Origin of the sequence: Rhizobium sp. BT-226, assembly GCF_025847085.2 — a bacterium.
Taxonomy (GTDB): domain Bacteria; phylum Pseudomonadota; class Alphaproteobacteria; order Rhizobiales; family Rhizobiaceae; genus Rhizobium; species Rhizobium sophorae.
In genome coordinates this window covers 114,179-171,849 of record NZ_JAOYTI010000006.1, presented here as the reverse complement: position 1 = coordinate 171,849, position 57,671 = coordinate 114,179, and the positions used below count along the sequence as shown (strand labels likewise).

General features: G+C 62.1%; 45 protein-coding genes (1 of these 45 cut by a window edge). 23 read left to right on the top strand and 22 right to left on the bottom strand.

The genetic code is table 11. The features are described 5' to 3' along the window. Positions 1 to 209: the 3' portion of an MgtC/SapB family protein gene (locus OIU37_RS30010; protein WP_180696281.1), read on the top strand. 304 nt of this gene lie to the left of the window's left edge; the window shows 209 of its 513 coding nt (coding positions 305–513); the start codon falls outside the window, past its left edge; the stop codon is at positions 207 to 209. Between the two features lie 61 nt (positions 210 to 270). Here OIU37_RS30010 and OIU37_RS30005 read toward each other — a convergent pair whose 3' ends face one another. Together OIU37_RS30005 and OIU37_RS30000 are read right to left on the bottom strand one after the other, a co-directional pair. After that, positions 271 to 447, bottom strand: coding sequence for a hypothetical protein (locus tag OIU37_RS30005; protein ID WP_180696280.1), 177 nt, complete (start codon positions 445 to 447; stop codon positions 271 to 273). A 58-nt stretch (positions 448 to 505) separates the two neighbouring features. Beyond that, entirely contained in the window at positions 506 to 736 is a 231-nt protein-coding gene (locus tag OIU37_RS30000; RefSeq protein ID WP_171605517.1) for a hypothetical protein, read from the bottom strand. A 352-nt stretch (positions 737 to 1,088) separates the two neighbouring features. On the opposite strand from OIU37_RS30000, the gene OIU37_RS29995 reads away from it, so the two are divergent. Continuing rightward, complete coding sequence (locus OIU37_RS29995) at positions 1,089 to 2,177, top strand: DUF475 domain-containing protein (RefSeq protein WP_171605516.1); 1,089 nt, start codon at positions 1,089 to 1,091, stop codon at positions 2,175 to 2,177. Positions 2,178 to 2,276: 99 nt separating this feature from the next. Here OIU37_RS29995 and OIU37_RS29990 read toward each other — a convergent pair whose 3' ends face one another. The 4 genes from OIU37_RS29990 to OIU37_RS29975 form a co-directional block, all read right to left on the bottom strand. Further along, positions 2,277 to 2,447, bottom strand: a complete 171-nt coding sequence (locus tag OIU37_RS29990; protein ID WP_171605515.1) for a hypothetical protein — start codon at positions 2,445 to 2,447, stop codon at positions 2,277 to 2,279. A gap of 174 nt (positions 2,448 to 2,621) precedes the next feature. Next, positions 2,622 to 4,139: a tripartite tricarboxylate transporter permease gene (locus tag OIU37_RS29985; RefSeq protein WP_264259561.1), complete on the bottom strand. Its 1,518-nt coding sequence runs from the start codon at positions 4,137 to 4,139 to the stop codon at positions 2,622 to 2,624. An 88-nt stretch (positions 4,140 to 4,227) separates the two neighbouring features. Continuing rightward, a complete protein-coding gene (locus OIU37_RS29980; RefSeq protein WP_168308577.1) occupies positions 4,228 to 4,719 on the bottom strand; it encodes a tripartite tricarboxylate transporter TctB family protein in 492 nt (163 codons plus the stop codon). Beyond that, the gene (locus OIU37_RS29975; protein WP_168308578.1) at positions 4,716 to 5,660 is read right to left on the bottom strand and encodes a tripartite tricarboxylate transporter substrate binding protein; all 945 of its coding nucleotides are present in this window, start codon (positions 5,658 to 5,660) and stop codon (positions 4,716 to 4,718) included. The genes OIU37_RS29980 and OIU37_RS29975 overlap by 4 nt, the downstream gene beginning before the upstream one ends. Before the next feature lie 482 nt (positions 5,661 to 6,142). Between OIU37_RS29975 and OIU37_RS29970 the strand changes: the two genes are divergently transcribed. After that, complete coding sequence (locus OIU37_RS29970) at positions 6,143 to 7,756, top strand: right-handed parallel beta-helix repeat-containing protein (protein ID WP_264259558.1); 1,614 nt, start codon at positions 6,143 to 6,145, stop codon at positions 7,754 to 7,756. A 5-nt stretch (positions 7,757 to 7,761) separates the two neighbouring features. Here the strand turns inward: OIU37_RS29970 and OIU37_RS29965 are convergent, their stop codons facing one another. From OIU37_RS29965 to OIU37_RS29955, 3 genes are read right to left on the bottom strand one after another with little or no spacing between them, the layout of a single operon-like run. After that, the gene (locus tag OIU37_RS29965; protein ID WP_171605512.1) at positions 7,762 to 8,826 is read right to left on the bottom strand and encodes an ABC transporter substrate-binding protein; all 1,065 of its coding nucleotides are present in this window, start codon (positions 8,824 to 8,826) and stop codon (positions 7,762 to 7,764) included. Between the two features lie 46 nt (positions 8,827 to 8,872). Further along, positions 8,873 to 9,742, bottom strand: coding sequence for an ornithine carbamoyltransferase (locus OIU37_RS29960; protein ID WP_264259556.1), 870 nt, complete (start codon positions 9,740 to 9,742; stop codon positions 8,873 to 8,875). A 51-nt stretch (positions 9,743 to 9,793) separates the two neighbouring features. Then, on the bottom strand, positions 9,794 to 10,879 hold the full coding sequence (locus OIU37_RS29955; protein ID WP_264259555.1) for a MerR family transcriptional regulator: 1,086 nt from the start codon (positions 10,877 to 10,879) through the stop codon (positions 9,794 to 9,796). 333 nt (positions 10,880 to 11,212) lie between these two features. Between OIU37_RS29955 and OIU37_RS29950 the strand changes: the two genes are divergently transcribed. The 14 genes from OIU37_RS29950 to OIU37_RS29885 all read left to right on the top strand — a co-directional run bounded on the left by OIU37_RS29950 (position 11,213) and on the right by OIU37_RS29885 (position 35,379). Further along, positions 11,213 to 13,081 carry an adenylate/guanylate cyclase domain-containing protein gene (locus tag OIU37_RS29950; protein WP_180696273.1) on the top strand — a complete coding sequence of 623 codons (1,869 nt, stop codon included), beginning with the start codon at positions 11,213 to 11,215 and terminating at the stop codon, positions 13,079 to 13,081. 195 nt (positions 13,082 to 13,276) lie between these two features. After that, positions 13,277 to 13,954, top strand: coding sequence for a response regulator transcription factor (locus OIU37_RS29945; protein ID WP_171605510.1), 678 nt, complete (start codon positions 13,277 to 13,279; stop codon positions 13,952 to 13,954). Next, entirely contained in the window at positions 13,951 to 15,333 is a 1,383-nt protein-coding gene (locus OIU37_RS29940; protein WP_168308583.1) for a sensor histidine kinase, read from the top strand. The genes OIU37_RS29945 and OIU37_RS29940 overlap by 4 nt, the downstream gene beginning before the upstream one ends. A 159-nt stretch (positions 15,334 to 15,492) precedes the next feature. Continuing rightward, positions 15,493 to 18,819, top strand: coding sequence for a DUF2126 domain-containing protein (locus OIU37_RS29935; protein ID WP_264259552.1), 3,327 nt, complete (start codon positions 15,493 to 15,495; stop codon positions 18,817 to 18,819). A gap of 39 nt (positions 18,820 to 18,858) precedes the next feature. Beyond that, on the top strand, positions 18,859 to 21,276 hold the full coding sequence (locus tag OIU37_RS29930; protein ID WP_180696272.1) for a circularly permuted type 2 ATP-grasp protein: 2,418 nt from the start codon (positions 18,859 to 18,861) through the stop codon (positions 21,274 to 21,276). Between the two features lie 5 nt (positions 21,277 to 21,281). Then, positions 21,282 to 22,160, top strand: a complete 879-nt coding sequence (locus OIU37_RS29925; protein WP_264259551.1) for a transglutaminase family protein — start codon at positions 21,282 to 21,284, stop codon at positions 22,158 to 22,160. Positions 22,161 to 22,275: 115 nt separating this feature from the next. Beyond that, positions 22,276 to 23,502, top strand: coding sequence for a TadE/TadG family type IV pilus assembly protein (locus OIU37_RS29920; protein WP_319004766.1), 1,227 nt, complete (start codon positions 22,276 to 22,278; stop codon positions 23,500 to 23,502). A 276-nt stretch (positions 23,503 to 23,778) separates the two neighbouring features. Further along, positions 23,779 to 26,241, top strand: a complete 2,463-nt coding sequence (locus tag OIU37_RS29915; RefSeq protein WP_168308587.1) for a glycogen/starch/alpha-glucan phosphorylase — start codon at positions 23,779 to 23,781, stop codon at positions 26,239 to 26,241. Then, on the top strand, positions 26,238 to 28,445 hold the full coding sequence (glgB, locus tag OIU37_RS29910) for a 1,4-alpha-glucan branching protein GlgB (protein ID WP_171605503.1): 2,208 nt from the start codon (positions 26,238 to 26,240) through the stop codon (positions 28,443 to 28,445). Before OIU37_RS29915 ends, glgB begins: the two co-directional genes overlap by 4 nt. A gap of 19 nt (positions 28,446 to 28,464) precedes the next feature. Continuing rightward, the gene (gene glgC / locus OIU37_RS29905; RefSeq protein ID WP_171377110.1) at positions 28,465 to 29,727 is read left to right on the top strand and encodes a glucose-1-phosphate adenylyltransferase; all 1,263 of its coding nucleotides are present in this window, start codon (positions 28,465 to 28,467) and stop codon (positions 29,725 to 29,727) included. Positions 29,728 to 29,730: 3 nt separating this feature from the next. Continuing rightward, a complete protein-coding gene (gene glgA / locus OIU37_RS29900) occupies positions 29,731 to 31,173 on the top strand; it encodes a glycogen synthase GlgA (RefSeq protein ID WP_264259548.1) in 1,443 nt (480 codons plus the stop codon). 6 nt (positions 31,174 to 31,179) lie between these two features. Next, positions 31,180 to 32,811 (top strand): alpha-D-glucose phosphate-specific phosphoglucomutase, encoded by a 1,632-nt coding sequence (locus OIU37_RS29895; protein ID WP_264259547.1) that lies wholly within the window; start codon positions 31,180 to 31,182, stop codon positions 32,809 to 32,811. A 12-nt stretch (positions 32,812 to 32,823) separates the two neighbouring features. Further along, complete coding sequence (glgX, locus tag OIU37_RS29890) at positions 32,824 to 34,800, top strand: glycogen debranching protein GlgX (protein WP_264259546.1); 1,977 nt, start codon at positions 32,824 to 32,826, stop codon at positions 34,798 to 34,800. Between the two features lie 90 nt (positions 34,801 to 34,890). Further along, on the top strand, positions 34,891 to 35,379 hold the full coding sequence (locus tag OIU37_RS29885) for a MaoC family dehydratase (protein ID WP_171605499.1): 489 nt from the start codon (positions 34,891 to 34,893) through the stop codon (positions 35,377 to 35,379). Positions 35,380 to 35,394: 15 nt separating this feature from the next. Here OIU37_RS29885 and OIU37_RS29880 read toward each other — a convergent pair whose 3' ends face one another. Genes OIU37_RS29880 through OIU37_RS29855 form a run of 6 tightly spaced genes read right to left on the bottom strand, consistent with a single transcriptional unit; the run spans position 35,395 to position 41,377 of the window. Then, the gene (locus tag OIU37_RS29880; RefSeq protein ID WP_180696264.1) at positions 35,395 to 35,793 is read right to left on the bottom strand and encodes a VOC family protein; all 399 of its coding nucleotides are present in this window, start codon (positions 35,791 to 35,793) and stop codon (positions 35,395 to 35,397) included. A gap of 44 nt (positions 35,794 to 35,837) precedes the next feature. After that, positions 35,838 to 36,386 (bottom strand): sarcosine oxidase subunit gamma, encoded by a 549-nt coding sequence (locus OIU37_RS29875; protein WP_264259543.1) that lies wholly within the window; start codon positions 36,384 to 36,386, stop codon positions 35,838 to 35,840. Further along, positions 36,379 to 39,372, bottom strand: coding sequence for a sarcosine oxidase subunit alpha (locus OIU37_RS29870; RefSeq protein ID WP_264259542.1), 2,994 nt, complete (start codon positions 39,370 to 39,372; stop codon positions 36,379 to 36,381). Before OIU37_RS29870 ends, OIU37_RS29875 begins: the two co-directional genes overlap by 8 nt. Then, a complete protein-coding gene (locus OIU37_RS29865) occupies positions 39,369 to 39,710 on the bottom strand; it encodes a sarcosine oxidase subunit delta (protein ID WP_027667789.1) in 342 nt (113 codons plus the stop codon). The genes OIU37_RS29870 and OIU37_RS29865 overlap by 4 nt, the downstream gene beginning before the upstream one ends. 12 nt (positions 39,711 to 39,722) lie before the next feature. Then, positions 39,723 to 40,124 carry a hypothetical protein gene (locus tag OIU37_RS29860; protein WP_264259540.1) on the bottom strand — a complete coding sequence of 134 codons (402 nt, stop codon included), beginning with the start codon at positions 40,122 to 40,124 and terminating at the stop codon, positions 39,723 to 39,725. After that, positions 40,124 to 41,377 (bottom strand): sarcosine oxidase subunit beta family protein, encoded by a 1,254-nt coding sequence (locus OIU37_RS29855; protein ID WP_264259539.1) that lies wholly within the window; start codon positions 41,375 to 41,377, stop codon positions 40,124 to 40,126. The genes OIU37_RS29860 and OIU37_RS29855 overlap by 1 nt, the downstream gene beginning before the upstream one ends. Positions 41,378 to 41,628: 251 nt before the next feature. Here OIU37_RS29855 and OIU37_RS29850 point away from each other — a divergent pair, with 251 nt between their 5' ends. Further along, complete coding sequence (locus OIU37_RS29850; RefSeq protein WP_264259536.1) at positions 41,629 to 42,666, top strand: FecR domain-containing protein; 1,038 nt, start codon at positions 41,629 to 41,631, stop codon at positions 42,664 to 42,666. A 6-nt stretch (positions 42,667 to 42,672) separates the two neighbouring features. Here the strand turns inward: OIU37_RS29850 and OIU37_RS29845 are convergent, their stop codons facing one another. Next, complete coding sequence (locus tag OIU37_RS29845) at positions 42,673 to 44,844, bottom strand: CHASE2 domain-containing protein (RefSeq protein ID WP_264259535.1); 2,172 nt, start codon at positions 44,842 to 44,844, stop codon at positions 42,673 to 42,675. A 284-nt stretch (positions 44,845 to 45,128) separates the two neighbouring features. On the opposite strand from OIU37_RS29845, the gene OIU37_RS29840 reads away from it, so the two are divergent. The 5 genes from OIU37_RS29840 to OIU37_RS29820 all read left to right on the top strand — a co-directional run bounded on the left by OIU37_RS29840 (position 45,129) and on the right by OIU37_RS29820 (position 50,685). After that, positions 45,129 to 46,730: an adenylate/guanylate cyclase domain-containing protein gene (locus OIU37_RS29840; RefSeq protein ID WP_264259534.1), complete on the top strand. Its 1,602-nt coding sequence runs from the start codon at positions 45,129 to 45,131 to the stop codon at positions 46,728 to 46,730. 175 nt (positions 46,731 to 46,905) lie between these two features. Beyond that, positions 46,906 to 47,118, top strand: a complete 213-nt coding sequence (gene rpsU, locus OIU37_RS29835; protein WP_018072771.1) for a 30S ribosomal protein S21 — start codon at positions 46,906 to 46,908, stop codon at positions 47,116 to 47,118. Positions 47,119 to 47,252: 134 nt separating this feature from the next. Continuing rightward, complete coding sequence (locus OIU37_RS29830) at positions 47,253 to 48,122, top strand: tetratricopeptide repeat protein (protein WP_264259532.1); 870 nt, start codon at positions 47,253 to 47,255, stop codon at positions 48,120 to 48,122. 313 nt (positions 48,123 to 48,435) lie between these two features. Then, the gene (locus OIU37_RS29825; RefSeq protein ID WP_180696256.1) at positions 48,436 to 50,088 is read left to right on the top strand and encodes a sensor histidine kinase; all 1,653 of its coding nucleotides are present in this window, start codon (positions 48,436 to 48,438) and stop codon (positions 50,086 to 50,088) included. 114 nt (positions 50,089 to 50,202) lie between these two features. Beyond that, positions 50,203 to 50,685 (top strand): DUF992 domain-containing protein, encoded by a 483-nt coding sequence (locus OIU37_RS29820; protein WP_129418983.1) that lies wholly within the window; start codon positions 50,203 to 50,205, stop codon positions 50,683 to 50,685. A gap of 93 nt (positions 50,686 to 50,778) precedes the next feature. Here OIU37_RS29820 and OIU37_RS29815 read toward each other — a convergent pair whose 3' ends face one another. The 6 genes from OIU37_RS29815 to OIU37_RS29790 form a co-directional block, all read right to left on the bottom strand. Beyond that, positions 50,779 to 52,173: an NAD(P)(+) transhydrogenase (Re/Si-specific) subunit beta gene (locus OIU37_RS29815; protein WP_264259530.1), complete on the bottom strand. Its 1,395-nt coding sequence runs from the start codon at positions 52,171 to 52,173 to the stop codon at positions 50,779 to 50,781. A gap of 7 nt (positions 52,174 to 52,180) precedes the next feature. Beyond that, the gene (locus OIU37_RS29810; RefSeq protein WP_171605487.1) at positions 52,181 to 52,579 is read right to left on the bottom strand and encodes a proton-translocating transhydrogenase family protein; all 399 of its coding nucleotides are present in this window, start codon (positions 52,577 to 52,579) and stop codon (positions 52,181 to 52,183) included. Next, positions 52,579 to 53,727, bottom strand: a complete 1,149-nt coding sequence (locus tag OIU37_RS29805; RefSeq protein WP_264259529.1) for a Re/Si-specific NAD(P)(+) transhydrogenase subunit alpha — start codon at positions 53,725 to 53,727, stop codon at positions 52,579 to 52,581. The genes OIU37_RS29810 and OIU37_RS29805 overlap by 1 nt, the downstream gene beginning before the upstream one ends. A gap of 157 nt (positions 53,728 to 53,884) precedes the next feature. Next, entirely contained in the window at positions 53,885 to 54,109 is a 225-nt protein-coding gene (locus OIU37_RS29800) for an aa3-type cytochrome c oxidase subunit IV (protein ID WP_264259527.1), read from the bottom strand. Positions 54,110 to 54,350: 241 nt separating this feature from the next. Continuing rightward, positions 54,351 to 55,103, bottom strand: a complete 753-nt coding sequence (locus OIU37_RS29795) for a hypothetical protein (protein ID WP_168308608.1) — start codon at positions 55,101 to 55,103, stop codon at positions 54,351 to 54,353. 145 nt (positions 55,104 to 55,248) lie between these two features. Beyond that, complete coding sequence (locus OIU37_RS29790) at positions 55,249 to 57,552, bottom strand: bifunctional diguanylate cyclase/phosphodiesterase (RefSeq protein ID WP_264259526.1); 2,304 nt, start codon at positions 57,550 to 57,552, stop codon at positions 55,249 to 55,251. Positions 57,553 to 57,671: the final 119 nt, after the last annotated feature.

The window sequence follows — 57,671 nt, the reverse complement described above, 5'->3', positions numbered from 1 at the left end:
TCTTTGCAAGAGGTCGGGTACACGGGCTGACGACGGGCGCCGGCATGTGGCTCTCTGGCGCCATCGGCCTCGCCATGGGCTTCGGCTATTGGCCGATCGCTTTCTTCACGACGCTCGTGGCCATCTGCGTACTCTTCGCCTTCGGTAAACTCGAACAACGGTTCGGCTTTAATTCCGGACAGCGTGTCGATCGCGATGAAGACAAATAGAAAAACAGAGCGCCCGACGTCATGGCGGGGCGCCCGTATTGTCAGCGTAACTGTCTATTGGTCATTCCGAGCGTGCGGCCGAAGGATTGCCTTTTCCAACCGATGCCGTGCCGCCGACGGAGGAGAGCGGCTTCTGGCGTTTGCCGATGTCGATACGCTCGTCCGCCGCTTCGCGTACGGCCTGCCATTCATTTTCGTGCCGGATGAAGATCTCGCGGGGCACAAAGTTGATCGTCATATGTTTCTCACCCTGTTTCAAATCTACCGTCAGCGCCCAAGGGCTTCCGGAATACCCGTTATTTCTTGGTCTCTGCATTGCCCTTGATGTCGGGGCCACCCTTGGAAAGATCGGCGCCGGTAACATGGGCCGGCACGTGAATGTCGTGGTAGACACCGGGCGTCAGCGTCAGGTCGACATGATGCGGCGGCAGCACCTGCGCCCTCTGCATGCGGTTTGGCTTCGCCCGCTTCATGCGGTCGGACGCCTCCGTGCGTTTATCAGGAAGATGGGTCGAAGTGTGCATCATCGGCCTCCTTTTTAAGCTCAACCAAGGCCTAACGGGCGGGCGCCAGGATGGTTCCCAAAAAAACACCCAATCCCGGCGTGGCGGCCGGCCTTGACTGGCCAGCGAAGTTCATTACCTAGAGCCTATCCCGCAGCCTTCCAGACATCGGCTGACGGGGAACTTTGGTGCCGGGCCCCTCTGGCGAGAGTTTTTACGGCGCTCTCGTGATGTCGGTACCGCCTGCAGCTTAGCCGGCGGATTTTTCATCGATGAACAAGCTCACCATGCCTGACCCGCGTGCCCGTTGTGTCGTGCCGCGTTTTTCCAATATATCAACCCTCTTCAACACGATTTGCGGCCGCGAGGTGCGGCCATGAATCAACCCGTAACCCCATCCTCGCTCAGCTATTTCCGCTGGGCTTTCATCGTCACTGCCCTCGGCCTCGTTCTCGGCGCCGTGCTCGGCTGGCAGACGACCGGCACGATCGGCGGCATGGCGACCGTCTTCTTCATCTGCACGGTGCTTGCGGTGCTGGAGATCTCGCTCTCCTTTGATAATGCCATCGTCAACGCCAACAAGCTGAAGGAGATGACGCCGGTCTGGCAGCAGCGCTTCCTCACCTGGGGCATCATCATCGCCGTCTTCGGCATGCGCATCGTCTTCCCGCTGGCAATCGTCGCGATCGCGGCACAGATCGGCCCCTGGGATGCTCTGGTGCTCGCCGCACGCGAGCCGGCCGAATATGCCCGCATCATGAACGACGCGCATCTGCCGATCGCAGCCTTCGGCGGCACCTTCCTGATGATGGTCGGCCTCAACTACTTCTTTGACTACAAGAAGGAAATCCACTGGCTTCCGGGCCTGGAAAGGGTGATGGCCCGTTCGGCCGCCATCAAGGGTATCGAAATCGCCGTCGTGCTGGCGCTGATGCTGGTTTTCTCCTGGCTGATCGGCGGTGAGGAAGCCACCATCTTCGTCAATTGCGCCATCTATGGCCTGCTCACCTTCCTCGCGGTCGAGGTGGTCGGCGGGCTGCTCGATGCCTCGCAAAAGACGATGAGTGCTGCCGCCAAGGGCGGTCTTGGCGCCTTCATCTATCTGGAGGTGCTGGATGCGAGCTTTTCCTTCGACGGCGTCATCGGCGCCTTCGCGCTGACGCAGAACCTCTTCGTCATTGCGATCGGCCTCGGCATCGGCGCCATGTATGTGCGCTCGATGACGATCATGCTGGTGGAGAAGGGAACGCTTGCCGAATACCGCTATCTCGAGCATGGCGCCTTCTACGCCATCCTGATCCTCTCGGTGATCATGTATGCCCAGACCCTGGTGCATATCCCCGAGGTCATCACCGGGCTCGGCGGCGCGGCCTTGATCGGCCTGTCCCTCTGGTCGTCCATCCGCCACAACAAACGCGAAAGGGTGGAGGATCACGGCGCCCAACGGGAAGAGCTTCGCGCCTGACGATGCAAGAAGCCGCAGTGCGCGGCGCCCTTGCGGCTAAAAATAAAGCCCGCGACCATCCGGTTGCGGGCTAATTCATTCATGCATGGCTTGAAGGTATTAGCGGGTGACCTGACCGAAGGAGGCCGGGTCGATGCCGAGTTCCTTAAGATCTTTGGCGCGCGGGCGGCGGCCGGCTTCAACGGCAGCACTAACGGCATTTGCGGCACCAAGCACGGCGAATGCGCGACCAAAGAAACCCGTACGGACTGAATTGCGGATGGCGGACATTGTCCCTTTTCCTCTTGCTCTGATTGATCACTCATAGATGGCATCGCGCATGCACCGCCACAATGCTCAGAAAATCACCTCAGCCATGCAAAAACAGGAGGCCGGCGCATGTCTCCATGGCCGGCCTCGAGAGAGGGGGGGGTGGGTCGTCTTTTTCTTCTAGCCTTCTTTGTTCTAGTCTTCGTTTGATGCCAGCTGCGACAACACCTGTCCCCTGCCGCGCAGTCGCAGGATCAGCGGGATGAGGAAGGCGGCGGCTGCAACAATGAGCAGACCCGCCGCGATCGGCGACATCACCAGCGTCGTGACGTCGCCCTGACTGATCGCCAGCGCCCGGCGCAGCTGCTGTTCAGCAAGCGGCCCGAGGATCAGGCCGACGACGGTAGGCGCGATCGGATAGCCAAAGAGCCGCATCACATAGCCGAGCAGGCCAAAAGTGAGCAGCATGCCGAGCTCGAACACGGATGGATTGGCACCGATTGTCCCAAGCGTCGCAAACAGCAGGATGCCGGCATAGAGCCACGGCTTTGGAATGGTCAGCAGCCGCACCCAGAGCCCGATCATCGGCAGGTTCAGCACCAATAGCATCGCATTGGCGATGAGCAGGCTGGCGATCAGCCCCCAGACGAGCTGCGGATTGGTGGCAAACAGCAGCGGCCCCGGCTGCAGCCCGTATTGCTGGAAGCCGGCAAGCATGATCGCCGCCGTCGCCGTCGTCGGCAGGCCGAGCGTCAGAAGCGGCACCAGCGTGCCGGCGGCCGATGCGTTGTTCGCCGCCTCGGGACCGGCCACGCCTTCGATCGCGCCATGACCGAACTCCTCCGGGTTCTTTGCCAGCCGCTTCTCGGTCGCATAAGAAAGGAAAGTGCCGATTTCGGCGCCGCCCGCCGGCATCGCGCCGATCGGGAAGCCGATGAAGGTGCCGCGCAGCCAAGGCTTCCACGAGCGCGCCCAATCCTCAGCGGTCATCCAGAGCGAACCCTTCACCGCCTCGACCTTTTCGGCGATCCGGTTGCCCTGCGCGGCGATATAAAGCGTCTCGCCGATCGCAAACATCGCCACGGCAAGCGTCGTCACCTCGACACCGTCGAGCAGGTCGGGAATGCCGAAGGAAAGCCTGGCCTGCCCGGTCTGCTGGTCGATGCCGACCATGGCGAGAGCAAAGCCGATAAACAGCGACGTCAGGCCCCGCAATGCCGAATCGCCGAAGGCCGAGGAGACGGTGACGAAGGCAAGCACCATCAGCGCGAAATATTCACGCGGCCCGAAGACCAGCGCCAGCTTGACGATATAGGGAGCGATGAAGGCAAGCCCGAGCGTCGCGATCAGGCCAGCGACGAAGGAGCCGATCGCCGCTGTCGCCAACGCCGGTCCGCCGCGCCCGGCGCGCGCCATCTTGTTGCCCTCGAGCGCGGTGACGATCGAGGCGCTTTCACCCGGCGTGTTGAGCAGGATCGAGGTCGTCGAACCGCCATACATGCCGCCGTAATAGATGCCGGCGAACATGATCAGCGAGCCGCCGGGATCGAGCTTGTAGGTGACCGGCAACAACAGCGCCACGGTGAGTGCCGGGCCGATGCCGGGAAGCACGCCGACGGCGGTGCCGAGCGTCACGCCGACCAGCGCATAAACCAGGTTCATCGGCTGCATCGCAACCAGGATACCCTGCCATAGGAATTCGAATGTGCTCATCTTGGTGTCCCAAGCGGCGTTCCCGACCATCCGATTTCGGGGTCAGGCGCCGCGCAAAATCAAAAGAGCTGACAGCGCATTCGCGCGGTCAGAAGAACAGATGTTCGAGCGGGCCGGCCGGCAGCGTCAGTTGCAGCAGCTGCGAGAAGATCGCCCAGACGACGAAACTGAGGACGATGCCAAACGGCAGCGAGATCCAGAGCTTGCGTTTGCCGAAGCCGCGTGCCGTCAGCGCGAAGAGGATGCCGGTCGCGATCGAGAAGCCGGCGACGCGCAAAAGCAGCATCTGGCCGGCAAGACCAGCGACGATCCAGATGACGGGTGCGACTTCCTGCCGGTCACGTTCCGGAAAATCGCCGCGCCAGGCTTCGAAGGCGGTCCAGATCCCGAGACAGAAGAGGCCGAATGCCACCATCTGGGGCGCTGTCGCCGGACCGATGCGGTCGTACTGCGCAATCGTTTTCAGATGCAAGGCATCCCAGGCCATCACGCCGGCGACGGCGAAGAGGAAAACGGCAATGATGAACGCCGCCCAATCAGGGCGGCGTTCGGTTGCCGAGGAGGTGTTATCCTCGCTCATTGAACAAGTCCGATATCTTTGAGAATGCCTTCAGTGGCGGCGACATCCTTTTCGAGCTGCGCCTTGAAGGCATCGCCGGACAGATAGGTGTCGGCCCAGCCCTTGGTCTTCAGCGTTTCCTGCCAGGTGGCGGAGCTGTGCAGCTTCTCGAAATCGGCGGTCACGCTTGCCACCTGCTCTGCCGACAGGCCGGGGGCAGCGGCGACCATGCGCCAGTTCTGGATGGTGACGTCGGTGCCGGCTTCCTTCAGTGTCGGGGCATCGACACCATCGATCCGCTTTTCGCTGGATACGGCGAGAAGACGGAGCGTGCCTGACTTCACCTGCGATTCGAACTCGCTGTAGCTCGAGACGCCGGCCGTGACCTGGCCGCCGAGAATGGCGGCGAGCGCTTCACCGCCGCCGGAGAAGGCGACATAGTTGATCTTGGTCGGATCGACGCCGGAGGCCTTGGCGATCAGGCCGACGGTGATGTGGTCGGTGCCGCCGGCAGAGCCGCCGCCCCAGGAAACGGAGCCCGGATCCTTCTTCAGCGCCGCGACCAGATCGGCCATGGTCTTGATCTCGGACGCGGCAGGAACGACCACGGCCTCATATTCGCCGGTCAGACGGGCGATCGGCGTGACATCCTTGAGCGTCACCGGCGACTTGTTGGTGAGGATCGCGCCGACCATGACATAGCCGCCGACGATCAGCGAATTCGGGTTGCCGGCAGCCTGGCTGCTGAACTGCGCAAGGCCGATGGTGCCGCCGGCGCCCGGAACGTTCTGGACCTGCACGTTGCCGGAGATCTTCTCCTGCTGCAGCGCGGTCTGCAGCGAACGGGCCGTCTGGTCCCAGCCGCCGCCGGGAGCGGCGGGCGCGATGATGGTGTAATCGGCCGCATAGGCCGGCAGCGCGATGGTCGCTGCAAGAAGGGTTGCGATGAACGTATGCTTCACGATGTGTCCTCCGTCGGCGGCTGAGCAACCGCCTGCTGTTCTCTGGGAATCGGGAGGAATGGCCGGCCAGCGGACGCAAGCGTCCTGAATGACGAGCGGAATACCTCCCAAGGCTTCAGCTCTCCGCCTCCACGGAGAAGAAGTAGCCAAAGCGACCACAACAACCTGTCATTTAGCTGACATCGGCAAGATATCCAGAAGGACAGGACACTTTTTTGCCGTAATTGGCAGACGCGGAACTAAATCCGGTTCCCCGCTGCCGATGGCAAGTGCATTATCCGCCGCCGAAGTACGGCTGCAGGACCTGGTCTGGCGAGACCCTCGGACCGGCTCCTGGTCGCTGCAGTGCTCTCAAATAGCCGTGGTTTAATCGCTTGCACGCGTGACCCTAAGTCAATTACATCTTGCTCAATCCAGGGTTTTGTTTCCCGCTATCTCGATTTCTGCAAACCTTTATTTCGCTGATATCCACAGGAACCGATATGCCGTACTGCCTGCACACAAATCCCGACCGGATTTACGACGACAGGCAATCGCTGCGTCGCGGCGCAACGCTGACGCTGGAAGGCGGACGATACGCAACGCCGCTTGTCCTCTCCTCGGTTAGCGGCTCGCAGCAGCACCCGGTCGTGATCCGCGGCAACGGTGCGGTGATCGATGGCGGCGAACCCTACGAAGACTATCGCGAGAGCGCCAACCGCCTCTCCGCCGTGCAGGAAGCCAACGGCCGCTTCCCCGGCATTTACTACCTTGCCGACAACGCAGCGCTCGTGTTGCGGAATTGCCAGTGGGTCGTCATCGAGGATCTCACGTTCGAAGGCTGCTGGCCGACCGCCATCTATCTCGACAACTGCCAGCACATCACACTCCGCCGCCTGCATATTCGCGGCAGCACGATCGCCATCGGTGCGGCCGGAGCCTATACGCGCCATCTGCTGATTGAAAATTGCGATTGGATACAGGATCTGCAGTCTCACGGCGAGGCGGACCTTGCAGCGATCCGAGAGACCGGCGCGGTCAATGCCGGACTCAACCCCGGCGATTGCAGGCTGTGGCGAGAAATCTCATGGGCACAGGTGCACGGCAATATCGAAGACACCGAAAGCCGCGTGGACGTCGAAAAGGATGAGCGCGGTTTCGACGGCGACTTTTTCCGGGCATGGACCATCGCCGGCTATGTCGTCCTGCGCAATAACGTCATTCTCGATGCTTTCAACGGCATCCATTTCTTCAACGATGCCTCCGATTCCACGGTGGAGGATTTCTGCCGCAACATCGTTATCGAAAACAACTGGTTCGTCCGCATTCGTGACAATGCCATCGAGGCAGAAGACTATGCCTGGAACTGGACCGTGAACGGCAACAGGTTTGTCGACTGCTACATGCCATTTTCACTGGAGATGCATCGATCCGGCTACTTCTATATCTACGGCAATTTCGGCTGGAACCGCCATCGCCCCGGCCCCGATGACGACGACCGCAATTTCGGTCAGCTTTTCAAGTTTCCCAAACAGCACGAAGCCGTCGGCCCGCATTATGCCTTCAACAATTCGTGGATGCTGAGAGGTCCGATCAGCAAGCGCAACCGCTTCAGTCGGTTCCACCATCTGAACAACGCGATCGGCTATTACGGCACAGCAGGCCTATCGACGCCGAAGGATTCCGCGCCTTTTGGTGCGAGCTGGCAGAACGTGCCGAAGCCGGGCCAGGGCGAAAATTCACTCGAAGGCAGATATTTCACCAAGCTTTGGCAAGAACTCGACATACGCTTCGATGGTGATCTGATCGATCACGAATATTTCCCCGACCTGCTGCGTCATGCGGGATATCCTATCGGCGTGGACGCAAATCCCGGCCCGGTCCCTTTCCGTTCGACCGCCTTCGGCAAGCCGGAAGAATTAAAGCTGACCGCGCAGGTTGCGGCAGTGCCTTTCCAGATGCAGCTTCCCGACGGACGCGAACAGTCCGTCGCCGGTGCGGACTATACCGTCGGCGCCTGGCAGGGCGAACGTCTCTTTACGATCGAAAAGCCGATGTTCTACGAATACTGGCTCTATCCGGAGCCCTGCGGGAAAGGTGAACCGGCTGAAAGCTGACGCCTTCACTGCGTCCGCAGAACCTCATTCCAGTGCGCGATCAGCCGCGCCCGCTTCACCTGGTCGAGATAGACCATCAGCCCGGGACTGACCGGCACCGGCCGCAGTTGGGCGCCGAGCAGTTCCTGCAGCGTATTGGCGGTATTTTCCCCCGCCACCTCGGGGCTGACGGCCGGGATCTGCAGCTCGCGCGCCATGATCGTCTGCCCTTCCCTCGACATGAAGAAGGTGAGGTAACGCCGACCGAGCTCCGGCTCGCCGGCGGCCTGCGGCACCAACCCGATCCGCGACATCACCACCGTATAATCCTTCGGCAGCACGATGCCGACATCGGGATAGCGCGAGGCCCAGTCGGCCGCATAGGAGCCGAGAATATTGTAGCCGAGCACGAAGCGCCCGTCGGCAACACGTTCGAGGATCGCCGAACTCGTCGAATAGAGCTTGACGCCGGCAGCCCCCATCGCCCCGATCACCGACCAGATGTCGCCGAACTGCTCCTGGTCGCGCGCCATGAACAGAAAGCCGACGCCGGAACGCTCAATGTCGTAGGTGCCGATCCGCCCATAGACCTCGTTGCCCTTGCGCTTCAGATAGTCGACGAATTCAGCCCGCGAACTCGGCACCGGCTCATGCGCAAAGCTCGGCTTGTGATAGACGAACACCGCCGGCTCGAAGGTGAGCGCATAGGCGGTGTTGCGCCAGTTCGCCCATTTCGGCCATGCTGCACTCATCGGCAGATTGCTGACCTGTGCATATCCGTCGTTGGAAAGCTTCACCTGCAGGTCCATAGCCGAGGAGAAGGCGAAATCCGCCGTCTTCTTGCCGGCATCCGTCTCCCGGACGATCCGGTCGTAGATGTCGCCGGTCAGCATGTCCTCATATCTGACTGCGACATCGGGATTGGCGTCCTGGAAGCCCCGGATCATCGGCTGCGCCAGGGGCTCGTCGAGCGAGGAATAGACCGTCAGCACCGGCGCATCGGTATTGCCCGACTTTGCCGGATAGAAGGCCTGATCGGCTAGCGCGAAGCCCGGCCAGAACGCCAGCAGCGAGATAAAAACTCTCCTCATCCAGCAACAATGCCTGAGCGCGCCGGGAGGAGCAAGGGTGCCGGATCTAGGCGATGACCCACTCCATCAGCGCATTTTGCGCATGCAACAGAAAGGCCTTGGCGGCGCGGCTTTGGCAGTGCGGATGCTCCATCGCCTCGGCCGTCACCTCCTCACCACGCCGAACCGGTGGGCATGGCAGGAAGATCGCATCCTCCCGCAGCCGATCGAGCAGATCGGTCCCGATCCGGTAGCCGGCGAGCGCGTCTCCGGCGACGTCATCCGGCCACGAATCGGTGATGACGATGTCGGCATCCAGTAACTCGCCCATATCGGTGCTCACGCGAAAATGCCTGTTGAGCAGCGCGGCGTCACCTATATGCAAGCGTTCGGGAAAGACCTGCACCACCTCGATCGGCAATGCGATCGACGCTTCGGCCCAGGAGCGCAGGATATTTGCGTCCGCCGCCACGCCAACGACCTTCAACCTGTCGATCGAGCCGCGCCGGCCGTTGATATAGGCAAGGTCGCCGAGCGTCTCGCAAGGGTGGTTGGAGCGTGTACGCGCATTGATGACAGGCACCGGCGAGGCTGCCGCCACCGCCTTCAACGTCGCGAGCTCCTTTGTACGGATCACCAGCATGTCGAACCAGTTGCCGAGATACCCCGCGAGGTCGCCGGCCTTCTCCCTGACATCGAAACCGATCGGCGCATGCACGCAGATACCGCCCATTGCTTGGATGCCGAGATCGAAGGCCGTGGTATTGCGCCAGCCGCCGTCGTCGACAATCAGCGCGACGCGTTTGCCCGCAAGGCTCTGCGGCATCGCACGCTCATCCCAAGCTTTGGCGAGCGCACCGGCGCGACCGATAATCGACCGAAGCCCGGCCTCCGGGATATCGTGAAACGCCAGAAAACTCCGGGCCGAATCGGTCATCCCAATCCCTCGTTGCGCTTGAAACCGTCACCACAATAACCGGAGCCGGCCTCACGACAATCGTCGAAAGAAAATCCCGCTGAACCTGCCATCGGCAGCAAGTACAAATCGCCATTCCATCGCAGCGTTTTCGAAGGCGACGTCATAGACGTCCCACCCCTCCGACGACACGCCCTTGAAGGAAATCGACCGCAGCGTACCCGCCCGCTCTAGGTCCGCGCGGATCATCGGCATCTGCTCCCGCCCGGCATCGGCAAGTGCCGGAACCATCCTGTCGTAGTCGACCTCGCCGCTCTGATGCTGAGCGATCAGACTGCGCAGCAGCGCTTCACTATTATCGACCGGCTGCTTGTTTTTCGTCCGGTTTTCTAGGTCGGCGACCAGCCTCGCTGCCGCCGCCGCATCGATCCGCGACGCCTCTTGTTCCCACCCGTTCTGGCGCAGCACAAGGCCGTCCACCCGCCCGTCCGGCCCGCGGCGGAAGCCGATCTGCGCCGTAACTACGCGATAGAAGAACTCGTCTTCCTTCTCCGGATAGATATCGATGGCCTCCTGCCCGAGCACCTGCGCTGTCAGCCCGCCCTCGCGCCGGGCGATCGTGATACTGCCACCCCATTCGAAGAGGTAGGCACCGAGATAATCATCATTGAGCTCAGGCGCGATCGTGCCTTCGGTGCGCGGCCGCGCTTGCTCGTAGCGCCGCCAGGCGGCGGCGTCGGCGGATTGGTCGGTCATGCTGGTCTCCTTGGCTATGCTGACGAGTTCGTTGAGCGAAATGGGTTCGCCAGCGGCGATCCGCTGCCGCAAGGCATTGATCCGCGAGAGACTGTCTTCGACGCGGCTGCGCAGCGAAAGCAACTGCGTTTGTTGCATGGAAAGCGTCCGGTCGAGATCGGTCGCCTGGCCGGCCAGCAATTCGGTGATCCTCGCCAGACTGAGCCCCAGTCGCTTCAAAGCCAGGATCTCGTTCAGCCGCGCTATGTCTTCGATACCATAGAGCCGCCAGTTCTTGCCGGTTCTCCGTGGGTTGATCAGCCCGCGTTTCTCGTAGAGGCGAAGCGCTTTTACCGTCAGCCCGATTCGCTCGGCACATTCGGCCGCCGTCAGCCAGAGATTCTCGTTCATTCGCTCGTTCATGATTCCCTCGCGAATCGTCTTCTAGGCTATGCCCTTGGGTCCGGCTCAAGCGTTAAATCGATCGGCGATCGGTTTTATGATGCCGACCCGGGAAGTGTCGGCCAAAGCAGAACACTCCATTTTCTCCGATGTAAATTGTCTTTTCATCACAAAGGATTAGGGATTGGCTCCATCCTTCACCCATAGAGTATTGATGAAGATCGACGACGTTATATGGTCGCGCTGCCGCGTTAAAAACGTCGAGACCGCCCGAATTTATTATTCGGGGACGACTCTACGCGACAAAAACTCTATAAAAAGCTAGACTAAACTGGGAAGATCCATGGAGGGGTCATGGAACGACGACTGAGCGCTATTCTTGCTGCAGACGTCGTCGGCTACAGCCGACTGATGGGCATCGATGAATCCGGCACGTTGCAGGCACTGAACCGCCATCGCTGCGAGCTGGTCGACATTCGGATTTCAGACTACAAGGGCCGGATCGTCAAACTCACCGGCGACGGCATCCTTGCCGAATTCCAGAGCGTGGTGAATGCGGTCGCCTGCGCCGCCGAAATTCAGCGCAGCATGGCGGCCCGCAACGAGAACGTGCCCAAGGACGAACGCGTCGAATTCCGCATCGGCATCAATCTCGGCGACGTCGTGGTCGAGAATGGCGACATATTCGGAGATGGCGTCAATCTCGCCGCCAGGCTCGAGCGTATCGCAGCGCCGGGCGGCATCGCCGTGTCCGCCTCGGTGCGCGATCAGGTCGGCTCGCGCCTCAATCTCGGCTTCGAATTCATCGGCGAACATACGCTGAAGAACATCCGGCAGCCCGTGCAGGTCTATACCGTCACCCTGACTCCGCCCTCTTCGGCGAAATTGGTCGCGCAGAACCGCAATACCTGCTTCATCGCGGTGCTGCCCTTCACCAATATGAGCGGCGACGCCGACCAGGACTATTTCTCCGACGGCATCACCGAAGACATCATCACCGATCTCTCCAAGATCTCCAGCCTGCACGTCGTGCCGCGCAACACCATCTTCACCTATAAGGGCATATCGGTGAAGGTGAAGCGGCTCGCTCAGGAACTTGGTGTGCGCTACGTGCTCGAGGGAAGTGTGCGCATCGTCGGCAATCGCGTGCGCATTTCCGGCCAGCTGATCGACACCGCCAATGGCGACCATCTCTGGGCCGAGCGTTACGACCGCGACATGACCGACATCTTCGCCATTCAGGACGAGATCACCCATGCGATCGTCGGCCAGTTGAAGGTGCGTCTGCTACCGGAAGAGAAGGAGGCGATCGCCAACGAGCCGACCGCCAATGTTGAGGCCTATACCTATTATCTCAGGGGCCGCCAGCTCTCCCACACCTGGACCAAATCCTATCTGCAACTCGCAAGGCGCATGTTCTGCAAGGCGGTCGAACTCGATCCGGATTATGCCCGCGCCTATGCCGGCATCGCCGATTGCGACGCGGCGATCCGCGATTGGGCACCTGACGACGTGCCGCTGAGGCGCATCCTCGACATGAGCGCCCGCGCCCTGGAGCTCGATCCTGACCTTCCCGAAGCCCACGCCTCCCACGGTCTCGCCCTGCATCAGAGCGGCTACGACGATCGGGCGGCGGCGGCCTTCGAACGTGCCCTGGCGCTCGACCCGAACCTCTTCGAGGCGAATTTCCACTATGCCCGGTTCTTCTTCATGCACGGCAACTTCGCCGAATCCGTGCAGTATTTCACCCGCGCCGCCGCAATCCGCTCTGATGACTACGTCTCGCCAATTCATCTGATGTCCGCCTATCGCTCGCTCGGCCGGGTACTGGATACGGAAAACTGGGCGCGCCTCGGCCTGCTGCGCGCCGAACGCGCCCTCAACCTCAATCCGGAAAATTCCGGCCCCGCCCATCGCGGCGCGCTGGCGCTTGCCCATATGGGCGATGCGGCAAGGGCACGCGACTGGGCGGCCCGTGCGATCGCCATCGATCCCGACGACATCGTCGCGCAATATAATCTCGCCTGCGTCTATTCCGTTCTTGGCGACGTCGACCAGGCGATCGATCTGCTGGAGAAGCTGCTGCCGAACAGCTCCGTCTACCATATAAAATGGTTCGACAATGATTCCGATCTCGACAACATCCGCGACGATCCCCGCTTCCGGAAGCTGCTGACCGCCGCAATGATGCAGCGCGAACGGATCGAAAGGACCGGGAGCTGAGGTCGAACCTTTCTCGGCCGTTCACTGGCGCATCGGCCCGAAAATCGGAATCGATCGGAAAGCACGATGCGTAGATTCAAAGTGTTACAGCGTCCTTTGCGCGTCTGAAGGACGCGCGGCGCTGTAAGCTTGAAAATCGCTGTGACATCCCTGCTTCATCTCTGTAATCTCCCTTGAAAAACAGGGGAAACATCCGTGCGCATCCTGCTCACCGAAGACAATATCGCACTGGCCGACGGCCTGTCGGCGATCTTGCGCGGCACGGGCCATGCCGTCGATGTCGTCCATGATGGGGCGTCTGCCAATGCGGTCATCGCAGCGGAAAATTTCGATCTGGTGATCCTCGACCTCAACCTGCCAGAGATGGACGGGCTCGACGTGCTGCGCGCCATGCGCGCCCGGCAGAACCAGGCGGCCGTCCTCATTCTGACCGCACGCGGCACGCCGGAAGAGCGGGTGAAGGGGCTCGATCTCGGCGCCGACGATTATCTGATCAAGCCCTTCGATATCGCCGAATTCGAGGCCCGCGTGCGCGTGCTGCTGCGCCGCCAGGCCGGGCTGCGCTCGGCGACCGTCGGCTTCGGCGGCATCTCCTTCGATCTCAATTCCCGCACCTTTTCGGCCGGCGCCACGCCGCTCGATATTCCCGCCCGCGAGCTCGGCCTGCTCGAAATCCTCTTCATGCGGGCCGGCAAGGTCGTCGCAAAGGAGGCGATCATTCAATCGCTGACGGCCTTCGACGACGACATTTCCGCAAACGCCATCGAGCAATATGTCAGCCGCCTGCGAAAGCGCCTGTCGCCGCACGGCCTGACCGTCAAGACCGCCCGCGGCATCGGCTATTATCTCGACAAGCTGCCCGAGGCCTCATGAAAGCCGCCTATTCCCTCAGGCGCCGGCTGCTCTTCTGGTTGCTCGTCTCCACCGCCGTCATCGGCACGCTGGCACTCGCCGATACCTATCGGGAGGCGGTCCAGACCTCCAATATCGTTTCCGACCGCGTGCTCGCCGGTTCCGCTCTGGCGATCGCCGAGCGCGTCGTCGTCGCCGAGGACGGCACGCTGCAGGTCGATATACCCTATGTCGCACTTGAGATGCTGACCTCGGCCGCGCAGGATCGCGTCTTCTACCGCGTCGACGGCCCGCCGGGTCAATTCATCACCGGCTACCAGTCCCTGCCGGTCCTGAAGAAGACGCCGGGCGATGCCGCCGCCTTCGCCGACGATAGCTTCCGCGGCGAGCCGATCCGCATCGCCACACTCGAGCGCTCGGCCTCGACGGGCATCCGCTCCGTGCCCTTCGTGGTGACGGTCGCCGAAACCACCATCGCCCGCCGGCAGTTGGCGCAGGCGATCCTCGTCCGATCCGCACTCCGTCTCGCCTTCATGATCGCCGGTGCCGCCGTTATCGTCTGGATCTCGGTCACGGTGGCTCTGCGCCCGCTCTACAAGCTCGGCGACGCCATCGGCGAACGCAGCCCCGATGACCTGCATCCGATTAAGCAGACCGTGCCGAGCGAGGTCGAACCGCTGGTCGATACGGTAAATTCCTTCATGGTCCGCCTGCAATCGGCGCTGGATGCGCTCCGCCATTTCACCGGCAATGCCAGCCATCAGTTGCGCACGCCGCTGGCGATCATCCGCACCCAGCTCGCCCTTTCCGCCCGCGCCGGATCGCTTGACGAGGCGCAGGCGGCAGCACTGAAGGGCGACCAGGCGGTGGCGCATGCCGAACGCATTCTTGCCCAGCTTCTCCTGATGGCCAAGATCGACGCCGCCACTGCCAAGGAGGCGCTGACCGCTTCAGCCATCGATCTCGCCGCCATCGCCCAGGAAATCACCGGCGAGCAGATCCCGACGGCTGCCGTCGCCGGCATCGATCTCGGCTTCGAGGGCGAGAGCCCGGCAATGGTCCGCGCCGAGCCGCTGCTGATCGGTGAAATGCTGCGCAACCTTGCCGGCAATGCCATCGCCTATGCCGGCAAGGGAGCTGAGGTCACCGTCCGTATCATCGCCGTGTCAGAGACGGTCCGCCTCGAAGTCGAGGACAACGGCCCCGGCATTCCGCCCGAAAAGCTGGAGGCGGTGCGCCGGCGCTTTTCGCGCGGCAATGATTCCGGTGCGCCTGGCGCGGGCCTTGGCCTGCCGATTGTTGAAGAGATCGCCAATCTTTTCAATGCCGCACTGACGCTGGAGCCGGGTACGGACGGCAAGGGCCTGAAGGCGGCGGTCACCTTTGCCAAGGCGGCGTAAAAGCCTGCTGCAATTCAAAATGCGACAGCGCCCTTTGCGCATTTGAAAAGACGCGCGGCGCTGTAGACCTTTCCGCCTTGCTTTCTTTCGCTGCATTGCACACACTGATTTTCGGGAACAGCAAGCCGCACGACGATGCGAGCCGGATAAAAAGAGAATATGTCGATCAAAGCCAGCATCTATCATCTGACGCATTACACCTATGACAAGCCGGTTCGCCTCGGCCCACAGATCATCAGACTGAAACCTGCCTCGCATTCGAAGACGCGGGTGCTCAGCCACTCGCTGAAGGTCACGCCCTCCAACCATTTCGTCAACCTGCAGCAGGATCCATACGGCAACTACCTTGCCCGCTACGTCTTTCCGGATCCAGTGACGGAGTTCAAGATCGAGGTCGATCTCGTCGCCGACATGACGGTCTACAATCCCTTCGACTTCTTCGTCGAGGAAGAGGCAACCAGGTGGCCCTTCGGATATCCTGAAACGATTCAGGAGGATCTGTCGATCTACATGACGCCGGAGCCGGCCGGTCCGCGCCTCAAGGCGCTGCTGCCGACGCTCGACTGGTCGCCGGACCAGCCGACGGTGGACATGGTCGTCGGCCTGAATGCCCGCCTGCAGCGGCAGATCGGCTATGTCATCCGCATGGAAACCGGCGTGCAGACGCCGGAGGAAACGCTGGAAAGCGCGAAGGGCTCCTGCCGCGACACCAGCTGGCTGCTCGTCCAGATCCTTCGCCATCTCGGCCTCGCCGCCCGCTTCGTCTCCGGCTACCTCATTCAGCTGACGCCGGACCTGAAGGCGCTCGACGGCCCCTCCGGCACCGAAGTCGATTTCACAGACCTGCATGCCTGGGCGGAGGTCTATCTGCCCGGCGCCGGCTGGGTCGGCCTCGATCCGACTTCCGGCCTGCTGACCGGCGAAAGCCACATCCCGCTTGCCGCCACACCGCATTATCGCAACGCCGCTCCGATTTCCGGCGGTTATTTCGGCGAGGCCGAAACCGAATTCGCCTTCGACATGAAGGTCTCGCGCGTCGCCGAGCACCCGCGCATCACCAAGCCCTTTTCCGATGAAAGCTGGGAGGAGCTCAACGAACTTGGCGAGAAGGTCGATCGTGTCCTCGAAGCCGAGGACGTGCATCTGACGATGGGCGGCGAACCGACCTTCGTTTCGATCGACGATTTCCAGTCCGAGGAGTGGAACACCGCCGCGGTCGGCCCGACCAAGCGCGAAAAGGCCGACATCCTGATCCGCAAGCTGCAAGAACGCTTCGCCCCCGGCGGTTTCCTGCATTACGGCCAGGGCAAATGGTACCCGGGCGAAAGCCTGCCGCGCTGGACCTTCTCGCTCTATTGGCGCCGCGACGGCAAGCCGGTCTGGCAGAACCTCGATCTGGTCGCCGCCGAAGGCAAGGATACCGGCGTCACCGCCGAGGATGCCGAGAAGCTCCTGACGGCGATTGCAAAGGAACTGGCGATCAAGCCAGACATGGTGCAGCCGGCCTATGAAGATCCGGCCGACTGGATCATCAAGGAAGGCAACCTTCCCGAAAATGTCGATCCGGCGAATTCGAAGCTGAAGGATCCTGAGGAACGCAACCGCATCGCCCGCGTCTTCGCCCGCGGCCTGACCGTCGCGACAGGTTACGTCCTTCCGGTCCAGGCATGGAATGCCAAGGCAGCGGAAAGCCGAGTCTGGGTCAGCGAAAAATGGCGCACCCGCCGCGGCAAGATCTTCCTCGTCCCGGGCGACAGTCCGATCGGTTATCGCCTGCCGCTCGGCACGTTGCCCTATGTTCCCCCGGCGCGTTACCCCTATATCCACCCCGCCGATCCAACGATCCCGCGCGAACCGCTGCCTGATGTCTTCGTACCGGCCAGCCGGGCCATGCCGGAAGCCTCCTTTCATGCCGACGAGAGCAATCGCGGCCGGATCGAACAGACGCTCGGCGAACTCCGCGGCGCCGTGCGTACCGCCATGTCGGTCGAGCCGCGCGACGGCAGGCTCTGCGTCTTCATGCCGCCGGTCGAACGCATCGAGGATTATCTGGAGCTGATCGCCGCTGCCGAAAACGCCGCCGCCGAGCTCAAGCTTCCCGTCCATATCGAAGGTTATCCGCCGCCGCAGGACGAGCGCATCAACGTCATCCGCGTCGCCCCGGATCCCGGCGTCATCGAGGTCAACATTCATCCGGCCTCGAACTGGAAGGACTGCGTCGACATCACCACGGCGATCTACGAGGAGGCCCGCGCCACCCGGCTCGGCGCCGACAAGTTCATGATCGACGGTCGCCATACCGGCACCGGCGGCGGCAACCATGTCGTCGTGGGCGCGGCCAATCCGAACAACAGCCCCTTCCTGCGCCGTCCCGATCTCTTAAAGAGCGTCGTCCTCCACTGGCAGCGCCATCCCTCGCTCTCCTATCTCTTCTCCGGCATGTTCATCGGTCCGACCAGCCAAGCGCCGCGCATCGACGAGGCTCGCCACGACAGCCTCTACGAGCTGGAGATCGCCATGGCGCAGATCGCCGCCCCTGGCCGCGGCCAGCAGCCGCTGCCCTGGCTCGTCGATCGACTGTTCCGCAACCTTTTGACCGATGTCACCGGCAACACCCACCGCGCCGAGATCTGCATCGACAAGCTGTTCTCGCCCGACGGCCCGACCGGACGGCTCGGCCTCATCGAGTTCCGTGGCTTCGAGATGCCGCCGAACGCGCGCATGTCGCTTGCCCAGCAACTGCTGGTGCGCGCGCTGATCGCCCGCTTCTGGGTCAATCCCGTCGACGGCAAATTCGTCCGCTGGGGCACGACCCTGCACGACCGTTTCATGCTGCCGCATTTCGTCTGGGCCGACTTCCTCGACGTGCTTGCCGACCTTCGCCAAAACGGCTTCGACGTCAGCCCGGAATGGTTCAAGGCCCAGCTCGAATTCCGCTTCCCCTTCTGCGGCGAAGTCGAATACGAGGGCTCGAAGCTGGAACTGCGCCAGGCGCTGGAGCCATGGCATGTCATGGGCGAGGAAGGCGCGCCGGGCGGCACCGTCCGCTACGTCGACAGCTCCGTCGAACGTCTTCAGGTGCGGCTCGAAACCAGCAATACCGCGCGTTACACCGTCACCTGCAATGGCCGCACCCTGCCGCTGACACCGACCGGCACCGCTGGCGTGTCGGTCGCCGGCGTCCGTTACAAGGCGTGGCAACCGTCCTCCGGTCTGCATCCCGTCCTGCCGATCAACACGCCTTTGACTTTTGACATTTATGATACATGGTCGAAGCGTTCGATCGGCGGCTGCATCTATCATGTTGCCCATCCGGGCGGCCGGACCTATGACACCTTCCCGGTCAACGGCAACGAGGCGGAAGCAAGGCGGCTCGCCCGCTTCGAGCCGTGGGGACATACGGCGGGCGGTTATATCCCGCGCGCCGAGACGGGTTCGCTTGAATTCCCGCTGACGCTGGATCTGCGGCGGCCCGCCGGAATTTAAGGCCGAAGGTTAGGGCCGGGGGTTAGGGTTTCAGTTTTGATGGGTAAGAGGCCGGCAGCGGAGCGCAGGGGAGAGGCAGAGGACCGCATCGGCAAGGGTGCGGCCTTCGACTATGCGCCGCTTCCTGGCACTGCTGACGAGATGGTCGACAACAAAGGCGCGGTCCGCCCGGTCTGGCAGCGTTTTCTCTCGCATCTGAGCGCAATGCCGGAAAAGGATCTCGCCGAGCGTTTTGCCCGCGCCGACCGCTACCTGCGCGATGCCGGCGTCTTCTACCGCGCCTATGGCAGCAAGGGCACCGGCGAACGCGCCTGGCCGATTTCGCATATCCCGGTGCTGATCGACGAGCGCGAATGGAAGACGCTGTCGGCGGGCCTCGTCCAGCGCGCCGACCTGCTGGAGGCGATCGTTGCCGATATCTACGGCGACAACCGGCTGGTGGAGGAAGGGGTCCTGCCGCCGGCGCTGATGGCCGCCAATCCCGAATTCCAGCGCCCGCTCGCTGGCATCCGGCCGGGCTCCGGGCATTATCTGCATTTCTGCGCCTTCGAGATCGGCCGCGGACCCGACGGCAACTGGTGGGTGCTGGCCGACAGGACGCAAGCACCGTCAGGCGCCGGTTTCGCGCTGGAAAGCCGCGTCGCGACGACCCGGGCCTTCTCGGATATCTACGCCGAAACCCCGGTCCACCGCCTCGCCTCTTTCTTCGGGGCTTTCCGCGACGCACTTCAGGGCATGAAACATTCGGGCGACGACCGCATCGCCGTGCTGACGCCCGGCCCCGCCAACGAGACCTACTACGAGCACGCCTATATCGCCCGCTATCTCGGTCTCATGCTGCTCGAGGGCGAGGACCTGACCGTCGTCAAGGGCCGCGTTATGGTGCGCACCGTCGCCGGCCTGAAGCCGATCGGGGTGCTCTGGCGCCGTCTCGATTCGGCCTTTGCCGACCCGCTGGAGTTGAACCAGAATTCGCATATCGGCACGCCCGGCCTGGTGGAAGCGCTCCGCGCCGAAAGCGTCACCATCGTCAATGCGCTCGGCACCGGCGTTCTCGAAACCCGGGCGCTTCTGGCCTTCATGCCGACCATCTGCCACCGTCTGCTGGGGGAGGATCTGCAACTGCCCTCCATCGCCACCTGGTGGTGCGGCCAGAAGGAAGAGCGCGAGCACGTCGCAAAGAACATCGAGAAGATGGTGATCGGCCCGGCCTATTCCCGGGCACCCTTCTTCGACGACAACGGCGAGTCCGTACTCGGCTCGTCGCTACGTGCAGCCGCCAAGGATTCCATCACCGACTGGCTGAGTTCGGACGGCCCGAAACTGGTCGGCCAGGAGGTCGTCACGCTGTCGACGACGCCCGCCTGGGTGGAAGGCAAGCTCGTGCCGCGGCCGATGTCACTGCGCGTTTTCGCTGCCCGCACGGCAAACGGCTGGCAGATCATGCCCGGCGGTTTTGCCCGCATCGGCTCCGGCGCCGATGTCGCGGCGATCGCCATGCAGGCGGGCGGAGCGGCCGCCGACGTCTGGATCGTCAGTGACAAGCCGGTCGAGCGCCACACGCTGCTGCCGGCCGAGGGCAGCTTTACCCGCAACATGCCGGGCAGCCTGCCGAGCCGGGCAGCCGACAATCTGTTCTGGCTCGGCCGTTACATCGAACGCGCCGAAGGCGCACTGCGCATCCTCCGCGCCTGGCATGCGCGTTACGCCGAAGCTGCCGATCCGAGCCAGCCGCTGCTCGCCGACGTCTCCGATTATCTCAAGGCCGTCGATATCGATACCGCCGACGCCGTACCGGAAACCCTGCTGCGCAATATCGACAGCGCCGTTTATTCGGCAAGCAACATCCGCGACCGTTTCTCGCCCGACGGCTGGCTGGCCCTCAACGATCTCGCCAAGACTGCCCGCCGCTTCCACGTCACCGTCGCTGCCGGCGACGACGCCAGCCATGCAATGACGATCCTTCTGCGCAAGCTTGCGGGCTTCGCCGGCCTCGTACACGAGAACATGTACCGCTTCATGGGCTGGCGCTTCCTCTCGCTCGGCCGCTATATCGAGCGCGGCCTGCACATGACCCGCCTGCTCGGCCACATGTCCGGCCCCGAAGCGCCCGACGGCGCGCTCGACATGCTGCTCGAGATCGGCGACAGCGTCATGACCCACCGCCGCCGCTACAACGTCAACACGGCGCGACTGACCGTCACCGACCTCTTGGCGCTCGACCCCCTCAACCCGCGTTCGGTCCTCTTCCAGGTCAACGAGATCCACCACGAGGTCGAGCAACTGCCGAACGCCCTGATCAACGGCCAGATGTCGCCCTTCTACCGCGAGGCGATGCGGCTCCATTCCGGCTTGGCGGTGATGACGCCGGAGGGCATGGGGGTCGAGGTCTATCAACGGCTCGAACGCGAATTGGAGCAGCTTTCCGATCTGCTCGCCCAGACCCATCTCGGGTGACGGCGATGCTCTACGATCTCTCGCTCCACATGGGTTACATCTACGACGTTCCGGCCTCCGGCGCCCGCCACGTCATGCGCCTGATGCCGCTGTCGCTGACCAATCGGCAGCGCCTGGTCGCCGGCTCGATCACCGTCTCGCCGACGCCGGACGAGCAGTCGCATTTCGTCGATTTCTTCGATCATCCCGCCACCGCCTTCATGCTGCGCGCGCCGCACGAGATGCTCGACATTCACATGCAGGCCCGCGTGCAGGTGGAAAGCCAGCCGATCGCCGCCGATTTCTCGCCGCTGCTTGCCGACCTGCCGGAGGAGGTCGCCGGCATCTGGTCGCTGGCGCCGGATTCGCCGCACCATTTCCTTGGTGAAAGCCCGCGCCTGACCCAAGCCCGCGAGATCAGCGACTATGCGCGAAACTGCGCCATGCCTGGTCTGACGGCGATGCAGATTGCCCATGCGCTCTGTGCCCGCATCAACAAGGATTTCACCTACGACCCCGATGCGACGACGGTGGACACGACGCCGCTCGAGGCGTTCAGATTGAAGCGCGGCGTCTGCCAGGATTTCACTCACATCATGATCCTGGCGCTTAGAAGCCTCGGCATTCCGGCCGGCTACGTCTCCGGCTTCCTGCGCACCATCCCGCCGCCCGGCAAGGAACGGCTGGAAGGCGCGGACGCCATGCATGCCTGGGTCAGGATCTGGTGCGGCGAGACGAATGGCTGGATCGAGCTCGACCCGACCAACGACATCCCCGCCGGCACGGATCATATCGTCGTCGCCTATGGCCGGGACTATTCCGACGTCGTTCCCGTCATCGGCGTATTGAAAAGCTATGGCGGCCAGCGCACCGTCCAGGCGGTCGACGTCGTTCCGCTGAAATAATCCCAAAACTGGAAAAATCCGACGATTCGTTAAAATTGTATTGACGCCGTAAGGACGGCGGAAAGGAGAAGTGTGCGTATATCACCTCACAGGGCCTCCTATACGGGTGAACATGATGAGCACCTCCTCTTTGCATCCCTGCCTACGTCGCATGCTTGGCGACCGTGGCGGTAATTTCGGTATGATGACGGCGATCATGATACCCGTCCTGCTCGGTGCCGCCGGCCTGGCGATCGACTATTCAAACATGGCGCTGTCGAAGCGCGAATTGCAGGAAGCCACCGACTCGGCGGCTCTCGCGGCAGCGACCGCGCTCGCCAATGAGAAGACTGACGAGGCCGGCGCGAAAAGCCTTGCCAAGAATTTTGTCGCCGGACAGATGGCGCAGGTTCTTGCGAAGAATTCCGTCCAAGGCTCGATCAAGGATGCAACGAACGTCAACGTCACGACCACGGCGAACGGCACGAAAAGCAAGATCTTCAAGGTCGATGTCAACACGTCCTTCAACCTTCCGCTCAGTCCCCTGATGCGCGTCTTCGGTAAGACGACGCAGAACATCAGCGCGACAAGCACCGGCGAGAACGGCCAGACCGATACACAGGGCGCACTCTCGATGTATCTGGTCCTCGACCGCTCCGGTTCGATGTCTTTCATAACCGATCAGAAGAAAACGACGCCGCCGAAATGTGACAACTACACTAAAGACAGTTGGCCGAATCCGGACAAAGATTTGAAGTCCGATTGCTATACCCGCAAGATCGAGGCATTGCAGACAGCCGCCGCCGGGCTTTTCACCGAACTTAACAAAGCCGATCCGGAGCACGAACTCGTCCGTGTCGGCGCTGTCTCCTATACGGACAAACAACAGGCGGCCAAGGCGATCAATTGGGGCACCGCGGACGCCGCGAACTACGTCTCGGCTCTCCCCTATAAGCCGACCGGCGGCACAGACGCGAGTGATGCCCTCGATACGGCTTTCAAGGCTCTGAAGTCCTCAACCGACGGCACCGATACGGAGACCAGGCAGCACGAATCCAAGAATAACGACAGTTTCCAACGATATATTATCCTGATGACCGACGGTGAAATGACGGGCGACAGTAGTTTTTGGAGCCAGCCGATTGACAAGGAAGTCCGCGATCTCTGCACTGCGGTAAAGGGCGATGGCATTACCATCTTTACCATTGCCTTCATGGCTCCGCAGAAGGGTAAGGATCTGCTGCAGGCCTGCGCAAGCAGTACCACCAACTATTATGCTCCCGACAACATGGCCAAACTGGTCGAAGATTTCGGCGACATCGCCGCGAAGGCGACAAGCTCGATTACCCGTCTGACGAACTAAGTCACGGAATCAGCTGCGCGGTCGATAAAAAAGCCGCTCCGGAACAAACCGGAGCGGCTTTTCGTTATCGCTATCCTCCCATCAGATCGGGAAAAACGATTGAAATCAAGCGTCTCGACCCGCGTGAATATGAAGGTTTCGCAAATTTTTCGTTTGTCCAAATCCTTTGTTGCAAGTGCTTAGTAACGATGCATAAACTGTCGCTGGCGCAAGCGACAAATTGATTGAATCAGGCATAACATCCTGAAACCAAATTAAAATTGGCGAGACCTGACGATGAACACTGTTTCCAAGCCGATCATCCCCTCCCCCGCCCCGCGCAGCTCAAAGCCGGAAATTCTCGCCGAAGAAATCATCGAACGTCTGACCTACCGCATCGGCAAGGATGCCAAGGTGGCAAAGCCGCATGACTGGCTGACGGCGACGATCCTGGTGGTGCGCGACCGCATCATCGACAAGTGGATGGCTTCCACCCGCGAGGTTTATGCGACCGGCGCCAAGCGCGTCTATTATCTGTCCCTCGAGTTCCTGATCGGCCGCCTGATGCGCGACGCCATCTCGAACCTCGGCCTGATGGAGGAGGTGCGCGATGCGCTCGCCTCGCTCGGGGTCGACGTCAACGTCATTGCCGGCCTGGAGCCGGATGCTGCACTCGGCAACGGTGGCCTCGGCCGTCTGGCCGCCTGCTTCATGGAGAGCATGGCAACGGTCGACGTGCCCGCCTATGGCTACGGCATCCGCTATGTCCACGGTCTCTTCCGCCAGCAGATGGCCGACGGCTGGCAGGTGGAACTGCCGGAAAACTGGCTCGCCCACGGCAATCCCTGGGAATTCGAGCGCCGCGAGAGTTCCTATGAAATCGGCTTCGGCGGCGCCGTCGAATTCATCACCACCCATGACGACCAGCCGCGCTATGTCTGGAAACCGGCCGAGCGTGTCATCGCCGCCGCTTTCGACACGCCGGCCGTCGGCTGGCGCGGCAAGCGCGTCAACACGCTGCGCCTCTGGTCGGCGCAGCCGATCGATCCGATCCTGCTCGATGCCTTCAACGCCGGCGACCACATCGGCGCGCTGCGCGAAAGCAACAAGGCCGAAAGCCTGACCCGGGTTCTCTATCCTGCCGACGCCACCCCGGCCGGCCAGGAACTGCGCCTGCGCCAGGAATTCTTCTTCTCGTCGGCCTCGCTGCAGGACATCCTGCGTCGCCATCTGCAGCAATATGACGATTTCACCTCGCTGCCGGACAAGGTGGCGATCCAGTTGAACGACACTCACCCCGCCGTCTCGGTCGCCGAACTCGTGCGCCTGCTCTGTGACGTTCACGGAATGGATTTCGATCAGGCCTGGGAAATCACTCGCCATACCTTCTCCTACACCAACCACACGCTGCTGCCCGAAGCGTTGGAAAGCTGGTCGGTGCCGCTGTTCGAGCGCCTGCTGCCGCGCCACATGCAGATCATCTATGCGATCAATGCCAAGATCCTGATCGACGCCCGCAAGGGCAAGAACTTCTCCGACGGGGAAATCCGCTCGATCTCGCTGATCGATGAAAGTGGCGACCGCCGCGTGCGCATGGGCAACCTCGCTTTCGTCGGCTCCCATTCGATCAACGGCGTCTCGGCCCTGCACACCGACCTGATGAAGGTCACGGTCTTCGCCGATCTGCATAAGCTCTATCCCGACCGCATCAACAACAAGACCAACGGCATCACGCCGCGCCGCTGGCTGCAGCAGTGTAATCCCGGTCTCACCGGCCTAATCCGCGAGGCGATCGGCGACGAATTCCTCGATGATGCCGAAAAGCTGCGTGCACTCGACGTGCATTCCTCCGATCCGGCTTTCCAGCAGAAATTCGCGGCGATAAAGCGCGCCAACAAGGTTGCACTCTCCAACCTCGTCGCCAGCCGCATGGGCGTGAAGCTCGATCCGTCGGCAATGTTCGACATCCAGATCAAGCGCATCCACGAATACAAGCGCCAGCTACTGAACATCATCGAGGCCGTCGCGCTCTACGACCAGATCCGCTCGCATCCCGAGCTCGACTGGGTGCCGCGCGTGAAACTCTTCGCCGGCAAGGCGGCGCCGAGTTATTACAATGCCAAGCTCATCATCAAGCTGATCAACGACGTCTCCCGCACGATCAACAACGACCCGTCGGTGCGCGGCCTGCTGAAGATCGTCTTTGTCCCAAACTACAATGTCTCGCTCGCCGAAGTCATGGTTCCGGCCGCCGACCTTTCTGAGCAGATCTCGACCGCCGGCATGGAAGCATCCGGCACCGGCAACATGAAGTTCGGCCTGAACGGCGCGCTGACGATCGGCACGCTCGATGGCGCAAATGTCGAGATGCGCGACAATGTCGGCGAGGACAACATCGTCATCTTCGGCCTCAAGGCCGACGAGGTGTCGAAAGTCCGCAGCGATGGCCACAATCCCCGCGCCATCATCGAGGGATCGCGCGAACTCGCCCAGGCGCTTGCCGCCATTGGCTCCGGCGTCTTCTCACCCGATGACCGCAACCGTTACACGGCGCTGATCGACGGCATCTATTCGCACGATTGGTTCATGGTCGCGGCCGATTTCGACGCCTACGCCCAGGCCCAGCGCGACGTCGACCAGATCTGGACCAACCAGTCCGCCTGGTACACCAAGACGATCAACAATACGGCGCGTATGGGCTGGTTCTCTTCCGACCGTACGATCAGGCAATATGCAGACGAAATCTGGAGAGCCGGATGAAAACGCCGAAAACCGTCCCTGAAGTAAAGCTTTCCTGGGAAATTTCGGCAGATGAAATCACGGCGATCCTTGCCGGCTCGCATTCCAATCCCTTTGCCGTCCTAGGTGTGCACCAGGCCGGCGACGCTTTCGTCGCCCGGTGTTTTATCCCGGGCGCGGAGGAAGTGACCGCCATGACGCTCGATGGCGGCGTCATCGGCGAACTGAAGCAACTCCATGCCGACGGCGTCTTCGCCGGCCCGGTTTCCCTCACAAAGCTCCAGCCGGTGCGTTACCGCGCCCGGCGCGGCGATGCCGAATGGGCTGTCACCGATCCCTACAGCTTCGGTCCGGTGCTCGGACCGATGGACGATTATTTCGCCCGCGAGGGCTCGCACCTGCGCCTGTTCGACAAGATGGGCGCCCACCTCATCAAGCATGACGGCGCCCAGGGCATCCATTTCGCCGTCTGGGCGCCGAATGCGCAGCGCGTCTCCGTCGTCGGTGATTTCAACAATTGGGACGGCCGCCGCCACGTGATGCGCTTCCGTGCCGACAGCGGCATCTGGGAAATCTTTGCCCCTGACGTACCTATCGGCGTCGCCTACAAGTTCGAGATCCGCGGCCAGGACGGCGTATTGCTGCCGCTGAAGGCCGATCCCTTCGCGCGGCGCAGCGAGCTGCGGCCGAAGACCGCCTCGATCACCGCCGCCGAGCTGGAGCAGGAATGGGAAGACGAAGCCCATCTGAAGCACTGGCGCGAGACCGACAAGCGCCGCCAGCCGATCTCGATCTACGAGGTGCATGCCGCCTCCTGGCAACGTCGGCAGGACGGCACGATGCTGTCCTGGGACGAGCTCGCCTCCAGCCTCATCCCCTATTGCGCCGATATGGGCTTCACCCATATCGAGTTCCTGCCGATCACCGAGTACCCCTACGACCCCTCCTGGGGTTACCAGACGACCGGCCTCTACGCGCCGACCGCGCGTTTCGGCGAGCCGGAAGGCTTTGCCCGTTTCGTCAACGGCTGCCACAAGGTCGGCATCGGCGTCATCCTCGACTGGGTGCCGGCGCATTTCCCGACCGACGAACACGGCCTCGGCTGGTTCGACGGCACGGCGCTCTACGAGCACGAAGACCCGCGCAAGGGCTTCCACCCGGACTGGAGCACGGCGATCTACAATTTCGGCCGCACCGAGGTCGTTTCCTATCTCGTCAACAACGCGCTCTACTGGGCCGAGAAATTCCACCTCGACGGTCTGCGTGTCGATGCCGTCGCCTCGATGCTCTACCTCGATTATTCGCGCAAGCACGGCGAATGGATCCCGAACGAATATGGCGGCAACGAGAACCTCGAAGCCGTTCGTTTTCTGCAGGATCTCAATATCCGCATCTACGGCAAAAATTCCAATGTCATGACCATCGCCGAGGAATCGACCTCCTGGCCGAAGGTCTCGCAGCCCGTGCATGAAGGTGGCCTCGGCTTCGGATTCAAGTGGAACATGGGCTTCATGCACGACACGCTGAGCTACATGAGCCGCGATCCCATCTATCGCGGGCACCATCACAACGAGCTCACCTTCGGCCTGCTCTACGCCTATTCGGAAAATTTCGTCCTGCCGCTCTCGCATGACGAGGTTGTGCACGGGAAAGGCTCGCTGATCGCCAAGATGCCGGGCGACGACTGGCAGAAATTCGCCAATCTGCGCGCCTACTACGCCTATATGTGGGGCTATCCCGGCAAGAAGCTCTTGTTCATGGGCCAGGAATTCGCCCAGTGGAGCGAGTGGAGCGAAGAGAAGGCACTCGACTGGAACCTGCTTCAGTATCGCATGCACGAGGGCATGCGGCGCTTGGTGCGCGACCTCAATTTCACCTATCGCAGCAAGCCGGCGCTGCATGCGCGTGACTGCGAGGGCGAAGGTTTCGAATGGCTGGTCGCCGACGACCACCAGAATTCCGTCTTTGCCTGGCTGCGCAAGGCGCCGGGCCAGAAGCCGGTCGCCGTCATCACCAATTTCACGCCTGTCTATCGCGAGAATTACTCGATCCGCCTGCCGTCCGCAGGCCGCTGGCGGGAAATCCTGAATACCGATGCCGACATCTACGGCGGCAGCGGCAAGGGCAATGGCGGGCGCGTGCAGGCCGTCGATGCCGGCGGCGACATCACCTGCTCGATCACCTTGCCGCCCTTGGCGACAATCATGCTTGAACCTGAAAATTAGTGACTGGTGGGAGGAGAAAATGGTAGAAAAGCGCGTTCAGCCACTTGCCCGCGATGCAATGGCTTATGTCCTGGCAGGCGGCAGGGGAAGTCGTCTCAAGGAACTCACCGACCGGCGTGCCAAGCCGGCCGTCTATTTCGGCGGCAAGGCCCGCATCATCGATTTCGCCCTGTCGAACGCCCTGAATTCAGGCATCCGCCGCATCGGCGTCGCCACGCAATACAAGGCGCATTCGCTGATCCGCCACATGCAGCGCGGCTGGAACTTCTTCCGCCCCGAACGCAACGAGAGCTTCGACATTCTGCCCGCCAGCCAGCGCGTCTCCGAGACGCAATGGTATGAAGGCACGGCCGACGCCGTCTATCAGAACATCGACATCATCCAGGATTACGGCGTCGAATACATGGTCATTCTTGCGGGCGACCATGTCTACAAGATGGACTATGAATGGATGCTGCAGCAGCACGTCGATTCCGGCGCCGACGTCACCATCGGCTGCCTGGAAGTGCCGCGCATGGAAGCGGTCGGCTTCGGTGTCATGCATGTCAACGAGAAGGACGAGATCATCGCCTTCGTCGAGAAACCGGCCGATCCGCCACCCATTCCCGACAAGCCGGATTTCGCCCTCGCCTCGATGGGCATCTACGTCTTCCACACCAAGTTCCTGCTCGATGCGCTGCGCCGCGACGCTGCCGATCCGACGTCGAGCCGCGACTTCGGCAAGGACATCATCCCCTATATCGTCAAGAACGGTAAGGCTGTCGCCCATCGCTTCGCCAAGTCCTGCGTCCGTTCCGATTTCGAGCACGAGCCCTACTGGCGCGACGTCGGCACGATCGACGCCTATTGGCAGGCCAATATCGACCTGACGGCGATCGTTCCGGAGCTCGATATTTACGACAAGTCCTGGCCGATCTGGACCTATGCCGAGATCACCCCGCCGGCGAAATTCGTCCATGACGACGAGGATCGCCGCGGCTCGGCCACGTCCTCCGTCGTGTCGGGCGACTGCATCATTTCAGGCGCCAGCCTCAACAACAGCCTGCTCTTCACCGGTGTCAGGGCCAATTCCTTCTCCAAGATGGAGGGAGCGGTCATCCTGCCGAACGTGAAGATCGGGCGGCGCGCGCAGCTCAAGAATGTGGTGATCGACCATGGTGTCGTCATTCCGGAAGGCCTGGTCGTCGGCGAGGATCCCGAGCTCGATGCCAAACGCTTCCGGCGGACGGAAAGCGGCATCTGCCTGATCACGCAACCGATGATCGACAAGCTGGATATCTGACTTATGAAAGTTCTTTCGGTTTCGTCCGAAGTCTTCCCTTTGATCAAGACAGGGGGTCTGGCCGATGTGTCCGGCGCCCTGCCGATTACTCTGAAAGCCTTCGGGGTCGAGACCAAGACCCTCCTGCCCGGCTATCCCGCCGTCATGAAGGTCATTCGCGACGCCGTCGTCAGGCTCGAATTCCCCGACCTGCTCGGTGAGCGGGCGACCGTGCTGGAGGTTGAGCACGAGGGCCTCGATCTGCTCATCCTCGATGCGCCGGCCTATTACGACAGGCCGGGCGGGCCCTATCTCGATCCGCTCGGCAAGGACTATCCGGACAACTGGCGTCGTTTCGCCGCCCTGTCGCTCGCTGCCTCCGAGATCGCCGCCGGCCTGCTGCCCGGCTGGCGGCCGGATCTCGTCCACACCCACGACTGGCAGGCGGCGCTGACGTCGGTCTATATGCGTTACTACCCGACGCCGGAACTGCCGAGCGTGCTGACCATCCACAATATCGCCTTCCAGGGCCAGTTCGGTTCCGAGATTTTTCCCGGCCTGCGCCTGCCTGCCCATGCCTTCGCCACTGAAAGCATCGAATATTACGGCACTGTCGGCTTCCTCAAGGGCGGTCTGAAGACCGCGCATGCGATCACGACCGTCAGCCCCACCTATGCCGATGAGATCCTGACGTCGGAATTCGGCATGGGGCTCGAGGGCGTCATCGCCAGCCGCCTCGACGATTTGCACGGGATCGTCAACGGCATCGACACCGATATCTGGAACCCGTCGACCGATCCTGTCGTCCACACCCATTATGGCCCAACGACGCTGAAGAACCGCGAGGAGAACCGCCGCTCGATCGCCGAATTCTTCCACCTCGACAATGACGACGCCCCGATCTTCTGCGTCATCAGCCGTCTTACCTGGCAGAAGGGCATGGATATCGTCGCCAACGTCGCCGATGAGATCGTCGCCATGGGCGGCAAGCTCGTCGTGCTCGGCTCCGGCGAAGCCGCCCTTGAAGGTGCACTGCTCGCCTCCGCCAGCCGCCATCCCGGCCGTATCGGCGTTTCGATCGGCTATAACGAGCCGATGTCGCACCTGATGCAGGCCGGCTGCGATGCGATCATCATCCCCTCGCGTTTTGAGCCCTGCGGCCTGACCCAGCTTTACGGCCTGCGTTACGGCTGCGTGCCGATCGTCGCCCGTACCGGCGGGTTGAATGACACCGTGATCGACGCCAATCACGCCGCACTTGCGGCGAAAGTCGCAACCGGCATACAATTTGCCCCCGTGACAGAAACAGGCATGCTACAGGCAATCCGCCGTGCGATGCATTTTTATCAGGACCGAAAACTCTGGACCCAATTGCAAAAGCAGGGCATGAAATCGGATGTCTCCTGGGAGAAGAGCGCCGAACGCTACGCTGCCCTCTATTCAAGCCTCGTCTCGAAAGGCATGTGACCTAAAATGATCAAGTCCGTATCCACCACGCCCTATCTGGACCAGAAACCCGGCACGTCGGGCCTGCGCAAGAAGGTTCCTGTCTTCCAGCAGCCGAACTATGCGGAGAACTTCATCCAGTCGATCTTCGATTCGCTGGAAGGCTATCAGGGCAAGTGCCTTGTCATCGGCGGCGACGGACGCTACTACAATCGCGAGGTCATCCAGAAGGCGGTCAAGATGGCCGCGGCCAATGGTTTCGGCAAGGTCATGGTCGGCAAGGGCGGCATCCTGTCGACGCCGGCCGCTTCCCACATCATCCGCAAATACAAGGCTTTCGGCGGCATCATCCTCTCAGCCAGCCACAATCCCGGCGGCCCGACCGAAGACTTCGGCATCAAATACAACATCAACAATGGCGGCCCGGCGCCGGAAAAGATCACCGACGCGATCTATGCGCGCTCCAAGACGATCGACAGCTACAAGATCGCCGATTTCGCCGATGTCAATCTCGACCGCATCGGCAAGGACGAGCTTCCCGGCGGCACGATCCTCTCGGTCATCGACCCGGTCGAGGACTATGCCGCGCTGATGGAAGAGCTGTTCGATTTCGGCGCCATCCGCAATCTGATCAGCCTCGGCTTCCGCATTGCCTTTGATGGGATGAGCGCCGTCACTGGCCCCTATGCCAAGGAAATCTTCGAAAATCGTCTCGGCGCGCCCTCGGGTTCGGTGCGCAACTTCATGCCGCTGCCGGATTTCGGCGGCCATCATCCGGACCCGAACCCAGTGCACTGCAAGGAACTCTTCGATGAGATGATGGGCGATGACGCGCCCGATTTCGGCGCTGCTTCCGACGGCGACGGCGACCGCAACCTGATCATCGGCCGCGGCATCTTCGTCACGCCTTCCGACAGCCTGGCGATCCTTGCCGCCAACGCCAATCTCGCCCCAGGCTATTCCGGCGGCCTCGCCGGCATCGCCCGCTCGATGCCGACATCGGGTGCTGCCGACCGCGTCGCCGAAAAGCGCGGCATCGGCATGTATGAAACGCCGACCGGCTGGAAATTCTTCGGCAACCTGCTCGACGCCGGCATGGCGACGATCTGCGGTGAGGAAAGCTCCGGCACCGGCTCCAGTCACGTCCGCGAAAAGGACGGCCTCTGGGCCGTGCTGCTGTGGCTGAACATTCTTGCCGTGCGCGGCGAGAGCGTCGCCGATATCGTCACCCAGCACTGGCAGACCTACGGCCGCAACTATTATTCGCGCCATGATTACGAAGGTCTCGATACCGATGCGGCGAACGGCCTGGTGGACAATCTCCGCAGCCAGCTTCCGACCCTGCCCGGCAAGAGCTTCGGCAGCCTGAAGGTCGAAAAGGCCGACGACTTCGCCTACCACGATCCGATCGACAAATCGGTGAGCGAGCATCAAGGTATCCGCGTGCTCTTCGAGGGCGGCTCGCGCGTCGTCCTCCGCCTCTCCGGCACCGGCACGTCTGGCGCAACCTTGCGTGTCTATATCGAGCGCTACGAGCCGGATTCGACTCGCCACAACATCGAAACGCAGGAAGCGCTCGCCGATCTGATCGCCGCCGCCGAAAGCATAGCCAGCATTCGTGAACGCACGGGACGCGATGCGCCAACCGTGATCACCTGATCCGGGGGGAACATGCGGGGGAACAGTTCGGCGCGAGCCGGCGCGATCGTCTTCGAGACCGGCGTCGAATTTGCCGTGTGGTCGCATCATGCCGCACAGATCGAACTCTGCCTCTTCGAGGATGACGGCAACAGGGAATTCGCGCGCCTGCCGATGGCGCGCGACAGCAACTACTTCCATCGTCTCTTTGTCGACGGGCTGAAGGAGGGCGCGCGCTACGGCTATCGCGCCGACGGTATCTATGCGCCCGATAACGGCCTCTGGTACGATCCTTCCAAACTGCTGATCGATCCCTACGCCAAGGAGATCGACAGGCCGTTCCGCTACGATCCCCGCCTCGGCATCTTTGGCGAGGACAGCCAGGATCTGATGCCGAAGACGATCGTCACCACAGATACCCGAGCCGCGATCCGCAAGCCGCTGTTCAAGCCGGGCGGCTTTATCTATGAGGTGGCGGTGCGGCCCTTCACCATTCTCCATCCCGACGTGCCGGAAGCCCAGCGCGGCACGGTCGCAGCCCTTGCCCATCCTTCCGTCGTCGCGCATCTGAAGCGGATTGGCGTCGATGCCGTCGAACTGATGCCGATCACCGCCTGGATCGACGAACGCCATTTGCCGCCGCTCGGCCTCACCAACGGCTGGGGCTACAATCCCGTCGCCTTCATGGCGCTCGATCCGCGGCTCGTCCCCGGCGGCATGGTCGAGCTGCGCGAGACGGTCGCAGCCCTCCATGCCGAAGGTATCGCCGTCATCCTCGACCTCGTCTTCAACCATACCGGCGAGAGCGACCGTTACGGCGCGACGCTGTCGCTGCGTGGCCTCGACAACCTGCATTATTATCGCCACGCCCAGAATTGCCCGGGCGAACTCGTCAACGACACAGGCACCGGCAACACGCTCGCCTGCGATCATCCCGAGGTTCGCCGCCTCGTCATCGACAGCCTGCGCCATTTCGTGCTCAACGCCGGCGTCGACGGTTTTCGCTTCGATCTCGCCCCGGTGCTCGGCCGCACCGCGACGGGCTTCGAACGCGAGGGAACACTGGCCGCGATCCTCTCCGACGATGTGCTTGCCGACCGGATCATGATCGCCGAACCCTGGGATATCGGCCCGGGCGGTTACCAGCTCGGCAATTTCCCGCCGCTCTTCCTTGAATGGAACGACCGAGTTCGCGACGACCTGCGCTGCTACTGGCGCGGCGACGATTGGAAGACCGGCGCGCTTGCAACCGCACTCGCCGGCTCCTCCGACATCTTCTCCCGCAACGACGGCAAGGAGACGCGCAGCGTCAATTTCCTCGCCGCCCATGATGGCTTCACGCTGATCGATCTCGTCTCATATGCCGGAAAGCACAACGACGCCAACGGCGAACACAATCGCGACGGCCATAACGAGAACCACTCTTGGAACAACGGCATCGAGGGGGAAACCGTCTATCCGACGATCCGCAAGCGTCGCCGGGACGATGTGATGGCGCTCATCTCAACGCTTTTTGCCACCCGCGGCAGCATCATGCTGACGGCGGGCGACGAGGGCGGCCGCAGCCAGCACGGCAACAACAACGCCTATTGCCAGGACAACGAGATCACCTGGCTGGACTGGAAAGCGTTGGACGGAGATCTCATCGCCCACACCGCCTTCGTTGCGGGGCTGCGCCGCCGCTTCACCGTCTTCTCCGAAACGGCCTTCCTGTCAGGAAACGGCGATGTCGAATGGATTTCGCTCTCCGGTGAGCCGATGACCGTTGCCGAATGGGAGACGCCGTCGCTCTCCACCCTCGGCATGCTGTTGTCGACCGGTGACCGCTCCTCTCGCGGCAGGCAGACCCGGCTTGGTGTGCTTTTCAACCGCTCGGGGAGCCGCCAATTTTTCACGCTGCCTTCTGAGGGCGAACCGAGCTGGCGCCAGTTGACCCCGGATGGAGCGAAGAAAACCGGTGGCCGCGCAACCGTCGAGCCGCGCTCGATTGCCTTTTTCGTAGAAAATTGACCGCCTCCCCTCCCTCGCGCAAATCCTTGTCGCAATTGTCACAAATGCACGATAAGGCTTTGCCGCGGCGGCTTATTTCACGAGGAATTCATGGTCACGGAAATTTCACTCTCCGACGTGCGGGGATTGATCGGCATGGAAACGGGCCTTTCGGATTGGGTCACCGTCGACCAAACGATGATCGACGCCTTCGCGTCGGCGACCGACGACCATCAATTCATCCACGTTGATCCCGCACGCGCGGCGGCCGAGAGCCCCTTCGGCGGCACCATCGCCCACGGCTTCCTGACCCTGTCTCTGCTGTCGACGATGAACTACAATTGCCTGCCGAAAGTGCGCGAGCAGACACTGGGCATCAACTACGGCTTCGATCGCGTCCGCTTCATGACGCCGGTGAAGAGCGGCGCCCGCGTCCGCGGCCGCTTCCTGCTCTCCGAAGCCCGCTTCCGCGGCGCCGGCATGCTGATGACCACCTATGACGTCACGATCGAGATCGAAAACGAGAAGAAGCCGGCGCTGACGGCAAAATGGATCACCATCATCCAATTCGACCCGAAGGACCGTCCCGACGACGTCTGAGCAAAACTGCTTTTGTTACTCGGCCGAATTGAACACAGCTTCGAGAGCGTGTCCGTCGGGATCCATGACGAACGCCGCATAATAGTGCTCACCGTAATGAGACCGCAGGCCGGGACGGCCATTGTCGCTTCCGCCATGCGCGATTGCCGCCGCATAGAACCGATCGACCGCCTGGCGGTTCGGCGCGGCAAACGCCAGATGAAAACCCGGTCCGGGCGCACGCTGACCGTCCGGGCGATGCTTGATCGCCAGCTTGTCCCCGCCGCCGGGAGGACCGTAGCCGACTGCCTGCCCTGTTTGCCCCGGCCTGATATCGTCCCAGACCCTGATATAACCGAGCGCAGCAAGGGCAGCATCATAAAATGCCGCCGACCGCTCGATGTCGGAAACGCCGAGGGAGGCATGGTGCAGCATCCGCTTACCTCTTGAACGAGCGCACGCCCGCGATTTGCTGAGACTCAGTGCCCCGCGTCATGAGCCGCCTCGTTCAGCAGCCCGAAGACATAATCCGAAAACGACCGCCAGCACTCCACCCGGAACGTGTCTTCTTCCGTACGGAAAAGCACGATTTCAGCCTTGCCAAAAATCGTGCGTGATGCGGCGCCGATCGGAAAGGAAAAAAGCGACAGATCCTGCGGGCAGCCGGCCGAAAGCGTCGCCTCGGCACCCGGTCCCGAGACGATAATCGCGACATTGCGGTGGGAAACGTCGGTCGCCGAATGCAGCGTGCCGGCGCCGGAAAGTGCTGCCATTAGATCGGCGCCAGCCTCGTCGATCACCAGCCACTCGTCCGGCCCAATCCAGAGCACCGATCGGGCGCCGGCCCGGCCGGATGTCTTCGGGGCATCCGGCAGCGCCAGGCCGACAGCAGAGGAAATTGCTGCAAGCGATCCCGCCGGCGCGCGCAGCGCCACCCGGCTGGCAGTGGGAGCGGTCGTCAGCCGCACCGCCGCGGAGCCGCCGAGACGTCCGGCAATCGCCGGTTTGCGAATTGCGACATCAGCCATGGATACGGCCCCCTTCCTTGTCAAAGAATACCAGATCCGTCACCTCGACGGCGATCGTCCGGTCCGGCATCGGCACATAGAGCGTCTCACCCATCCGCGCCCGGCCGCCGGCGACGAGCGCGAAGGCGATCGACCTGTCGCAATTTTCCGACCAATAGGCTGAGGTGACGTGGCCGAGCATGGTCATCGGCTTCGGCTCGTTCGGGCTCGCAACGATCTGCGCGCCTTCTTCGAGCACCAGCTTCGGATCCTTGGTGACGAGGCCGACGAGCTGCTTGCGCCCGTCCTTGACGAGATCCGGCCGCTTCAACCCGCGAATGCCGACGAAATCCGTCTTTTTCTTCGAAACCGCCCAGGAAAGTCCGGCGTCATCGGGGGTCACCGTCCCATCGGTATCCTGCCCGACGATGATGTAACCCCTCTCGGCGCGAAGAACGTGCATCGTCTCCGTGCCGTAGACGCAGGCCCCGAGCGGTTCGGCATTGGCCCAGACCGCTTCGAGCACCGACTGGCCGTAATCGGCCGGCACATTGATTTCGAAGCCGGTTTCGCCGGTGAAGGACACGCGGAAGAGCCGCGCCGGCACGCCGCAGACCGTGCACTCGGCAACGCTCATATGCGGGAAGGCCTCGTTCGAAAGATCGAGCCCCTCGACCAGCGGGGCGACGATCTCACGCGCCTTCGGCCCCTGCACGGCGATGACAGCCCATTGTTCGGTTACCGAGGTCAGCCATACCTTCAGATGCGGGAATTCCGTCTGCAGGTAATCTTCCATGTGATGCAGAACGCGCGGCGCGCCGCCGGTCGTCGTCGTCACATGGAAACGGTCGTCCGCCAGGCGCCCGACAACACCGTCGTCATAAACGAAGCCGTCCTCGCGGGTCATGATGCCGTAGCGGGCCTTGCCGGGTTTCAGCGTATCCCAGGCATTGGTGTAGATGAGGTTGAGGAATTCCGCCGCATCCGGCCCCACCACCTCGATCTTGCCGAGCGTCGAGGCGTCGAAGATACCAGCCGCCTCGCGTGCCGTCCGGCATTCGCGAGCGACCGCCTGGTGCATGGTCTCGCCAGCCTGCGGATAGAACCAGGCACGCTTCCAGTTGCCAACATCCTCGAAGACCGCGCCATGGGCTTCTTCCCAGTCGTGCAGCGGCGTCTTGCGCGTCGGATCGAACAGCTCTCCGCGCGAATGGCCGATCAGCGTACCGTAGGTGACTGGCGTATAGGGCGCACGGAAGGTGGTGAGTCCGACCTGCGGGATTTCCTTGCCGAGCATTTCGGCGGCAATCGCCAGGCCATGCATGTTGGACAGCTTGCCCTGGTCCGAGGCCATGCCGTTGGTCGTGAAACGCTTGATATGCTCAATCGAATGCATGCCCTCGCGCACGGCAAGGCGGATATCCTTGGCGCAGACGTCATGCTGGAAATCGATGAAGGCCTTGGCGTTGCTCTTTGGCCCGGCGCCTTCGGCAGCGCCGATCATGCCGCCCGTCCACTCATAAGCCTGCTCGGCCGAAATTGCGATCTTCTCGCCGCTGCTTCTGCCGGTGGCCTGCGCCATCAGCTCGCCGGCGGCAAGCGATTCCTCGATCGTCCGCTGCAGATCGTCGGTGCCGTTGCAGGCGCCGACCGAGAGGCAGTCCTGCGCATAGGAGCCGGGCAGGAAGCGCTGGCTTTCTGCATCGAAGGCCACTTTACCGCGCGACTGCGAGAAGAGATGGACAGACGGCGTCCAGCCGGCCGAAACCAGCAGCGCATCGACCGCGATCTTGCGGGGCGAACTGCCGCCGTTGCGCGCCACCGTCATCGACGAGATGCGCAGCCGCCCCGACGTGTTGACGACCGATTGGCCGGCCAGAACATCGATACCGAGCGCCCGCGCCTCTGCCAGCACCGCCGCTCCCGGCGCCTGCCTGCTATCGACGATGGCGGCGATCGAAACACCGGATCGTTTCAGATCGAAGGCCGCCTCATAGGCCGAATCATGCGCCGTATAGATGCCGACCTTGGTCCCGACCGCGACGCCGTAATGATTGAGGTACATCCGCCCCGCCGAGGCGAGCATGATGCCCGGCCGGTCGTTGTTCGGAAAAACCATGTGCCGCTCGATCGCGCCGGTGGCAAGGATCACGCGCTTCGCCCGGACCTGCCAAAGCCGCTCGCGCGGCAGATCGCGGGAAGGCTTGGCGATATGATCGGTGACGCGCTCGGCAAGACCGATAAAATTGTGGTTGTAGTAGCCGAAGGCGGTCGTGCGGGTGAGCACCTCGACATTGTCCATCGCCTTCAGCCGCGCCACGGCCTTCTGTGCCCAGCTATTGCCGTCCTGTCCGTCGATCGTCACGCCCGTATCGTAGCGCAATGCGCCGCCCGCTTCCGCCTGCTCGTCGCAAAGGATCACCCGCGCGCCGGTCTCGGCCGCAGCCAGCGCCGCCGAAAGCCCGGCAACACCGGCGCCGACCACCAGCACGTCGCAATGGGCGTAGCGGCTGGCATAATGGTCCGGATCCTCCTCCGTCGGGGCGACGCCGAGGCCGGCGGCGCGACGGATGAGCGGTTCGTAGACGTGTTTCCAGGCGGCGCGCGGCCACATGAAGGTCTTGTAGTAGAAACCGGCGGCGAAGAACGGCGACATCAGATTGTTGACCGCGCCGACGTCGAAGGCAAGCGAGGGCCAACGGTTCTGCGAGCTGACGATCATGCCGTCGAAAACTTCCTGCACGGTGGCGCGCACGTTCGGCTGCTTGCGCGCCGTATCGCGGGAAACGTCGATCAGCGCGTTCGGCTCCTCGGCCCCTGCCGACAGAATGCCGCGGGCCCGGTGATATTTGAACGAACGTCCCAGAAGATGCACGCCGTTGGCGATCAGCGCCGAGGCCACGGTATCGCCTTCGAGCGCCGTATAGTTCTTGCCGTCGAAGCTGAAGCGCGCGGTCCTGGCCGGTGTCAGGCGCCCCTTGCCGGCGATACGGTTCGCGCCGCTCATTGCGCCTCTCCTTCCACGGCTTCATATGTCTCGACAGGCCCATGCTGCGCGGCCGCCGCACCGATCTCAGGCTTCGGCTCACCCGCCTTGTAGGTCACGATGAACTTATCGGTCACCGTATCGCGCGCCGCGTTGAAAAAGCGCCCGCAGCCGTGAATGTGCCGCCAGCGTTCGAAGATCAGCCCCTTCGGATTGTCGCGCAGAAAGAAATAGGCCTCGAATTCCTCGTCCGAGATCGAGGCGATATCGGCGGGCCGCGCGATATGCGCGTCACCCGCGCCACGGAATTCGAGCTCGGAGCGCTCTTCCTGACAGTATGGGCAATAGATCAGCAGCATGTGTTACCCGTCTTAGAGTTCCGACCCGGAAACACTGGTTCCGGGAGGTTGATTGCAGAGACGCTTTCCCATCGTCACATAGGGAATGAGGCGTTTGAGAAGCTGTTCGAAATTGTCATAGGGCTCCAGCACATCGGTCATGCCGATATTCGCAAAAGCCATCTTGGTGATATCGTTATCGATCACGAAGGCACGTCCCGGCGCTCCGCCGACCTCAGGCACGAAATAGACGGCTGGTTTGCGCAGGATCATCGCACAAAGCAGCGTGCCGCTCTCGGCGACGAAGGGCCACTCGCTTTCGCCGGCAGCCCGGTGGATCTTCTGCAGGCGGAAATCCTCAACGCCGGGAAAGACGTCACTGGCCGGCATGGCCGCGCCGTCGATCCCGATCGCGAGGAGAGCCGCCGTCCACATCAGTGCGCCACCGCCGCCGCCGCTGCTTCGTCGATCAGCCGGCCGCTGCGGAAGCGCTCCAGCGTCAGCCCGGCATTGAATTTGTGCGGCTCGTCGCGAGCAATCAGATGCGCAAAGAGATTGGCCGAGCCCGGCGTCGCCTTGAAACCGCCGGTGCCCCAGCCGCAATTGACGTAAAGCCCGGGAACCGGCGTCTTCGACTGGATCGCCGAACGATCCGGCGTATTGTCGACGATGCCGCCCCATTGCCGCATCATCTTGACGCGCCGGAACATCGGGAAGAGCTCGCAGATAGCGTCGAGCGTGTGCGTGATGATCTGCAGTCCGCCGGTCTGGGAATAGGAATTATACTGGTCGGTGCCGGCGCCGATGACGAGTTCTCCCTTATCGGACTGGGAGATATAGGCATGCACCGTGTTCGACATGACGACGCAGGGAAAGATCGGCTTCAGCGGCTCGGAAACCAGCGCCTGCAGTGGGCTCGATTGCAGCGGCACGCGCACACCAGCCATCTGCATGATTGTGGTCGTATGGCCGGCCGCCGACACCGCCACCTTCCTGGCGCCGATGAAGCCGCGCGAGGTCTCGACCCCGGTCACCCGTCCGTCCGGACCGCGCCGAATGCCGGTCACCTCGCAATTCTGGATGATGTGCACCCCGCGGTCTGAGGCCGCCCGCGCATAACCCCACGCAACCGCGTCGTGCCTGGCCGTGCCGCCGCGCCGCTGCAGTGCCGCCCCGTTGATCGGGTAGCGCGCGCTGGCCGAGATATCGAGCGGCGGACAATAGGCCTTCGCCTGCTCCGGCGTCAGCCATTCATTGTCGATGCCGTAGAGCCGGTTGGCATGGATATGCCGCTTGAAGGACTGCTGGTCGTGAATATTGTGCGAAAGCATCATCACGCCACGCGGCGAATACATCACATTGTAGTTGAGCTCTTGGGAAAGCCCCTCCCAGAGCTTCATCGAATGCTCGTAGATGTGCATGCTCTCTTCATAGAGATAGTTCGAGCGGATGATGGTGGTGTTGCGGCCGGTATTGCCGCCGCCGAGCCAGCCCTTCTCGATCACCGCCACATTGGTGATGCCGTGCTCCTTGGCGAGATAATAGGCGGCACCCAGTCCGTGGCCGCCGGCGCCGATGATGACGACGTCGTATTCGGCGCGCGGCTCAGGCGAAGTCCACTGCTTCTCCCAACCCTTGTGGCCGCGAAGGGCCTCCCGCGCCACGGCAAAAACCGAATATTTCCGCATCCGCCTTCTTCTCCTTCGGGAAAGGGCTTGTTCTCCGCGCTCATACAAATCGCAAATCCAAATGCGGCACAACGGTTCTTTTGCGACGCCCGAGAGCGTTGCTTTCGACACGTCGAAGAGAAAACGCTTCAGCCGGATGGCGCAAGAGACGGCATTTCCGCCTGACCGCCGGCCCGGCCCTAACCCAAGAGGGTGAGAAGACAAGTAATTACTAAAATGTTAATAACCGCATGCACTGGGGTACGTGTATCATGTGGGGTTGGCGCTCAGTATCAGTCGCGACGCTTTGTGTCGCGTTAAGCAGCGCATGGCCGGCACTCGCCGCCGAGCCTGTCGGCCAAGCTGTCGTCATCAAGACGGAGGTGACCGGACAGAGCGGGCCGATCGAGGTCGACACCAGCGTTCACCGCAACGAGCGCATCCGCACATCGCCATCCGGACTTGGTCAATTCCTGTTTCGTGACGGCACAAAGCTCGCAGTCGGCTGGGGTTCGTCGGTTGTCATCGACAAATATGTCTTCGACGATTCGCAATCGGTCAAGAAACTGACCATCAGGGCGGCAAAGGGCACATTCCGCTGGGTCAGCGGCAGCTCCAACTCCTCGGCCTACCAGATCGTGACGCCGGCCGGCACGATCGGCGTTCGCGGCACCGCTTTCGATTTCTACGTCGGCCCTGATGGCACGACCGCCGTCGTGCTGCTGAATGGTGCTGCCCGTTTCTGCGGCCCGGGCGGCTGCCGGCAGTTGCAACAACGCTGCGATTGCGTGGTGGCCAAGCCGAACGGCGCTATGTCTGCGGCCCGCCGGGTCGACCCCAGCATCTTCGCGACGCTCGGAAATGAGCGCGCCCTACCCTTCCTCTCCGGCAATCAGCGACTTGCAGGCGGCATCGGCATGCTCGGCGGCTGCAATATGGCCTCAGCCGCGCCGGAAAGAAAAGACAGAACGCGGCCGCCGCCGGCAGTTGCGCCTGCTCCGCAAAGGCAGGATCCGCCACAGAGACAGGCCGAGCCGCAAAAGGAGCGGCCGAACAAGCCCGACAAGCCGCATCACGACAAGCCTCATCATGACAGGCCTCATCATGACAGGCCGCACCACGATAAGCCCCATCATGACAAGCCGGATAGGCCCGACAAGCATGATGGCCACGGCCGGCATGACGATGATGGCAAGCCCGGAAATCACGGTTTGGATCATCGGGGGCACGAGCGCCACCATGATCGAGATCGAGATCACGACAACGATCGGAACCGCGACAGGGGTCATAATTTCAATCGCGGTCGCTGAGCCCTGTCAATCTGCGGCGCTTTTTTCGACCTCCTCCGGCACCTCGCGGAAATGATCGGCTCTGCGGGATACGCGCTCGTAGAATTCAGCCAGACCGCCGATCACCTGCACAGCCCTGAGCTTTGCCGTACCGATAAGCTTTCGGCTATTCCTTGAGTGTGATTGCAGGGCCTGCATCAACTGATTGTGGACGACCTTGAGCGCGGCAAATTCCCGAGATGCTGCGACCCGCTCATCGCCGACAACGGCGAGGATCTGTGTCCGGCTGCTCTTCCCCTTTAGCGGGAGCGCGCCGGCCTCGATCAGCGCCATTCCCGGCACTGACCGTGCCGTGCTGTCGGAAATGAGGATATCGAAGCCGACCTCCTTGCAGGAGGACTCGATTCGAGCCGCAACGTTGACGGCATCTCCGACAGCCGAATAGTTGAAGCGGGTCTTGGCGCCCATATTGCCAACGCAGGCAAGGCCAGTATGAATGCCGATGCCGATGCTGACCTGCTGATCGGGCCCGAAACCAAAGGCGTCGCCGGCGTTCAATTCGGCGAGTGTCTCGCGCATGGCAAGCGCTGCGCGAACAGCCTTAACTTCGTGATCCGCCACATCGACGGGGGCATTCCAGAACGCCATGATCGAATCGCCGATGAACTTGTCGAGCGTGCCTTCATTGGCCACGACATGGCGGCTCAGCGCGTCGAGCAACGTGTTCAGGAAAGCGACGACATCCGTCGGCGCCAGCCGCTCGCTCATTTCGGTGAAATTCCTGACGTCGACGAACATCATCGTCAACTCACGGTCGTCTCCGCCGAGACGCAATGCGTCGCGATTATGCTCGATACGGTGGAGCAGCGACGGGGAAAGATAATGCCCGAAGGCGCGCCGCACCGCGCGCCGCTCTCGGTCGATCACCAGAATCCGGAACGAGGTCGCGGCAAAATGGATGATCGATCCGCTGACGATCGGAGCCAGGGGATCGAAGAGAAGCCCTGCATAAAGAAACGAGAGCCAGGACGCCACCAGCGCCATGGCCGTGATCAGCAGGCCGCAGATTAGAGCGACGGCAGGGCTGACGAAGGTCGTCACCACGACGAGCAGGCTGCCGAGCACCGCGATCAGCAGGATTTCCAGCCCGTCGGCCCAGTCGGGCCGCGACAGGAAATGGCCGGAGAGGATCTGCTCGACGGCCTGCGCATGCAGCGAAACGCCGGGAACATTCTCGCCGAGCGCGGTGACGCGGATGTCCTGCAGGCCGGCCGCCGATGTGCCGATGAAGACGATGCTGCCGTCGATGGCGGCCGCGACCTTGGGAGAGGCCCCTCCAGCCGCGAGCACCTGACGGGCGGATATGTATCGCTCGGCCCGGTCGGGGCTGACATAGAGCCAGAGTTCGCCCGCCGCCGTCAGCGGCACGACGAAATCCCCGATCTTTGCCGATGTCATGATGCCGGCGCGATCGGGCGCGCCCGATAGCACATAGGTCGATACTCCCTGCGCCACGCGAAGAGCTTCGATCGCGAGATTCGGATAGAGCTGTTCGCCGTCTGTCAGGAACAGCGGCACCGCCCGCACCACCGGCGAGGGATTGCCGGGATTGAGGCTGATATGGCCGAGCCCCGCGGCATTGGCCTCCAATTGCGGCCTGAGCGGCGTCGAGGCGCCGAGATAGGGCGGAGCCGAGACAGGGCTTTCGCCGGTGAAGGCAAAGCCCGCCTTGACCGGTGGCCGGTAGTTGCCCTCGTTGGAAAGACCGAAGCCGAGCACGACGGGTTTTCCGGCAATCGAACGAGCGAATATCTCGTCATTGTCGGGCAGCTTTTCCGCGAGGGAAGGATCCACATCGGCAACGTCGCGCACAACATTGCGCGGCGACAGCCGGTCCGGCTCGGCGAAGAGAACATCGAAGGCAATGGCCGAGGCACCCATCTCCGAAAGCCGGTCCACCAGCAGAGCCATGCGGTCCCGCGGCCACGGCCACTGGCCGAATTCGCGCAGCGATGTCTCGTCGATGTCGATCACGCGAACCGGCATCGGCTCGAAGGTCCTGGGAACCAGCCGCTGATACTCGTCGAAAGTCACGCCGCGGATCAGCTTGAAAATCCCAGGATCGCCTGCCCGGAGGATCGTCAGCATGGCCACGATCGCCAGCCCGATAACGACACCGATTTGCTGCACGCGCGTCATGATCTCACCGGCTGCCCCTCCGACGGCCGACAGAACGGCCCGCACTTGCCGGCAGACAGGCTACGCCGCTTTCGGTCCAAACGCCATTCGCAGATGCATCAGGAACGCTGTCTTTTCAGCCTCCCGCTTTTCGCTTTCCGGCGGACGGCAGGGAACCTGGTCAATCAGGCCACGCCTCCAGTTTTGGCCGGGCTTTTGCCTGGATGACAAGGCTTCGACCTTGCCCGGCGCGCGGCGAAATGTTCTTGTAACGATCGAAAATCGGATGCTTTTTCGAGAGAAGGATGAAGGTCGCCGTGATTTCCGAATCCGCCGCACGCCGCAGCGGCTACTGGCTGATTGTCGTCGTGCTGGCAATGCTCGCAGGGCTGCCGCTTGCCGTCTGGCTTGATATCAGCGATCTCTCGGGGAATACCCTGCGCCGTCAGGCGCGCGACATGAGCTCGCTGATATCGAGCATCCGCTCCTATTATTCCACCAATGTCGTGGGGCGCGTTCTCGCCGCCCATGCCAGTGGCGCGACCGGAGGCACGGTCGTCTCTCACGCTTACGCGAATATTCCAGGTGCCATCCCGCTGCCGGCCACGCTCTCCCTGGAACTCGGCGACGTCATCAAGGAGCAGCAGGCCAATATCACCTACCGGTTCGTCTCCGACCTGCCGTTCAAGAGCCGCGCATCTCACGAGCTCGACGATTTCGAGAGACAAGCGCTCGCCGCGTTGCGCGCCAATCCGCAGCAGACGCTGAACGATCTCACCCGCGTCGGATTGACCGATACCTTGCGGTTCATCACCCCCGTCGTCATGGGCCAGGCCTGCGTTGCCTGTCACAATACCCACCCCGAAAGCCCGAAGACCGATTGGAAGGTGGGCGATGTGCGCGGCATTCAGGAAGTCACCATCCGGCAGCCCTATGCGAGCAACGTCTTCGCCTTCAAATACCTGCTCTGCTATTTTCTTTTCGTCGCCGTCATCGGCCTCAGCTTCATTGTGCTCCAGCGGCAGCAGACGCGCGCAATCCACAGCGCCAACCAGGATCTGGAAGCAGCGAACGAATTCCTCGCCAGCGTTTCCATGAAGATTTCGCGCTATCTCTCGCCGCAGATCTACAAGAGCATCTTCTCCGGGCAGAAGGATGTCGTCGTCCATACCGAGCGCAAGCGCCTGACGATCTTCTTCTCCGACATCAAGGACTTCACGGCGACGACCGAGCGCCTGCAGCCGGAAGCCCTGACGGAGATGCTCAACGAATATCTGACCGAGATGTCGAACATTGCCCTGGAGCACGGTGGAACGGTGGACAAGTTCATCGGCGACGCGATGCTGGTCTTCTTCGGCGATCCCGAAACCAAGGGGCCGGAGGAGGACGCGAAAGCATGTCTGCGCATGGCCGTCGACATGCAGCGCCGTCTCGGCGAACTCAAGGACAGATGGCGCAGAAACGGTACCGAAGAACCTTTCGTCGTCCGCATGGGAATTAACAGCGGCTATTGCAACGTCGGCAATTTCGGCAGCAGCGACCGCATGGACTATACGATCATCGGGGCGGAGGCCAATCTCGCAGCCCGGCTGCAATCGATCGCCCAGGGAGGGGAGATCGTCATCAGCTACGAAACCTATGCGCTGGTGAACGAAATCGTCGACGCTCACCCCTTGCCGCCGATCACGATGAAGGGCATACAGCGCGAGATCGTGCCCTATGGGGTGGATGGGCTGACACTCGGTGCAGATCACAAGAGCCGCGTTCTGAGCGAGCACCTATCCGGCCTCGACCTGCACCTGGATATGAGCCGGCTGGAGCCTGCCGATCGCCCAAGGGTCAGGACGGCTCTCAAGGAGGCAATCGCCGCGCTGGATGAAGCGGCGCCCGAACCGGCCGGATCATGACTGGATCAGGGAAGCGTGATTTTTCCGCATGCCTTCCATATCCATCTGGACTTCCCCTACCCAATCTGCTATCCCGCATCACCAATCGCAAGGCTGCGGCCGCGCGAACGTTATTGTTTTGCCTCTGGCCGCTGCGCCGCCTCCGGCATCAACCAACCAAAGGAACGTGATTCTCGTGCAGGTACTTGTCCGCGATAACAATGTTGATCAGGCTCTCCGCGCTCTCAAGAAGAAGATGCAGCGCGAAGGCATTTTCCGCGAAATGAAGATGCGCGACTACTACGAGAAGCCGTCGCAGAAGCGTGCTCGCGAAAAGGCCGAGGCTGTTCGCCGTGTTCGCAAGCTGGCCCGTAAGCGCGCCCAGCGCGAAGGTGTGGTCGCTCGCTGAGCGTTGCCGTCGTTTTTTCGACGTTTTCAGATGCATTGTGGCGGGGGCGATGGGTTCGCCGCCGCTTTTTTAGTTTGCCGCTGAAGATCGCATATCCGCGCACCGGATATGCCGCATGGGGAAAGCGAGCCCGAATGGCTGTCAACACCTTTAATCCGTCCCGCGCTTTGCGCTTGCAGAAAACGGCATTCCTGCCCGCTTTGGCGCTAGCGGCAATGTTCGGCCTCGCCGGCTGCGAGACGACCAATACCACAGATGCCGTGATCCGCATCGATAAGGCGCAGGGTTCGGAAGAGAATATCGCCTCGCTGACGGCGGTCATCAACGCCAATCCGAGGGATCCCGATGGTTACAACGTCCGTGGTTCCGCCTATGGCCGCGCCGGCCAGTTCCGCCCGGCGCTGAACGATTTCAACACGGCATTGCAGATCAATCCGCGGTTTTTCCAGGCTTACGCCAACCGCGCTCTCGTCTATCGCAATATGGGCCAGCAAGCCCAGGCGATTGCCGATTACAATGCCGCCCTGCAGATCAACCCGAGCTACGACGTCGCCTATATCGGCCGCGGCAATGTCTATCGCATGGCCGGCCAGGATGACCAGGCCTTCAACGATTTCGACAAGGCGATCCAGCTCGGCACCACCGACGGCCGCGCCTATCACAATCGTGGTCTGATCTATCAGAAGCGCAATCAGCAGGACAAGGCGATCGACGATTTCTCGAAAGCGATCTCGCTCGCGCCGAATTCAGCCGAGCCCTATAATGGCCGCGGCATTTCCTATATCGCGCTGAACGACGACGACAACGCCTTTGCCGATTTCAACCATGCGATCGAGCTTAACGGCAACATCGCCGAATCATGGGCCAACCAGGCGCTCGTCTACGAACGCCGCGGCGACAAGGCGAAGGCTGCCCGCTCCTATCGCCACGCGATCGGCCTCGATCCGAAGTACCAGCCGGCTCGCGACGGCCTTGCTCGCGTCGGCGTCGCCCCAGCCGGCTAACGACATGGTCGGGCGGCAGGAGCGATCCTGCCGCAAAAGCGGCCGTACGGCCTCAAAACGAGACGCCGCAAAAGATCCGCCGCTCTCGACGACCTGTCATAGTATGTTGCAACCTGCTCTTGCTCCCCCTAACATGGTGCTGCTTCGATAGCCTGCTATCGGGCATTCTAAAACGAGTTGAGGGCGGTTTGCGAGAGATGCGGATCTTTGCTTTCCTGGCCGCAAACGAAAACCGTTGCGAGCCAAGTGCATTACAGCGCCGCACGTCTTTTCAGACGGGCAAAAGACCCTGTAACACTCTGTGGCGCAACAGATGAAGATTGTCGCGCTGTTCTTTCCCAAGGCTTCGATCGGCACCTATCTCGTCGCCATGGCGGTGGCGATCGCGCTGCCGATCTTCGCCTTTGTGACGCTGCTTCTGCTGCAGTTGGAAGACAACCAGCGTTCGACGCTGCGGCGCGAGACGGCCCAGGATGCGCTCGCCCTTTCGCGCATCATCGACCGTCAGCTTCAGGATATGGCAACGACGCTGCGGCTGCTTTCGAGCTCGCCGGAGCTTGAAAACGGCAATCTCGCCGCCTTCCATGAGCGCACCGAAACGGCCCTCAGAGACAATACGCTTTTCGTCATCGCCGTCGATCGCACCGGCCAGCAGCTCCTGAACACGCGTCGGGCATTCGGCACGCCGCTCGGCAAGACGGCGAACATCCCTGCCCTCGAGGCGGTCATGGCGTCCGGTCGCATCGAGGCCTCCGACGTCTTTCGCGGCCGAACCAGCGGCGAATGGGTCTATAACGTCACCCTGCCGCGGAAGAACGATCCGGTCGCAGCCCTCATCATTACCCAGAATGCCACTGATCTGCGCAAGCTCGTGACCACCGAGGGCCTTGCCCCCGGCTGGTCGGCCGCCGTCATCGATCAGAGCGGCCACGTCGTCGCCGCCACCGGCCCCGCCAATCTCGAACCGGGCACGCCCTTCGATCCGCGCATCCTGCCGGCCTTCACTGCTTCCCGCGGCGTCTTCCAGGACGAGACGATCCTGCCGCACATGCTGCTCGGTTATGCCCGGATTCCCGGCTGGTCGTGGAAGACGGTGATCTGGGGACCGATCGCTCAGGCTTCGATCCTCAGCACCTGGCGTTTCCTCATCATCGGCGGCGTGGCCCTTGTGCTCGTCGCCGTGCTGGGTGCCTATGCCGTCGCAAGACAGGTGCGAACCACCATCCGCGATATCGCCGACATGGCGAACCGCATGGGCGAAGGCCATATCGTCTCGCCGGTCGAGACCAGCGTCATCGAGGCCAACCAGGTGGCAATTGCCCTTTCGAACGCCTCTTTCGATCGTAGCGAGACCGAGGACCGACTGCGTTTCGTCATGCACGAGCTTGTCCACCGCACCAAGAATCTTCTGACACTTGCCCAGGCAATGATGCGCCAGCTCGCCAAGCAGTCCGACAGCGTCGAGACCTTCCGTGCCGCCGTCGCCGACCGCCTCGAAGGGTTGGTGCGTTCGATCGAGCTCCTGACCAGCGAGCAATGGGGAGGCGTATCGCTACGGCGGGTCGTCGACATCCATTTGCACGCCTTCCCGCAATCGCGCGAGCAGATCGACATCAGCGGCGAAGACTTCGTGCTGAAGCCGGATGCAGTGCAGAATCTCGGCCTCGCCTTGCACGAACTCGCCACCAATTCCGTGAAATACGGTGCGCTCTCCGTACCGCAAGGCCGTGTCCGCTTCGAATGGCGCGACGTCAGCGAGGAAGACAAGCCGGATGCCCTGCTCCGCTTCACCTGGGAAGAGCGCGGCGGCCCGCCCGTCACCGAGCCGTCGCGCTCGGGCTTCGGCACGACCGTTATCAAGGCTCATGCCGCCTCCGCCTTCCGCGGCACGGTTGAGATCGATTTCCGGCCCGAAGGCCTGTTATGGGTGCTGACGGCGCAGCGCGCCACGCTGGAGCGGGAATAGAGCGCCGCGCGTCACTTCAGACGCGCTAAGGACGCTCTATCACTTTGAATCTGCTCCTCGGAACAATCGCTACCTCCACCCGTTTCGGACAGGTCATTCCAAAGGAGAAAGACCATGTTCAAGCAAACGATGATCGCAGCCGCGGCACTGACAGCCGCTGCCTGGGCGAGCCCGGCGGGCGCGGAAAACTATGTCACGCTTGGCCGTCTGGTTTGTGGATCGGATGGCGGCCAAGGTCTGATCGTCACCTCGCAGAAGAACCTTATCTGCACCTACACGTCGGCGGCCGGCGGCGCCAAGGCAGTCTATGCCGGCAAAATCGAGAAATTCGGCCTCGATATCGGCCAGACTGGCAAGAGCGTCATGATCTGGCAGGTGCTGGCAAAGACCGGCACGGATATCCCGCAATTCGCCCTTGCCGGCGAATATTATGGGATCGGCGCCGATGCGAGTATCGGTGCAGGCGCCGGCGCTAAAGTCATCGCCGGCGGCACCGACAAGGCCTTCATGTTGCAACCGTTGAACGTCCAGGCTCAGGAAGGGTTGAACCTGGCGATCGGCGTCGAGAAGATGACACTCGTACCGGGCGAGACCTGACGAAAGCGCAGACAGCGATTGCCGATCGTTGCGGCATGGGGATGCAGCCTATGAATCAAACAGCCGCCCGAAGAGCGGCTGTTTTGGCATCGATCAATGCGCGAGCGCCTTGTTGATATCCTCGGTCATCTTCTTCGCGTCCCCCAGCAGCATCATCGTCCCGTCCTTGTAGAACAGCGTATTGTCGATGCCGGCATAACCCGAGCCGAGCGAGCGCTTGACGAAGAGGCAGGTCTTTGCCCGGTCGACGTCGAGGATCGGCATGCCGTAGATCGGCGAAGTCTTGTCGTCACGCGCCGCCGGATTGGTAACGTCGTTGGCGCCGATGACATAGGCGACATCGGCCTGGGCGAATTCGGAATTGATGTCCTCTAGCTCGAACACCTCGTCATAGGGAACATTCGCTTCGGCGAGCAACACGTTCATGTGGCCGGGCATGCGGCCTGCGACCGGATGGATCGCATATTTTACCTCGACACCGTTTTTCTTCAGATTATCGGCGAGTTCACGCAACGCATGCTGGGCCTGGGCGACCGCCATGCCGTATCCCGGCACGATGATGACCTTCGACGCATTCGCCATCAGATAGGCCGCATCCTCGGCCGAGCCGAGCTTGACCGTCCTGTCTGACGTGTCAGGTCCACTGGCCGCCATCTCACCGCCGAAACCGCCGAGGATGACGGAGACGAAGGAGCGGTTCATGCCCTTGCACATGATGTAGGAAAGGATGGCGCCGGAGGAGCCGACGAGCGCGCCCGTAATGATCAGCGCCAGATTGCCGAGCGTGAAGCCGATGCCGGCCGCGGCCCAGCCTGAATATGAATTCAGCATCGACACGACCACCGGCATATCGGCCCCGCCGATCGGCACGATCAGCAGAACGCCGAGCGCCAGCGACAGCGCGACGACGGCCCAGAAGTCGAAATGACTCTCGGTGGCGGCAAGTGCGATGATGAAGAGCACGATCAGCACCAGCAGACTCGCATTGATCACATGCCGGTAGGGCAGCAGGATCGGCTTGCCGGACATGCGTCCGTCGAGCTTCAGGAAGGCGATGATCGAGCCGGTGAAGGTCAGCGCCCCGATCGCCACGCCGAGCGCCATCTCGACGCGCGCCTCGGTGTGGATGTGACCGATCTCGCCGATGCCGAAGGAAGCAGGCGTGTAGAGCGCCGAGGCCGCGACCAGCACGGCGGCAAGGCCGACCAGTGAATGGAAACCGGCGACGAGCTGCGGCATCGAGGTCATGGGGATGGTGCGGGCGACGTAGGCGCCGACGCTGCCGCCGATGGCAAGGCCAAGGACGATCAGCACGAAGCCGCCGAAACTCGGCGTCGCCAGCACCAGCGTCGTCAGGATCGCGATCCCCATGCCGATCATGCCGTAGAGATTGCCCTTGCGGCTGGTGGCCGGATGCGACAGGCCGCGCAGCGCCAGGATGAAGAGCACGCCGGAGACGAGGTAGAGGAAGGCTGCGATATTGGTCATCAGTTCCTCACCGATCCTTCTTGCGGTACATCGAAAGCATCCGCTGCGTGACGAGGAAACCACCGAAGATGTTGACCGAAACGAGCACGAGGGCGACAAAGCCGAAGCCGGTTGCAAGCCCGCTGGTCGAGATGCCGACCGCCAGAAGCGCGCCGACGACGATGACGGAGGAGATCGCATTGGTGACGGCCATCAGCGGCGTATGCAGTGCCGGCGTCACCGACCACACGACGTAATAGCCGACGAAGATCGATAATACGAAGATGGCGAGCTGGAAAACGAAGGGATCGATCGCCCCGCCGGTCGCAGCACTTGCCGCTTCCGGTGCCTGGGCCGCCGCCGCGATGACGGCGGTCACAGCCTGGTCGAGCTGCTCCAGCGCTCTGTCCATTGCTTCACTGGCCATCAGATGTCTCCCTTCTTCGCGCCGCCGAAGGCGGGATGAACCACATCGCCGGCATAGGTCAGCATCGTCGCCTTGACGAGCTCGTCGTCGAGATTGACGACGACGCTCCGGGTTTCCTTGTTGACCAAGGTCTCGAGGAAGGTGACGAGGTTCTTGGCGTAGAGCGCCGAAGCGCTGGCTGCAACCCGACCCGGCACGTTGGCGAAACCGATCACCCTGACGCCTTCGACATCGGCGACCTCGCCGGGAACGACGCCCTCGATATTGCCGCCGCGCTCGACCGCAAGGTCGACGGCAACCGCACCTGATTTCATCGAAGCGAGCATGGCGCGCGAAACGAGGCGCGGCGCCGCACGACCGGGGATCAGCGCGGTGGTGATGACGATATCCTGCTTGGCGATGTGTTCGGCAACCAGAGCTGCCTGTTTCGCCTGATAGTCGGCGGACATTTCCTTGGCATAGCCGCCGGCCGTTTCCGCCGCCTTGAACTCCTCGTCCTCGACGGCGATGAACTTGGCGCCGAGCGAGGCGACCTGCTCCTTGGCGGCGGGGCGAACGTCGGTGGCCGAGACCGCCGCCCCGAGACGGCGCGCGGTCGCGATCGCCTGAAGACCGGCGACGCCGGCGCCCATGACGAAGACCTTGGCGGCCGGCACGGTGCCGGCCGCCGTCATCATCATCGGCATGGCGCGGTCATAAACCGCCGCCGCCTCGATGACGGCCTGGTAGCCGGCGAGATTGGCCTGGGACGACAGCACGTCCATGGACTGGGCGCGGGTAATGCGCGGCATCAGTTCCATCGCGAAAGCCGAGAGCCCGGCACTTGCCAGTGCCGCGATCGCTTCGTCATTGCCGTAAGGGTCCATGATGGCGATGATCACGGCGCCGTTTTTATAGCCGGAGATTTCCGATCCGCTGGGACGGCGCACCTTCAGCACCACGTCGGCCAAGGCTGCATCCGCAAAACTGCCGATCCTGGCACCGGCGGCCTCGAACTCCCCGTCCGGAATGCGCGACGCCGCACCGGCACCGGCTTCGACGACGACGTCGAAACCGAAACTCTTCATTTTCTTCACGGTCTCGGCGGAGGCCGCAACGCGCGTCTCCTCGCCCGCAATTTCCCTTGCAACGAAAACGATATTGCCCAACTGCCCCCTCCTCCGGGTCAGCCAGACCGCCGCAGGCTTCCCTGCGCGGGCCAAGCACCTCATTCAAAAAAGCTTCGGAGAAGCCTCTCCTCCCCTCAAAGCGCCGTGCGTCCTTTCGGACGCACAAAGGACGCTCTGACCCTCTGAATCCGCGCGATCAGCGGAGCAGGAAGATGCCGGCAGCGAGTAGAATGATAAAGACGAAGAGACCGCCGAGAAGGCCGGCGCCGCCGAAGAAACCGGCGGTCATCGCAAGCAGGAGGACGATGAGAAGCATCGAGCCGTATTTCGCGCTGGCGATGAACATCTCGTAGGTCTTTTCATGTTCCTTGTAATCCATCGGCGCGCCGGTCTCGACCGGTCCGGTATGATGTTCGGCCATAAATATCGTCTCCCTGAAATGCCTCTGCGCTGCTTGATTCCCCAGCCTGAACGAGGGAAATCTCTTCCTGCAGGGATTACACAATGACAGGCGAAAGCGCAATGCATGAGAACGCCGCAGCCGCGCGTGGCAACCGCGATGCCAGCGGCCCGAACGGACCCGAAGAACGGCTGATATCGCCTGCGTCCGTCGCCCTCATCTGCCCCGGCGAAGATCGTCTCTCCATGAGGAACAAGGGTGATTACAGCGGCAGGTCGGTGCCGAGTTCGCCTTGCGGTACGAAACGCGCCGTCGGAATGATGGTGAGCGGCGGCAGCGTGTCGTTGGGATTGCGCGAAAACATCATGCGCTGCTCGCTGGCACTGGAGATGAAGAAGGGATAGCGCGTCAACAGCTTGCGCCCGACCTCGATCACGTTCGTCGCCATCAGCGTCACGTCAACCCCGTAACTCTCCGCCAGCCGGCCGGGCACGATAGTATCGGCATAGAAGACCCGCTTGTAGAAGGCGGCATGCGGGGGCCGGACGGACTGAATAACGCGGTCCGCCCGGAAATACGCTGCCGCAACGATGGCGGGTCTCAGCGTCAGATAGGGAACCCATGGCATGTCGGCGGTGAACTCCGGATCGACCGCGAAACGCGCCGGGTCGATCAAGGTCAGCCCGGCGTCCAAAAGCTCATCCATCGCCTCGGGAAAGGCCTCTCCGGACCGGCTGATACGATGCTCCGGCGTCACGTAGTGAATTCGGATCGTACTGACCAGTTCGCCATAATAGTACAGACCGAAGATATAGGCATGGCTGTCGAAATCGACATCGTCCAATAGCCCTTCCGGGGCAAGCGACAGCGCGTCGTGGGCCTTGTAGGCCTTGTAGCGCAGCCGCTCCACTTCCTCCATGTCTTCGCCGCTTTCGACTCGGCGATACTCTACATTATCCAGAATTTCCAGGATTTTCCTGCTGAAATCGCCACGCGTAAAAAGTGTGTCTGACATTCTCTCGATCCGCTCGTTAACGGATCATTAATCATACGCCAGCGGCACATAGGCAAGAAAATCTAAGAATTTGCTTTGGATTTAAATTATTAAGGTTAACGGGGCGCAAGATTTTCGACTGGATAACCAGTCACTTGCAGGCGGCTTAGGCGACCTTGTTGCGACGGCGCGGGACGGTGCGGCGGCCGATTCCCTCTTGCAGCAGCCTGATGTTCTGGGAAGGCACCGGTTGCGAGAAAACATAGCCCTGTACCAGATCGGCGCTGCGGTGCTTGTTGAGCAGGGCCAGCTGCTCCTCGGTCTCTACGCCTTCGATGACGATCTTCAGGCCGAGTTCCCGAGCGAGATGGACCGTACCGCGCAAGAGCTTGAGGCGGCGGGTATCCTCGACGATGTTACGCACGAAGGAGCGATCGATCTTGACGATATCGAGCGGCAGCGTGTCGAGATAGCTGAGGCTGGAGAAACCGGTGCCGAAATCGTCGATGGCAATGGTGATGCCGCGGGACCTGAGCTCCGCTAGGATGGCGCGCACCGCCGCCGGCTCGTCGATCAGGCAGCTTTCGGTGACTTCGAGATGCAGCCGCGCCGCATCGAGGCCGGAATGGGCAAGCGCTTCGGCGACCACCGAGAGAATATCGGCATCGCGCAGATCCCGCGCCGAAAGGTTGACCGAGACGGCGATATGTTCCGGCCAGGTCATGCATTCGCTGCAGGCCTTGAACAGCACGAAGCGGGTGATGTCGGAGATGATGCCCATATCCTCGGCGAGCCGGATGAAGACGTCGGGCGGGATCGAGCCCCTCTCCGGATGCACCCAACGCGCCAAGGCCTCGGCACATTCGATCCGCGAGCCGTCGGCCCGGAACATCGGCTGGAAGACGAGATGCAGAGCCTTCGCCGAGACCGCGTCGCGCAGATCCGCCTTCAGCTTCTGCTGCTCGATATAGCGGCCGTCCATCTCCCGCTCGAAGCCGGAAATGCCGCCCTTGAAGCGCGACTTGCTTTCGAACAGGGCAAGATCCGCCTTGACGCTCCATTCGTCCATCGCGAACGCGTCGCTTTCGAGAATCGCATAACCGGCGCTGAGCGAAACGAGAAAAGTCACTTCGTCGACCTCGTAGTGGCCTTGTATCGCAGCGTGAACGCGGCGGATTTCGCGGTCGAGCGAGGCCTGCTCCTTCGCACGCGGGAAGAACAGGATGAACTGATCGCCCATCAGCCTGCCGAGGATGGCATTGCCGGAAGCCTGTTTGATGCGGGCGGCGATAGCGCAGAGCAGATGGTCGCCGGTCACATGGCCGCGCATGTCGTTGACATGTTTGAACTCGTCGATATCGAGCACCATGAAGCCGAGCGGTCCGTTCTTCTTCGGATACTTGGCAAAATACTCCTGCACCAACTGGCCGAAATATTCCCGGTTGGGCAGGCCGGTCAGCGCATCGAAGCGCACCATGTGCAGGATCTTCTGCTCCGCCTTCACCCGGCTCGACACGTCCTCGAAGATCAGCACGGCGCCGCCGTCGGCCCTGCGGCTGGCGGAGAATTCGAGCGACAGGCTCTCGGGAAAATGAATGAGCGTGCGCGACAGGTTACCTTCTGCCACCTGGGTGAGCTGACGCAGAATGAGCTCCGGCTGCGAGGCATCCATGAAGCTGTACCGCGCGCCGTAGCGTAGCACGGCGCCGAGATCGCGATCCTTCAGCCGCTCCGGCGCACCGATCTTCAGCAGCTCGCAGGCCTTGCGATTGACGACCTGGATGCGGTTTTCGGCATCGACCATGACCAGGCCGTGCGGCATGTTGTTGAGCGCCGTATCGAACCGGTCGGCGATGATGGTGATTTCCCGGCGCGCAATGACGTTCTCGTAGAGGAACTCGCGCACGCCGTTCGCCATGGCCCGCGTCGTCAGCCAGAAAGGAATGAGGAGGATCGACAGCACGCCGCGATAGAAATCTAGCACCAGCAGGCTGCAGACGATCATCGGCAGGCAGCAGAAGAACGTCTGGAGGTCGACTGCGAAGCGCGAGCCGTAGTTGCGGCCGACGACGGAAACCATGGTTGCCATGGTGACGGAAATGCAGGCAAGCTCCGCAAAGGAATCGCGCACGACGAAGATGGCGTAGCCGCTGGCGACGCCGAGGAGCGCCGTGGTGCAGGCTCCACTGGCAACGAGAATCCGCTCCCAACGCTCGATTCCGGCGCGCGACAGGCTCTGCTTGTCGACACGATCGAACTGCCGGAAGATGGCCATGCGACCGCTGAAGACCAGCAGGAAGGCGACCGACAGCAGGATGTAGATGGAGTACTGCGTCTTGGCAGCCACTGCAAGGCACGTCGCAACATGCACGATCACGCCAACAAGAAGCGTCATGCGGTTCCCGGAAAGGGAACTCACAAACGACAGATACACATCTATAGGGACCCTGTTCGGGTTATTTGGCTTCATCCACACTTTCCCTGTGCGCGGGAATTCTAGGCCCAACCCTTTAAAAATTGATTTCAATGGAATCAAACATTTGGTCAAATTTTCTAAAACCACAGGATGAACCGCACAGCCTTCGCGAG

Coding starts and splice junctions, on each gene's coding strand:
- OIU37_RS30005 (WP_180696280.1), bottom strand. CDS start 447: ATGACGATCAACTTTGTGCCCCGCGAGATCTTCATCCGGCACGAAAAT.
- OIU37_RS30000 (WP_171605517.1), bottom strand. CDS start 736: ATGATGCACACTTCGACCCATCTTCCTGATAAACGCACGGAGGCGTCC.
- OIU37_RS29995 (WP_171605516.1), top strand. CDS start 1,089: ATGAATCAACCCGTAACCCCATCCTCGCTCAGCTATTTCCGCTGGGCT.
- OIU37_RS29990 (WP_171605515.1), bottom strand. CDS start 2,447: ATGTCCGCCATCCGCAATTCAGTCCGTACGGGTTTCTTTGGTCGCGCA.
- OIU37_RS29985 (WP_264259561.1), bottom strand. CDS start 4,139: ATGAGCACATTCGAATTCCTATGGCAGGGTATCCTGGTTGCGATGCAG.
- OIU37_RS29980 (WP_168308577.1), bottom strand. CDS start 4,719: ATGAGCGAGGATAACACCTCCTCGGCAACCGAACGCCGCCCTGATTGG.
- OIU37_RS29970 (WP_264259558.1), top strand. CDS start 6,143: ATGCCGTACTGCCTGCACACAAATCCCGACCGGATTTACGACGACAGG.
- OIU37_RS29965 (WP_171605512.1), bottom strand. CDS start 8,826: ATGAGGAGAGTTTTTATCTCGCTGCTGGCGTTCTGGCCGGGCTTCGCG.
- OIU37_RS29960 (WP_264259556.1), bottom strand. CDS start 9,742: ATGACCGATTCGGCCCGGAGTTTTCTGGCGTTTCACGATATCCCGGAG.
- OIU37_RS29955 (WP_264259555.1), bottom strand. CDS start 10,879: ATGAACGAGCGAATGAACGAGAATCTCTGGCTGACGGCGGCCGAATGT.
- OIU37_RS29950 (WP_180696273.1), top strand. CDS start 11,213: ATGGAACGACGACTGAGCGCTATTCTTGCTGCAGACGTCGTCGGCTAC.
- OIU37_RS29940 (WP_168308583.1), top strand. CDS start 13,951: ATGAAAGCCGCCTATTCCCTCAGGCGCCGGCTGCTCTTCTGGTTGCTC.
- OIU37_RS29935 (WP_264259552.1), top strand. CDS start 15,493: ATGTCGATCAAAGCCAGCATCTATCATCTGACGCATTACACCTATGAC.
- OIU37_RS29930 (WP_180696272.1), top strand. CDS start 18,859: ATGGGTAAGAGGCCGGCAGCGGAGCGCAGGGGAGAGGCAGAGGACCGC.
- OIU37_RS29925 (WP_264259551.1), top strand. CDS start 21,282: ATGCTCTACGATCTCTCGCTCCACATGGGTTACATCTACGACGTTCCG.
- OIU37_RS29920 (WP_319004766.1), top strand. CDS start 22,276: ATGAGCACCTCCTCTTTGCATCCCTGCCTACGTCGCATGCTTGGCGAC.
- OIU37_RS29915 (WP_168308587.1), top strand. CDS start 23,779: ATGAACACTGTTTCCAAGCCGATCATCCCCTCCCCCGCCCCGCGCAGC.
- glgB (WP_171605503.1), top strand. CDS start 26,238: ATGAAAACGCCGAAAACCGTCCCTGAAGTAAAGCTTTCCTGGGAAATT.
- glgC (WP_171377110.1), top strand. CDS start 28,465: ATGGTAGAAAAGCGCGTTCAGCCACTTGCCCGCGATGCAATGGCTTAT.
- glgA (WP_264259548.1), top strand. CDS start 29,731: ATGAAAGTTCTTTCGGTTTCGTCCGAAGTCTTCCCTTTGATCAAGACA.
- OIU37_RS29895 (WP_264259547.1), top strand. CDS start 31,180: ATGATCAAGTCCGTATCCACCACGCCCTATCTGGACCAGAAACCCGGC.
- glgX (WP_264259546.1), top strand. CDS start 32,824: ATGCGGGGGAACAGTTCGGCGCGAGCCGGCGCGATCGTCTTCGAGACC.
- OIU37_RS29885 (WP_171605499.1), top strand. CDS start 34,891: ATGGTCACGGAAATTTCACTCTCCGACGTGCGGGGATTGATCGGCATG.
- OIU37_RS29880 (WP_180696264.1), bottom strand. CDS start 35,793: ATGCTGCACCATGCCTCCCTCGGCGTTTCCGACATCGAGCGGTCGGCG.
- OIU37_RS29875 (WP_264259543.1), bottom strand. CDS start 36,386: ATGGCTGATGTCGCAATTCGCAAACCGGCGATTGCCGGACGTCTCGGC.
- OIU37_RS29870 (WP_264259542.1), bottom strand. CDS start 39,372: ATGAGCGGCGCGAACCGTATCGCCGGCAAGGGGCGCCTGACACCGGCC.
- OIU37_RS29865 (WP_027667789.1), bottom strand. CDS start 39,710: ATGCTGCTGATCTATTGCCCATACTGTCAGGAAGAGCGCTCCGAGCTC.
- OIU37_RS29860 (WP_264259540.1), bottom strand. CDS start 40,124: ATGTGGACGGCGGCTCTCCTCGCGATCGGGATCGACGGCGCGGCCATG.
- OIU37_RS29855 (WP_264259539.1), bottom strand. CDS start 41,377: ATGCGGAAATATTCGGTTTTTGCCGTGGCGCGGGAGGCCCTTCGCGGC.
- OIU37_RS29850 (WP_264259536.1), top strand. CDS start 41,629: ATGTGGGGTTGGCGCTCAGTATCAGTCGCGACGCTTTGTGTCGCGTTA.
- OIU37_RS29845 (WP_264259535.1), bottom strand. CDS start 44,844: ATGACGCGCGTGCAGCAAATCGGTGTCGTTATCGGGCTGGCGATCGTG.
- OIU37_RS29840 (WP_264259534.1), top strand. CDS start 45,129: ATGAAGGTCGCCGTGATTTCCGAATCCGCCGCACGCCGCAGCGGCTAC.
- OIU37_RS29830 (WP_264259532.1), top strand. CDS start 47,253: ATGGCTGTCAACACCTTTAATCCGTCCCGCGCTTTGCGCTTGCAGAAA.
- OIU37_RS29825 (WP_180696256.1), top strand. CDS start 48,436: ATGAAGATTGTCGCGCTGTTCTTTCCCAAGGCTTCGATCGGCACCTAT.
- OIU37_RS29820 (WP_129418983.1), top strand. CDS start 50,203: ATGTTCAAGCAAACGATGATCGCAGCCGCGGCACTGACAGCCGCTGCC.
- OIU37_RS29815 (WP_264259530.1), bottom strand. CDS start 52,173: ATGACCAATATCGCAGCCTTCCTCTACCTCGTCTCCGGCGTGCTCTTC.
- OIU37_RS29810 (WP_171605487.1), bottom strand. CDS start 52,579: ATGGCCAGTGAAGCAATGGACAGAGCGCTGGAGCAGCTCGACCAGGCT.
- OIU37_RS29800 (WP_264259527.1), bottom strand. CDS start 54,109: ATGGCCGAACATCATACCGGACCGGTCGAGACCGGCGCGCCGATGGAT.
- OIU37_RS29795 (WP_168308608.1), bottom strand. CDS start 55,103: ATGTCAGACACACTTTTTACGCGTGGCGATTTCAGCAGGAAAATCCTG.
- OIU37_RS29790 (WP_264259526.1), bottom strand. CDS start 57,552: ATGAAGCCAAATAACCCGAACAGGGTCCCTATAGATGTGTATCTGTCG.